At 73.6% G+C, this 57,671-nt stretch carries 26 protein-coding genes (2 of these 26 running past the window's edge); 8 read left to right on the forward strand and 18 right to left on the reverse strand.

Translation table 11 applies throughout. The features are described from left to right. Window positions 1–106, forward strand: the 3' end of a protein-coding gene (locus tag AB0D01_RS18515; RefSeq protein WP_363056435.1) for a TetR/AcrR family transcriptional regulator C-terminal domain-containing protein. Its footprint begins 581 nt before the window's first position; only the last 106 of its 687 coding nucleotides appear in the window; the start codon falls outside the window, past its left edge; its stop codon occupies window positions 104–106. A 73-nt stretch (window positions 107–179) separates the two neighbouring features. On the opposite strand, the gene AB0D01_RS18520 is transcribed toward AB0D01_RS18515, so the two are convergent. Together AB0D01_RS18520 and AB0D01_RS18525 are read right to left on the reverse strand one after the other, a co-directional pair. Continuing rightward, the gene (locus tag AB0D01_RS18520) at window positions 180–953 is read right to left on the reverse strand and encodes an alpha/beta fold hydrolase (protein WP_363056437.1); all 774 of its coding nucleotides are present in this window, start codon (window positions 951–953) and stop codon (window positions 180–182) included. After that, window positions 950–2,347: an AMP-binding protein gene (locus tag AB0D01_RS18525; protein ID WP_363056439.1), complete on the reverse strand. Its 1,398-nt coding sequence runs from the start codon at window positions 2,345–2,347 to the stop codon at window positions 950–952. Before AB0D01_RS18525 ends, AB0D01_RS18520 begins: the two co-directional genes overlap by 4 nt. A gap of 223 nt (window positions 2,348–2,570) precedes the next feature. Here AB0D01_RS18525 and AB0D01_RS18530 point away from each other — a divergent pair, with 223 nt between their 5' ends. Both AB0D01_RS18530 and AB0D01_RS18535 read left to right on the forward strand, forming a co-directional pair. Continuing rightward, window positions 2,571–3,062: an anthrone oxygenase family protein gene (locus AB0D01_RS18530; RefSeq protein ID WP_363056441.1), complete on the forward strand. Its 492-nt coding sequence runs from the start codon at window positions 2,571–2,573 to the stop codon at window positions 3,060–3,062. Window positions 3,063–3,221: 159 nt separating this feature from the next. Further along, window positions 3,222–4,607 carry a serine hydrolase domain-containing protein gene (locus AB0D01_RS18535; protein ID WP_363056443.1) on the forward strand — a complete coding sequence of 462 codons (1,386 nt, stop codon included), beginning with the start codon at window positions 3,222–3,224 and terminating at the stop codon, window positions 4,605–4,607. 63 nt (window positions 4,608–4,670) lie between these two features. Here AB0D01_RS18535 and AB0D01_RS18540 read toward each other — a convergent pair whose 3' ends face one another. The 7 genes from AB0D01_RS18540 to AB0D01_RS18570 form a co-directional block, all read right to left on the reverse strand. Then, window positions 4,671–5,801, reverse strand: a complete 1,131-nt coding sequence (locus AB0D01_RS18540; RefSeq protein ID WP_363056445.1) for a helix-turn-helix transcriptional regulator — start codon at window positions 5,799–5,801, stop codon at window positions 4,671–4,673. Between the two features lie 1,151 nt (window positions 5,802–6,952). Continuing rightward, window positions 6,953–7,315, reverse strand: coding sequence for a hypothetical protein (locus tag AB0D01_RS18545; RefSeq protein ID WP_363056447.1), 363 nt, complete (start codon window positions 7,313–7,315; stop codon window positions 6,953–6,955). Window positions 7,316–7,481: 166 nt separating this feature from the next. Then, window positions 7,482–8,852 (reverse strand): NADP-specific glutamate dehydrogenase, encoded by a 1,371-nt coding sequence (gene gdhA / locus AB0D01_RS18550; protein ID WP_363056449.1) that lies wholly within the window; start codon window positions 8,850–8,852, stop codon window positions 7,482–7,484. Between the two features lie 38 nt (window positions 8,853–8,890). Next, a complete protein-coding gene (locus AB0D01_RS18555; protein WP_363056451.1) occupies window positions 8,891–9,493 on the reverse strand; it encodes a hypothetical protein in 603 nt (200 codons plus the stop codon). A gap of 257 nt (window positions 9,494–9,750) precedes the next feature. Next, window positions 9,751–10,491, reverse strand: coding sequence for a 4'-phosphopantetheinyl transferase superfamily protein (locus tag AB0D01_RS18560; protein ID WP_363056453.1), 741 nt, complete (start codon window positions 10,489–10,491; stop codon window positions 9,751–9,753). Beyond that, entirely contained in the window at window positions 10,488–11,330 is an 843-nt protein-coding gene (locus AB0D01_RS18565; protein ID WP_363056455.1) for a metallophosphoesterase, read from the reverse strand. Before AB0D01_RS18565 ends, AB0D01_RS18560 begins: the two co-directional genes overlap by 4 nt. Continuing rightward, window positions 11,330–12,118: an alpha/beta fold hydrolase gene (locus tag AB0D01_RS18570; protein WP_363056457.1), complete on the reverse strand. Its 789-nt coding sequence runs from the start codon at window positions 12,116–12,118 to the stop codon at window positions 11,330–11,332. Before AB0D01_RS18570 ends, AB0D01_RS18565 begins: the two co-directional genes overlap by 1 nt. Window positions 12,119–12,505: 387 nt before the next feature. On the opposite strand from AB0D01_RS18570, the gene AB0D01_RS18575 reads away from it, so the two are divergent. After that, window positions 12,506–13,981, forward strand: a complete 1,476-nt coding sequence (locus tag AB0D01_RS18575; protein ID WP_363056459.1) for an APC family permease — start codon at window positions 12,506–12,508, stop codon at window positions 13,979–13,981. A 129-nt stretch (window positions 13,982–14,110) separates the two neighbouring features. Here the strand turns inward: AB0D01_RS18575 and AB0D01_RS18580 are convergent, their stop codons facing one another. From AB0D01_RS18580 to AB0D01_RS18590, 3 genes are all read right to left on the reverse strand, one after another. After that, window positions 14,111–14,410, reverse strand: coding sequence for a hypothetical protein (locus AB0D01_RS18580; RefSeq protein ID WP_363056461.1), 300 nt, complete (start codon window positions 14,408–14,410; stop codon window positions 14,111–14,113). Between the two features lie 15 nt (window positions 14,411–14,425). Then, window positions 14,426–16,018: an acyl-CoA carboxylase subunit beta gene (locus AB0D01_RS18585; RefSeq protein ID WP_363056463.1), complete on the reverse strand. Its 1,593-nt coding sequence runs from the start codon at window positions 16,016–16,018 to the stop codon at window positions 14,426–14,428. A 165-nt stretch (window positions 16,019–16,183) separates the two neighbouring features. Continuing rightward, window positions 16,184–17,029, reverse strand: a complete 846-nt coding sequence (locus tag AB0D01_RS18590) for an NAD(P)H-binding protein (protein ID WP_363056465.1) — start codon at window positions 17,027–17,029, stop codon at window positions 16,184–16,186. Window positions 17,030–17,176: 147 nt separating this feature from the next. On the opposite strand from AB0D01_RS18590, the gene AB0D01_RS18595 reads away from it, so the two are divergent. Continuing rightward, window positions 17,177–17,944: an SDR family oxidoreductase gene (locus AB0D01_RS18595; RefSeq protein ID WP_363056467.1), complete on the forward strand. Its 768-nt coding sequence runs from the start codon at window positions 17,177–17,179 to the stop codon at window positions 17,942–17,944. A gap of 202 nt (window positions 17,945–18,146) precedes the next feature. Here the strand turns inward: AB0D01_RS18595 and AB0D01_RS18600 are convergent, their stop codons facing one another. The 6 genes from AB0D01_RS18600 to AB0D01_RS18625 form a co-directional block, all read right to left on the reverse strand. Then, window positions 18,147–19,784 (reverse strand): FAD-binding protein, encoded by a 1,638-nt coding sequence (locus tag AB0D01_RS18600; protein ID WP_363056468.1) that lies wholly within the window; start codon window positions 19,782–19,784, stop codon window positions 18,147–18,149. A gap of 337 nt (window positions 19,785–20,121) precedes the next feature. Beyond that, window positions 20,122–21,786 carry an AfsR/SARP family transcriptional regulator gene (locus tag AB0D01_RS18605; RefSeq protein ID WP_363056470.1) on the reverse strand — a complete coding sequence of 555 codons (1,665 nt, stop codon included), beginning with the start codon at window positions 21,784–21,786 and terminating at the stop codon, window positions 20,122–20,124. A 362-nt stretch (window positions 21,787–22,148) separates the two neighbouring features. Continuing rightward, window positions 22,149–23,708, reverse strand: a complete 1,560-nt coding sequence (locus AB0D01_RS18610) for an aminotransferase class III-fold pyridoxal phosphate-dependent enzyme (RefSeq protein ID WP_363056472.1) — start codon at window positions 23,706–23,708, stop codon at window positions 22,149–22,151. Window positions 23,709–23,718: 10 nt separating this feature from the next. Further along, window positions 23,719–25,353 carry an MFS transporter gene (locus AB0D01_RS18615; RefSeq protein WP_363056474.1) on the reverse strand — a complete coding sequence of 545 codons (1,635 nt, stop codon included), beginning with the start codon at window positions 25,351–25,353 and terminating at the stop codon, window positions 23,719–23,721. A gap of 35 nt (window positions 25,354–25,388) precedes the next feature. Continuing rightward, complete coding sequence (locus AB0D01_RS18620; protein ID WP_363056476.1) at window positions 25,389–26,234, reverse strand: alpha/beta hydrolase; 846 nt, start codon at window positions 26,232–26,234, stop codon at window positions 25,389–25,391. 2 nt (window positions 26,235–26,236) lie between these two features. Continuing rightward, complete coding sequence (locus AB0D01_RS18625; RefSeq protein ID WP_363056478.1) at window positions 26,237–27,604, reverse strand: FAD-dependent monooxygenase; 1,368 nt, start codon at window positions 27,602–27,604, stop codon at window positions 26,237–26,239. A gap of 335 nt (window positions 27,605–27,939) precedes the next feature. Here AB0D01_RS18625 and AB0D01_RS18630 point away from each other — a divergent pair, with 335 nt between their 5' ends. The 3 genes from AB0D01_RS18630 to AB0D01_RS18640 form a co-directional block, all read left to right on the forward strand. After that, complete coding sequence (locus AB0D01_RS18630) at window positions 27,940–41,682, forward strand: type I polyketide synthase (protein ID WP_363056480.1); 13,743 nt, start codon at window positions 27,940–27,942, stop codon at window positions 41,680–41,682. A gap of 77 nt (window positions 41,683–41,759) precedes the next feature. Continuing rightward, a complete protein-coding gene (locus AB0D01_RS18635; protein ID WP_363056482.1) occupies window positions 41,760–52,430 on the forward strand; it encodes an SDR family NAD(P)-dependent oxidoreductase in 10,671 nt (3,556 codons plus the stop codon). Window positions 52,431–52,540: 110 nt separating this feature from the next. Beyond that, on the forward strand, window positions 52,541–57,671 hold the 5' portion of the coding sequence (locus AB0D01_RS18640; protein ID WP_363056484.1) for a thioester reductase domain-containing protein. It continues 1,322 nt past the right edge of the window; the window shows 5,131 of its 6,453 coding nt (coding positions 1–5,131); the start codon lies at window positions 52,541–52,543; its stop codon lies beyond the right edge, outside the window.

A 57,671-nucleotide genomic window follows, 5' to 3' on the forward strand; every position in this document is an offset into this window, starting at 1 on the left:
GGAGGGCACCGCCTACGCCGCCGCGCCCGAGGGTTCCTTCGCCTTCGGGCTCCGGATGCTGCTCGGCGCGCTGGAGGCCGAGGTCGCGGGCCGCGCGGCGCGCTGAACCGTCGCCGCGCCCACGCCCGTTCCCGCCCCCGCCCCCGATCCCGCGCCCTGGCCCGCGTACCCGCGAACCGTCAGACGGCCGTGAACGCCGCCAGGTCCTCGGTGACCGCCCGGACCACGGCCTCGTGCTGCTCGACCAGGTAGAAGTGCCCGCCGGGAAAGCCCCGGAAGGTGAAGGCGGCGCCGGTCAGCTCCCGCCACCTCATGGCCTCGGCCAGGCCGGCCCTCGGGTCGGACTCCCCGCACAGCACGCTGACGGGCGTGGCCAGCGCCGGCCCCGGCTCGTGCCGGTGGTTCTCGACCGCCCGGTAGTCGCCGCGCAGCGAGGGCAGGATCAACTCCCGCATGTCCGCCCTGGCCAGCAGTTCCGTGTCGGTCCCGGCGAGCCCGGCCACGTGCGCGATCAGGGCCTCGTCGTCGAGCGCGTGCAGGCCCTCCCGGCGGTCGATCACCGGGGAGCGCCGCCCCGAGACGATCAGACCGCGCGCGGCCGTGCCCGACCGCTCCAGCCGGCGGGCGAGTTCGTATGCGATCACCGCGCCCATGCTGTGCCCGAACAGCACCAGGGGGCGCCCGGTGCGCAGCCACGGCGACAGCGCCGCCTCCACTCCCGCGACGAAGGCGTCCAGGTCCTCGGGCACCGGCTCCCCGAGCCGTTCCTGGCGGCCGGGGTACTGGACGGTGAGCACCTCCGCGTGCGCGGCGAGGGCGCGGGACAGCGGGAAGTAGAAGGAGGCGTTGCCGCCGGCGTGCGGGCACACGACGAGGACCGGCCGACCGGCCTCGGGCCCCGTCGGCGGGTGGAAGCGGCGCAGCCACGGGCTCGCGCCGAAGGAGGTGGTCACGCGGGCGTCCCCTTCTGCGTGGTGGTCGAAGTGCCGGTGGTCGCCGTGCCGGTGCTCGCCGTGCCGTCCGTCAGCAGCAGTCGCTTCTGTGGTTTGCCCATGGCGTTGCGCGGCACGGACTCGACGAAGCGCACCTCGCGCGGGCGTTTGTGCACCGAGAGGTGGGCGGCGACGAAGTCGGTCAGTTCGGCGCCCGTGACCCCGTCGGCGACGACGAAGGCGACGACGCGCTGGCCGAGGTCGGCGTCCGGGACGCCGACGACGGCGGCCTCCCGGACCCGGGGGTGGTCCAGCAGGGCGTTCTCGATCTCGCCCGCGCCGATCCGGTAGCCACCGGACTTGATCATGTCGATGGAGGCCCGGCCGACGATCCGGTGGACGCCGTCCGCCGGGTCGACGGCCGCGATGTCGCCGGTACGGAACCAGCCGTCCTCGGTGTACGCCGCCGCCGTGGCCTCCGGCCGGCCCAGGTAGCCGGCGAACAGGGTGGGGCCGGTGAGCTGGAGTTCGCCGATCTCGGCGCCCGGCTCGGCGACGATCCGGGTACGGATGCCCGGCAGGGGGGTGCCGACGGTGCCGGGGCGGACCTCGCCGCCGGCGCGACCGCTGACGGTGATCAGGGTCTCGGTCATCCCGTACCGCTCGACGGGGCGGTGGCCGGTGAGCCGTTCCAGGTCCCGGAAGACGGGTGCGGGCAGGGCGGCGCTGCCGGAGACCAGCAGTCGGGCCCCGGACAGCGCGGCGGCGGCGTCCGGTTCGGCGGCGATCCGCGACCAGACGGTGGGCACCCCGAAGTAGAGGCTGCCGCGGGCCTGCGCGTAGGCCCGCGGGGTGGGGCGGCCGGTGTGCACGAGGCGGCTTCCGGTGCGCAGGGCGCCGAGCACGCCGAGGACCAGGCCGTGGACGTGGAAGAGCGGCAGTCCGTGCACGAGGGTGTCCTCGGCGCTCCACTGCCAGGCCTCGGCGAGCGCGTCGAGGTCGGCGGCGAGCGCGGCGGCCGTCAGGACCACGCCCTTGGGCGGGCCGGTGGTGCCGGAGGTGTAGAGGATCAGGGCCGGGTCGCCGGGTCCGCCGGCGGTCGCGGGGGCCGGGGCGCGGCGGGCGAAGTCGACGCTCACCTCGACGGCGCCGGAGTCGCGCAGGATGTGCTCGCGTTCGGCGGGGCCCGCGTCGGGGGGCAGCGGGACGCAGGGCACGTGGGCCAGCAGCCCGCCGACGACGGCGGCGACGGTCTCCAGGGAGGCGGTGGCGGTGACGGCGAAGGCGGGGGCTCCCGCGATGTCGGCGGCCACGGCGCCCGCCGCGCCGAGCAGTTCCTCGTACGAGGCGGTGCGGCCGGCGACGGTGATGGCGTCGGCGCGGTCGCCGTACGTCCCGTCCAGGGCGGTCAGCACGCGACAACTCCCTTCCGATGGTGGAGCCCCAGGCTACGCGGAGCCCGCCGGAGCCCCGGCCGCGCGGGGGTCGGCGGCGGCGGTGGGCGCGGGGCGAAGGCCCGTGTCCACGAAGGCCCGTGTCCGCGTGGGTTCGCGGGGGTCCGCCGGCCGGACGCGCCCGTAGGATCGCCCGAAACCACATCGCACGACCGGATTTCGACGACGCGCGGGGGAGCTGCACATGGAAACGGCACGGTTGGCCTCACTGATCGCGGCGACGATCACCATGGGCCTGGTCAGCGGTCTGTTCTACGGGTTCTCGGTGGCCGTGATGCCCGCCCTGCGCGGCGCGGGCGACCGGACGGTCGTCGAGGTGATGCAGCGCGTCAACGTCTCCATCCTCAACGGCTGGTTCCTGCTCGGCTACCTCGGCGCGCTCGTGTTCACCGGGCTCGCCGTCGGCCTGCACCTGGCGGACGGGGCGCGGGCGGCGCTGTGGCCGCTGGTCGGCGCGTTCGTCGCGTACGTCCTGGCGATGACGGTCACCGGTCTGGTGAACATCCCGCTCAACAACGCGCTGGCGCAGGCCGGCCCGCCGGACCGACTGGCCGACCCGGCGGCGGTCCGCCGCTCCTTCGAGGGGCCTTGGGTGCGGGCGAACGTCTGGCGCACCCTGCTGTGCACGCTGGCGACGGGCCTGCTCGCCTGGACCTCGGTCGTCACGGCGGCGTGAGGGCCGCACCGGTCGAGGCGCCTTCCGCGTAGCCGGGTCCGATCCCGGCACCCGCCGACCGGGACGTCGCGCGCCCTCCTCTTGCACTTTGTTCAAGTCTTCCCTAACCTCACACTTGAACAAAGTGCAAGCCATCGGGGACCACGGAGGAGCAGCACCATGTCCGAGCAGACGCTGAACGGGTTCGTCCACGCCGCCGCCGAGGAGTTCGGCGTACCGGGCGCGGCCGTGGGGGTGTGGGTGGACGGGCGCGAGCTGTTCGCCTGCCACGGGGTGACGAGCCTGGAGAACCCGCTGCCGGTGGACCGGGACACGATGTTCCTGCTCGGTTCGGTCAGCAAGACGTACACGGCGACCGCCCTCATGCGGCTGGTCGCCGACGGGCGCGTCGCACTCGACGCGCCCGTACGCCGCTACGTGCCGGAGCTGGTCCTCGCGGACGGGGCCGCCGCGGAGCGGATCACCGTCCTGAACCTCCTGAACCACACCTCCGGCCTGGACTGGAACCTCGTCAACGACACCGGCGAGGGCGACGACGCCCTCGCCGCCTTCGTCGCGGAGCTGGACGCCCTGGCGCTGATCGCCGAACCCGGCAGCCGGGCCTCGTACAGTCAGGCCGCCTTCAACCTGGCCGGGCGGATCCTGGAGAACGTCACCGGGCTCACCTACGAACGGGCCGTCGCCGCGCTCGTCCTGGAGCCCCTCGGGCTCGCGCACAGCCACTTCGACCCGGCGGTCGTGCTGACCCACCGCTTCGCCGTCGGCCACAACCCGGGCGAGGACGGCGCCCCCGCCGTCGCCCGGCAGTGGAAGGGCACCCGCGCCAACAACCCCGGCGGGGGCATCGCGGGTTCCATCGCCGACCAGCTGCGCTGGGCCCGCTTCCACCTCGGCGACGGCCGGACCGAGGACGGCGAACGCCTGCTGCCCGCCGAGGTGCTGCACGGGATGCGGCGGCCGACGGTGGAGCTGCGCGGCAGCAGCCTCGGGGACGCCTTCGGCGTCTGCTGGTTCCTGCGCGAGGTGGACGGGGTGCGCACGATCGGGCACGGCGGCTCGGTCAACGGCCAGTTCGCCGAGCTGCTGATCGTGCCGGAGCGGGGCTTCGCCGTCGCCGTCGCCTCCAACGCGGGCCCGGACGCGGGGCTCCGCTTCAACCAGGCCGTCGTCCGCCGGGTGCTGGAGCACCACCTCGGCCTGGTCGACGCCGACCCCGAACCGCTGCCGTACGACGCGGCGCGGGCGCGGGAGGTCGCGGGGGAGTACGCGATCGACGCGATGACGGTCACCATCGCCGCGGACGGGGAGGGGCTGACCCTGGCCGCCGCGATCAAGCCGGAGGTCCGCGCGGCCGCCGGGACGGAGCTGCCCCCGGACTACGCCCCCGCCCCCATGGGCCTGCTGCCCGGGGACGGGGACGAGTACGTCGTGCTGGGCGGCGGCCTCTCGGGCCAGCGCGGCTTCTTCACCCGCGACGCCCGCGGCACCATCACCGGCGCCGACCTGGCGGGCCGCCTCTTCCCCCGCACCCGCCCGACGCCGTGACGACTCCCGAGAAGTCGGTCCCGCCGCCTCACCGTCGGTGGGAGGCCATGACCCGTCTCACCGTCACCCCTCGGGCTGCCCCTGGTGCGGGAGGCGGCGGGACACGGCAATGGCCGTGGCGACCGCAGCCGGCATCTGCCTCATCGACGGGGGTGCCGAGATCCGGGGGTAGAGGCAGGCGTACCGGGCCGCATGCGTTGCGCAGCGGTCCCATCCCTCGTGCGTGACCAACATGCGCGAGGCTTCGGGCTGATGACGATCCCTCTCGGCAATGACGAAGCCTCGCGCGAGCAGTCCCCTCCATGCCTGAGCGGCTTCCTCGTCCGGCGACGTCTCGCTGGGCGCCCACGCGGAGCCGTGCTCCAGGACCGTGACCATCATGCGCCATTGCTGGCTCGTCATGGCCTCCGCGAGGAAGCGCACGAGTACAGTGGCGGACTGGAAGGGTCTGAGCCTGATGGACTCCTCTGCCCTGCCGATCCTCTTCCGGTGTTCCGCCGCGACGCGGACGCTCTGGGCGAACGCCTCGTCAAGCCGTGACACCTCAAGTCGTTTCAGGCGAAACCGATAGGCCGTGAGCTCATGGTTCACGAGGCGGCACACGACGCTGGACGGGCGGCGAAGAAGTGCGGCGATCTGTAGGAGGACCTGTTCGGTCGGATCGACCACGGCAGGTCGGTAGAGCTCGGAGGCGCGCGAAAAGATCTCTTCGAGGTGTCCCGCGATCGCCACACGTCGTTGCTGGGCGACGGGGTGGTTGTCCAACGCGCGATGGATCATCGCGAGCGGAATGTCCAGGACCTCGGCAAGGCGCAGCGGCAGTGTGCCATCGTCGCGCGCGGGGAGTATCGCCTGGCGTTCGATGTTCCGGTAGGCGGCACGGCTGATGAACAGGCTCGCGGCCACTTCTTCGGCGGTCAGGCCCGCGTAGCTGCGCAAGTCCCTGATCTGCTCGGGCTGCCCGCGGCTGGGCTCGTACAGTTCTCGCGGGTGGACCCTGAACAGGCGGGCGATCTGGCTGATGCGCCGGGGCTCGGGCACGGAAGTGCCCGCCTCGTAGGCCAGGACGCGGGCTTTGGAGGTACCCAGCCGCACGGCAAGGTCAGCGGCACTGAGCAGACACCCGTCCACTTGCCTACTGGCGCGTAGCGTTTTCAAGATCTCCGGGGCGAACTTGGCTGTTCCCCGCGCCATCAGCGCCTCCCCCTGTGGCTCCGCTGGACACCTCAAGGTACCGTCTAGGGACAGAATGGCGCCTAAGGATCCACTCGCACGGGCTAGCGGCAAGGTTTGCGCTGGTCGCTGAACGGCCTGGGTATCGCTTAGGGTCAAAACGTGTTCCGTTGAGGGGTGTACGACCGGCAAGGTCGTCCCATCGACAGGATGCAGGCGGGAGAGTCCTCCGTATCGCGGCGAACTCGACTGCACGCCGAACAACAAGATGACCCGCGCCCAGGACGCCAATCTCGAACGCGGGTCATCGCCGGTTTCGGCATCAGACGGTGGGGGAGGCTACGGCCTCACCCACCGTTGCCGTTCACCAGGTCGAGGACCGTGTTCACAAGCTGAAGAACATCTCCAGCCCGCCCGATCCAGGACCAGTGCGACGACGCGACACCGTCCGGCTCCGAGCGGCCCGGGTCCGGTTCGTCGTCATTCCGACCCGCAGCGGCCAGAGGATCGCCCTGGTTGTGCGGGTCCGGAACTTCATCGTCCCGGTCCTGAGACCTTCCGGAGTCGGCCATCCGACTAGCTCCCTTCCTTGGGGTGGGTCGGGCCGGTCAGCCCGATCGACGCCCACCGGCCGTCACCGCCGGAAGAGAGATGGGATGAGCCTACCGGTTCGCTAGTCCGTCCAGGTGCCGTGATAGCCCGTCGCCGTCCCGCTGGCCATGGAAGTCGAGGACACCCAGCCCTCAGCGCACGGTGCCAACTTGACGCCGCAGAGTGAGCGAAAACCCCGCTCACGTGCCCTTTTGCGCTCGAGTGAGCGGTTGTTCCTGAGCGCCTTCATTCTCCGAACGGCGTTCGTTGATCAGGTATTTGAAACGTGACACGAGGGACGTACGGTGATGGACAAAAACCCCTTGCCAGACAAAACGTCAGCTCGCCTGCTCCCCCGGCTCACACGTACCAGGCCTGCGCCTCCCATCGAGACCGCGCCGCGCACGGATTCGTCAGCCGACGGGGTCTCGACCGTGCAGGACCAAAGCCCGGATCAAACGGTAAGGGCCAGGGTGCACAGGGCGGTTCGGACGATGTTGGTAGCAGCCCAGGTGCCCTCGAAGCGCTCCACGCTCAACAGGTCGGCGAGCCGGGATACGTCCCTGCCCGCCGCGAGTTCGTCAAGGAATGTTCGCAGCGATGGTGACGACCAGGTACGCAGCCGACGCGGCGGCCGTCCACAGGGCGATGGCCCGGCGGCCGCCCCGGAAGGCGATGACGGTGGCGGTGGCCGAGGCGATCAGCGCGAGCAGGAAGACGAGGTCGAAGAGGGCATTGCCGTCGATGGTGGCGTTGAAGTTCCGCATGGCTGCGACGTAGGCGCAGTCGTCTTCCAGGGCGGCGAGGCCGGGCATGACGGAGACGTCGAAGGCGAGAAAGAGACCGGCCATCAAGCCGGTGAGCACGGTGGAGAGGACGAGCAGTACGGTTAGCTGCCGGCCGCTCCGGCCCGCCGCGTTCGGGGTCATCTCGCGTGTCTTCATCTCGGGGATCGGAGATCGGGATCCACTACCCCGCCGTGCGGTGCGAGCAGCCGATCCTGGCATCCGGAAGGCCCCTTCGTCCCGCAACTCCGCGACGATCACCATGCCCCTCCCCCGGGCTCCCGGGCGGCGGCGGACGGGCCGCCGGCGCCCGGGCGGGGGTGGGTCAGATGAGGCCCTGGGCGAGCATGGCGTCCGCGACCCGCTCGAAGCCGGCGATGTTGGCGCCCGTGACGTAGTCGCCCGGGACGCCGTGGCGTTCGGCCGTCTCGTACGCCGTGTCGTGGATGCGGCGCATGACCCCGGCGAGTTCCTCCTCGACCCGGGCGAAGGGCCAGGCCTCGCGGGAGGCGTTCTGGCTCATCTCCAGCGCGCTGGTCGCCACGCCGCCCGCGTTCGCGGCCTTCGCCGGGCCGAAGGCGACCCCGGCCTCGCGCAGGACCCGTACGGCGCCCGGGGTGGTGGGCATGTTGGCGCCCTCGGAGACGGCCTTGACGCCGGCCCGGACCAGGGTGATCGCGTCGGCCTCGGTCAGCTCGTTCTGCGTCGCGGAGGGCAGGGCCACGTCGGTCGGGACGTCCCAGACGCTGCCGCCGGTGACGTAGCGGGCGGAGCCGCCGCGCCGCTGGACGTACTCGCTGACCCGGCCGCGCTCCACCTCCTTGATCTGCTTCAGCAGGGCGAGGTCGAGGCCCTTCTCGTCGACGACGTAGCCGCCGGAGTCCGAGACGGTCAGCACGTGCGCGCCGAGGGCCTGCGCCTTCTCCACCGTGTACAGGGCGACGTTGCCCGAGCCGGAGACGGTGACCTGCTGGCCGGCGAGGTCCTCGCCGCGCTTCTTCAGCATCTCGGAGGTGAAGAGGACGTTGCCGTAGCCGGTGGCCTCGGTGCGGGCGTGCGAGCCGCCCCAGCCGGTGCCCTTGCCGGTGAGGACGCCGGCCTCCCAGCGGTTGGTGATGCGCCGGTACTGGCCGAAGAGGAAGCCGATCTCGCGACCGCCGACGCCGATGTCGCCGGCGGGGACGTCGGTGTGCTCGCCGAGGTGGCGGTGGAGTTCGGTCATGAAGGACTGGCAGAAGCGCATGACCTCCGCGTCGGACCGGCCGCGCGGGTCGAAGTCGCTGCCGCCCTTGCCGCCGCCGATGCCGAGCCCCGTCAGGGCGTTCTTGAAGATCTGCTCGAAGCCGAGGAACTTCACGATGCCGAGGTTGACCGTCGGGTGGAAGCGCAGGCCGCCCTTGTAGGGGCCGAGCGCGCTGTTGAACTCCACCCGGAAGCCGCGGTTGACGTGCACGACGCCCCGGTCGTCCGTCCACGGCACACGGAAGATGATCTGCCGTTCGGGTTCGGCGATGCGCTCCACCATCTTGGCCTCGCGCAGCTCGGGGCGGTCCGCGAAGACCGGGGCGAGCGTCTCGATGACCTCCCGCACGGCCTGGTGGAACTCGGGTTCGCCGGGGTTGCGACGCTGGATGTCCTCCTCCAGCGTGGCGAGCCAGGCGGCCGTGGCGGGGTCCGTGCGGGGTGTCGACGGCATCGTCGGCTACCTCTTCCTCTTCTGCTTCTGCTTCTGCGTCATGCGCCTGATGGTTCGGCTCGATCGGCGGCCCCCGGGGTGGGGAGGGCGCCGTCGCCGTCGGTACGCCCGTCGGTTCGGGTACCGAAGTGGAGGGGTGCGGGAGGTCGCCCGGCCCTGAGCGCATCGTAGGAGGCGAGGGCGGTCGCGAGACAGGGCGTCGGGACGCCGGCCCGCGCGGCGGCGGCCACCACCGTGCGCCAGGAACCCTGGGCCTCGCCGAGGACGCGGACGAGGTCCTCGTCCGCGAGGAGCCCGGCCGCGTCCCGGCCCGAGGCGCGCAGGATCACCGTGGAGGCGTACAGCGCCTGCTCCACCTGTACGGCGAACCGTGCCGCGTCCTCGGGGTGCAGTTCGGTGCGCGCCGGGCCGGGAAGGAGTCGGGCCGCCGCGAGCAACTCGGCGGACAGGTGCGGGACTTGGGTGGGGGCCTCGGCGGTGGGGAGCAGGTCGAGGCGGCCGGCGTTCCAGGTGCGGAAGGTGGCCTCGATCCCGGTGGGGTCGAGGCCTACGACGTCGCGCAGCAGGGCGTGGGCCTCGGCGACGAGCCGCGGGTCGGTGCCGTTCGGGGTGACGGTGGGGGTGCCGTCGGGGGCGGGCATTGCTCCGTCAACTCCTGGGCTCGGGGCTCGGGGAGGGCTCGGGTGGCTCGGGAAGGGGCTTCGTGAGGGGCTCTGTGAGGGGGGCGCGCGGGGCCGTGGGTTCGCCGTGCGACCGGGTCGCCGTGCGGTCGGCCCCGTGCGGCCGGGTCGCCGTGCGGCGCGCGGCCCGGGGCGTCCGGCTCCCCGGGGGTGGGAGCCGGACGCGGCGGGCGCGGCGGTGCGGGCGGTGCGGGATCCGCGCGGCCCTCGGAATCGTTCTAGGCCCCGCCCACCGTCGGGTCATCGCCCGCCCACCGTCCGGCGGACGGCCCGGGGGCGGCCAGGGCGGGGGTCGGGGCCGGGATGGTGATGGCGGTGACGATGAGGCCGTCACGCACGAGCCAGCTGCCGTGGAAGGTGTCCAGTCGGACCCCTCCGACGACCGGTCCGGGGACCAGCAGCCGGGCCCGGAAGGTGGACCAGGCGGGATCGACGGTGATCTCGGCGTCCTCGAAGTCCAGCCACCGTCCGGTGAGCGGGTACCAGACCTTGTACACGCTCTCCTTGGCGCTGAACACGAGCCGTTCCCACTGAACGTCGGGCCGTCGGGCGGCGAGCGAGGGCAGCCAGGCGCGTTCCGCCTCCACGGTGACGAGCTCCGCGACGCCGGCGCTGCGCAGCGGCCGGTTGGGTTCGGCGTCGATGCCGATCGCCGCGGCCCGGTCGGCGGGGGCCACGACGGCGGCACGGTAGCCCTCGCAGTGCGTCATGGCGCCGACGAATCCGGCGGGCCAGCGGGGCGCTCCCTTGGGGTCGCGCAGGATCGGCGCCGGTTCGGCGCCCAGTTTCCCGAGGGCCTCGTGCGCGCAGCGGCGTACGGTGGCGAACTCCCCGCGCCGGCCCGCCTGGGCTCCTTCGACCAGGAGCGCCTCCTCGGGGAAGAGGTCCGCGAGGGCGCCGGGTTCGTCCCCGAAGGTCTCGACGGCGACGGTGCCGGGTTCCAGCAGTTCCTCGATCACGTTCCCTCCGCCAGGATCCGTACGGCGCCGGCCGGGGCGGCGGCGCGCTGCTTCCACTCCCGCGGGTAGCCGAGGGAGACCTCGTGGTGCGGGACCCCGTCCTGCCGGATCAGGCGCGGGATGTGCAGGTGTCCGTAGACGACGGCCGCGGCGCGGAAGCGCACGGGCCAGTCCTCGGTGGCCTCGGTGCCGCACCACAGGGCGAATTCCGGGAACCGCAGGATCCGGGTGGGTTCGCGGACGAGGGGATAGTGGTTGACGAGGACGGTCGGCAGGTGGTCGGGGATCTCGGCGAGCCGTGCGGCGGTGTGTTCGACGCGTGCCCGGGACCAGGCCTGCCGGCTGGGGTAGGGGTCGGGGTGGAGGTAGAACTCGTCGGTGCACACGACGCCGGCCCGGTCGGCGATCTCCATCGCCTCCTGGTGGGTGCGGGCTCCGGCGGGCCGGAAGCTGTAGTCGTAGAGGAGGAAGAGGGGGGCCACGACGACGGGGCCGCCGACTCCCTCCCACACCGGGTAGGGGTCCTCGGGGGTGGTGACGCCGAGCTTCCGGCAGATTTCGACGAAGTGCAGGTAGCGGGCCTCGCCGCGCAGTTGGACGGGGTCGTCGGGGGTGGTCCACAGTTCGTGGTTGCCCGGTGCCCAGACCACCTTGGCGAAGCGGTCGCGCAGCCGGCCGAGGGTCCACTCGAAGTCCTCGGCGGACTCGCTGACGTCGCCGGCGAGCAGCAGCCAGTCCTCTTCCGTCTCGGGCCGCAGGCCGTCGACGATCTTCTTGTTCTCGTCGTGGCGGACGTGCAGGTCGCTGATGGCCAGCAGCCTGCCGGAACCTGTCGGCATCAGGCCGCCCCCAGTGCGTCGACGCGGCCCCGGCGCAGGGCGGCGCGGACGACCGCGGCGACCTGGGGGACGCTCTGGTCGAGGTAGAAGTGTCCGCCGGGCATGATCCGCAGGTCGCTCTCGGCGGTGGTGTGCACCCGCCAGGCGGCGGCGTCCTCGACGGGGACGACGGGGTCGCGGTCGCCGACGAGCACGGTGAAGGGGACGTCCAGGGTCCGGCCGGGCCGCCAGGCGTAGGAGCCTATGGCCTTGTAGTCGGCGCGCAGCGGCGGCATCACCATCTCCAGCAGGTCGGGGTCGTCGAAGACCTTGCCGACCGTGCCGCCGAGCCTGCGGATCATGGCGATCACCTTCTCGTCGGTGTCGAGCCGGTCGCTGGCGCTGCCCAGCGGGGTCGGCGCGAACCGTCCGGAGAGGAAGAGGCGTTCGGGGGCGGGCAGTTCGCGTCGGGCCAGCTCGCGGGCGAGTTCGTAGGCGAGGACGGCGCCCATGCTGTGCCCGAAGAAAGCGTACGGGCGTCGGTCTCCGGGGTGGGTGGTGACGCCGTCGAGTTCGGGCGCGAGTTCGTCGGCGAGCGCGGTGACGAGCCGGTCGATGTCGTCCACCGCGGGTTCCATGCGGCGGTCCTGACGTCCGGGGTACTGGACGGACACCACGTCGAACTCGGGGGTCAGCTCCTGGGACAGCGCCAGGAAGGCGCTGGCGGCGCCGCCCGCGTGGGGGAAGCAGATCAGACGGGTGTCGCTGTCGGGTGCCGGACCGAACCTCCGAAACCAGTCACTGGCCATGTGTCTTCTCTCCTTCAGCGTCTTGTCGACTCGGTTTCCAGGGTCCGTCGAGCCGCTGGACCGGCGGTCGAGGGGTACCGGACGGCAAGTCCAGGCGGCGTGGTCCGGTTGTCGGGGCACGGTGCGGGAGCGGTACGGCGGCGGTGTGGGGACGGTCCGGTCGTGGTGCGGTCCTGATCAGGGCGGGGTGCGCTTTCGCTCCGGGCGCGGTGCGCCGGCGGTCCAGGGACGGTGGGGGGCGAGGGGTGCCGGCTGTGGGCGCGCGCGAGCGCGCGGTGGGCGGGGGGTTACCGCGCCGTGAGACGGCCTGGCCAGACTTCATCCGTTTCTCGCCACTCCCCCGACGCTTTTTCCCCTCGCTCCCTTCCGCCCTTGGAGGCGCCTGTCATGTCCACTCCAGAAACCGAGGCCCGGAGACTGACCAGAGGTCAGATCGTCGGCCTCGCCGTGGCCAGCATGATCCCCGCGGTCGGCCTCGCCGCGGTGCCGGCCCTGATGTTCGTCTCGGCCGGGAACGGCAGCTGGCTCGCGGCCCTGCTGTCGGCCGCCGTCACCACCTTCGTCGGCCTGTCGGTCATCACCTTCGCCCGTCGCCACGTCGCGGGCGGCTCGCTCTACTCCTACCTCTCGCTCGTCTTCGGCCCCTGGGCCCGCCTGCTGGCCGCGGCCGCCCTGCTGCTCGGCTACGCCGCGATGATCGCCGGCATCACCATGGTCATCGGCGTCTACGTCGGCAGCTTCCTGCTGTCCCAGGGGTACGCGGGCGGCCTGGAGCTGCCCGTACAGCTCGCCGTGTACGCCGTCGCCCTGCTGATCGCGGTGTTCTTCGCCCGGCGCGGGGTGGACGTGTCGGTGCGCGCCGCCGTGGTGCTGATGGCGGTCGCGATCCCCGTGGTCGCCGTCGTCGTGGTGGCGAGCGCGGGCACCACGGGCCTGCACCTGGGCGAGCAGCTGTCCTTCGAGGGCGGCTTCTCCTTCAGCGGCGTCTTCCAGGGCATGGCGGCCGGAGCCACCTTCCTGATGGGCTTCGAGAGCTGCGCGGCCCTCGCGCAGGAGACCAAGGACCCCAAGCGGGACGTGCCCTTCGCGGTGCTGGGCATCCCGGTGCTGCTCGGCGTGGTCTACCTGCTCGCCACGATCCTCCAGGTGCCCGGCCTGTTCGCCTCGGCGGACGGCCTGGCCCAGGGCATGTCGCCGGCGGCGGCGCTGGCGCTGAACGCCGGTCTGGGCGAGACGTTCGCGAGCGCCACCGACCTGGTGCTGGCCGTCGCGACCTTCGCCGGGCTCATCGGCTTCGTCAACTTCGGCGCCCGCTTCGTGGCCACCCTCTCCGACGACGGCCTGCTGCCGCGCCGGGTCGGACGCCCGGACCCGAAGCACGGTTCGCCCGCGACCGCCGTGGTCACCCTGTCGGTGATCGGCTTCCTGGTGCTCGCCGTCGCGGTGATCGCCTACCCGGAGTCGCTGCTGTCGGTGTACTCGGCGCTGGCGACCCTGATCGTCTACCTGTGGGTGTTCCCCTACGTGCTGATCTGCGCGGCCCACGTGACGCTGCTGGTCCGCGAGCGGGCGCGGCGCCCGCTGTCGTACCTGGCGGCGGTGCTCGGCGGGGCGGCGATGGCCTGGGTCTACCTCAACGGGTGGATCAACCCGCCCGCGGCTCCCGTGGACTCCATGTCCTGGGTGGCGCTGGCCCTGATCGCCGTGACCCTGGTGGCCCTGACGCTCGGTCGGCGCTCCGCCGCCGGCGCCGGCCGCGCGCCGGCCGCCGTACGGCCCGGGACGGCCGAGGCGCCCGAGGCGGCCGCGCAGGGCGTACCGGCGCCCCGGGCGGCGAGCGACGCGGACCGCGTCCGCGCCTGAGCCCCGGCCCGAGTCCCGGCCCCAGCGCCGGCCCGAGCGCCCGCCGGGGCCGTCGAGGACGGGCCCCGGTCCCACCGCCGTGAGCGGGGGGACCGGGGCCCGGTCGCCGTGCGGGGTGCGGTGCGCGGATCAGGCCGAGTTGCGCCAGGTCGGCTGCGCGCCCGCGGCCCAGGAGGTCGCCGCGCGGCGGCGGGCCGACGAGGGGGTCCAGCGGGCCGCGGCCCGCGCCTGCTCCTCCTCCGCAGCCCGGACCGCCTCGGCGGTGCGGGCCGCGAGGACGGCCGAGAGGACCACCGCGAGGGCGGCCACCTCGTGCGCGTCGGGCGAGCCGCTGGTGATGCGCCAGGCCGGTGCGGAGAGGATCTCCGACGTGGCCCGCTCGTCGGTGTCGTGCGCTGCGCCGCCGACCGCTCGGAGTGCCGTTGCCATCGGGTTTCTCCCTCTCTACTGGGGCTGGTTGCCGTGCTTGCGGCTCGGCAGGGGGGCGTGCTTGCCGCGGAGGACCTCCAGGGCGCCGATCAGCGCCGAGCGGGTCTCCGCCGGGTCGATGACGTCGTCGACGAGGCCGCGCTCGGCCGCGTAGTACGGGTGCATCAGCTCGTCGCGGTACTCGTCGATGCGCGCCGCGCGGGTGGCCTCCGGGTCGTCGGAGGCGGCGATCTCGCGCCGGAAGACGACGTTGGCCGCGCCCTCGGCGCCCATGACCGCGATCTCGTTGATCGGCCAGGCGAGGGCGATGTCGGTGCCGATGGAGCGGGAGTCCATGACGATGTAGGCGCCGCCGTACGCCTTGCGCAGGACCAGCGAGATCCGCGGGACGGTGGCGTTGCAGTAGGCGTAGAGCAGCTTGGCGCCGTGCCGGATCACACCGTTGTGCTCCTGGTCGACGCCGGGCAGGAAGCCGGGCACGTCGACCAGGCTGACCAGCGGGATGTTGAAGGCGTCGCACATCTGCACGAAGCGGGCGGCCTTCTCGGAGGACTCGATGTCGAGGACACCGGCCATGTTCTGCGGCTGGTTGGCGACGATGCCGACGACCTGGCCGCCGAGTCGGGTCAGCGCGCAGATGATGTTCGGCGCCCAGCGCTCGTGGACCTCGAAGAACTCCCCGTGGTCGGAGATCTCCTCGATGACCTTGTGCATGTCGTACGCCCGGTTGGGGTCGGCCGGCACCAGGTCCAGCAGCGACTCCGTACGGCGGTCGTGCGGGTCGTCGGCGGCCTCGGCCGGCGGCAGCTCCCGGTTGTTGGAGGGCAGGTACGACAGCAGGTGGCGGACCTCCTCCAGGCAGTGCTCCTCGTCGTCGTACGCGAAGTGCGCGACGCCGGAGACGGAGGCGTGCACGTCGGCGCCGCCGAGGCCGTCCTGGGTGATCTGCTCGCCGGTGACGGCGGCGACCACGTCGGGGCCGGTGATGAACATCTGCGAGGTGTCGCGGACCATGAACACGAAGTCCGTGAGCGCCGGGGAGTAGGCCGCGCCGCCCGCGCAGGGGCCCATGATCACGCTGATCTGCGGGATCACGCCCGAGTTGCGGACGTTGCGCTGGAAGATGCCGCCGTAGCCGGCCAGCGCGGTGACGCCCTCCTGGATGCGCGCGCCCGCGCCGTCGCAGAGGCCGACGATGGGGGCGCCGGCCTTCTCGGCGAGGTCCATCAGCTTGTGGATCTTCTGGGCGTGCGCCTCGCCGAGGGCGCCGCCGAAGATGCGGAAGTCGTGGGCGTAGGCGAACACCGGGCGGCCGTTGACCTGGCCCCAGCCGGTGACGACGCCGTCGCTGTGCGGCTTCTTGTCCTCCAGGCCGAAGCCCGTGGCGCGGTGCCGGCGGAAGGCCTCGACCTCGGTGAAGGTGCCCTTGTCGAAGAGCAGCTCGATGCGCTCGCGGACGGTGAGCTTGCCCTTCTTCTTCTGCGCCTCGGTCGCCCGCTCGCTGGGACCGGCCTCGACCGCCTCGCGCAGCTCGGAGAGTTCCGCCACCCTCGACGCCATGGTCGCGGCCGCCGGAGGTCCGAGCGGCGCTTCCTCGACGATGCTCATGCTTGTCCTTTCGAAGAGAACTTCCCCCGTCGCGCACGTCAACGCGGCAGACGCAGCACATCCTGGCCAGTCCGGATACAGGTCCCCTCGAACCGCTCTGGAGGAGGGGACCCGCTCCAGGACCGCTCAGGCCCCCGGGAAGTCCTTCGTCGGGCGGACGAGCGCTCAGGCGCGCCAGGCTCCGGCGGCCGCCGCGCCCTTGACGAAGTCCGCGAAGTCGCGGGCGTCACGGCCCAGGGCGCGCCGGACCCCGTCGCTGACCTTGGCCTCTCCGCCGCTCGCGACCGGGTTCAGGGCCGCCGCCCACAGGCTCGCGTCGGGGGCGGAGACCCCCTGGGCGACGAGTTCGGCCACGAACTCCTCGACGGTCAGGGCCGAGTAGACGGCCTTGCGGCCGCCGGCGGCGGCGATGAGGGAGAGGGCCTCGTCGAGCGCGACGGGGCGGGGCCCCGACAGCTCGTAGATCTGCCCGTCGTGGCCGTCCTCGGTCAGCGCGGCGACCGCGACGGCCGCGATGTCCTCGACGTCGATCCAGGTGGCGACGCCGTCGCCCGCGGGCAGCCGCAGCTCGCCCGCGAGGACGCCCTCGTTGAAGAAGCCCTCGTCGAAGTTCTGGGCGAACCAGCCCGGGCGCAGGATGGTCCAGGCGAGGCCGGACTCGCGGACGGCGGCCTCGCCGGCGAGGAAGGCGTCGCTGGTGGAGGGGTCCTCGCCGTAGTAGCCGGGGGTGTCGACGCCGCGCGCCGAGAGCAGCACGAGGCGGCGCACGCCGGCGCGCGCCGCGTGCTCGGTCAGTTCCCGGGTGCGGGGGGCGGTGTCGTTCTGGACGATGTAGACGCCGGAGACGCCCTCCAGGGCGGGGCCCCAGGTGGTCTCGTCGAGCCAGTCGAACCGGGTTTCTCCCTTTCGGGACGCGGACCTGACCGGAATTCCACGCTCCGTGAGTTGGCGCACGACCCGGCGGCCGGTCTTTCCGGTGCCGCCGATAACAAGTACGGGATTCTCGTTCATGCGGCTGATGGTAGATCAGGGAATTGCCGCCAAATACCCGACGATGAGCGTCCGATGACCATCCGGTGGGGCCCCGCGGGCACCATCGCACTTGCGACCCCACTCCGCAGCGGCCGCGTCTGACATAAAGAATCGGGAGCTACCTGAATGACTGCCCTCACGAACAAGACTGCTCTGGTCACCGGTGGCAGCCGGGGCATCGGCCGCGCCATCGCCCAGCGGCTCGGCAAGGAGGGCGCCCTCGTCGCCCTGACGTACTCCAGCGACGAGGCCGCCGCCAAGGAGACCGTCGCCTCGATCGAGGCCGCGGGCGGCCGCGCCTTCGCCTTCCGCTCCGCCCTGGGCGTCGCGGGCGACGCCGACGCCCTGTGGGAGGCCTTCGACGCGGAGATCGGCAAGCACTCCGACACCGCGGGCCTGGACATCCTGGTCAACAACGCCGGCATCGCGGGCCCGGGTCTGATCCACGAGGTCACCGAGGCCGACTACGACAAGGTCTTCGCGATCAACGCCAAGGCCCCCTTCTTCATCATCCAGAAGGGCCTGGAGCGCCTGCGCGACGGCGGCCGCATCATCAACATCTCGTCCGGCGTCACCAAGGTCGCCTTCCCCGGCATGACCTCCTACGCCGCGAGCAAGGGCGCCGTCGAGGTGCTCACCCTGACCCTCGCCCAGACCCTGGGTTCGCGTCAGATCACGGTCAACGCCGTCTCCCCCGGCACCATCGAGACCGACATCCACCCGTGGATGGCCGACCCGGCCGCCAAGGCGCACGCCGCCGGCTTCTCGGTCTTCAACCGCGTCGGTCAGCCGGCCGACGTCGCCGACGTCGTGTCCTTCCTGGCCTCGGACGACTCCCGCTGGGTCACCGGCCAGAACATCGACGTCTCCGGCGGCTCCGGCCTCGGCATCTGACGCGGGGTCCGTCGTCCGCGCACGGTCGGCTCCCCGGGCCGCCGCCTCTCCCCCGCACCGGGGGAGGCGGCGGCCTTCGTCGTGCCCGCGGGGCGTGCCCCCGGACGCGGGCCCGGACGCGGGCCCGGACGCGGGAAGGCCCCCGGCCCGAGGGGATCGCCCTCGGGCCGGGGGCCCGTCACCGCCGACCGATCGGGAACCGTCAGGTGTTCCGGATCGACAGGGTGTGCCGGAAGATGTTCTTCGGGTCCCACTTGTCCTTGGCGGCCTGGAGGCGGCAGTAGCCGTCCTTGAAGTACAGGTGCTCCCAGCCGACGCCCGAGGTGTTGAGCGCCGGGTCGGCGAGGTCCGCGTCGGCGTAGTTGATGAACGCGCCGTCGTTGACGCCGCCCGGACGCGGGACGCCACCGGTGCCGGCGTACACGTCGCGGTAGAACTCGCGGATCCACGCGAGGTTGGCCGCGTCCTCCTGGGGGGTGGCCCAGAGGTTGACGAACAGCATCTTGATGACGGAGTCGCGCTGCGCCGTGGCGGTGGCCGAGGAGGCGGGCAGGTTCGCCGCGCCGCCGTACCCGGCGATCTCCACGAGGGCCGCGGAGTTGTTGTAGTCGGTGCGCGTGAGGTGCTTCCAGAACGCCTTGATCTGGTGGTCCGGCATGGTCCGGCGCAGGTAGGCGGACTTGGCCTTGAAGCGGCCCTTGCCCTCGAAGCCGGAGCCGCCGAGGCCCGGCCAGTGCAGGACGTTGTACAGCCAGTCCACGCGCTGGCGGGTGTCGACGCGGTAGGTCAGGCCCGTGCCGGCGACGATGGCGGCGAGGTAGTTGTCCAGGAGCGCGTCCGCGTTGGGCAGGGCGGTGTCGATCTGCGAGCTCATCAGGAACTCGCCGGCCAGCTTGTGCCGCGGCTTGATGGCGCTGAACAGCTTCGCGTACGGCGAGGTGGCGGAGGCGTTGTTCTCGTGCCAGGCCGTGAAGTTGCGCAGCAGGCGGGTGAAGGCGGCCTCGGTCATGCCGTTCCAGGAGAAGGCGACCTCGGAGACGATCAGCTCGCGCGGGGCCTTCGGCAGGAGGGTGGCCGGGTCGTTGCCCGTGGCGCCCGGGCTGCGGAACCACCAGCGGGTGACGATGCCGTAGCTGCCGCCGCCGGCGCCGGTGTGCGCCCACCACAGTTCGCGGTTGGGGTCGTTGGCCTCGCGGGTGGCGACGATCTTGCGGGCCACGCCGCCGGCGTCGACGTGCACGATCTCGATGGCGTACAGGTGGTCGACGGTGACACCGTGCGAGCGGGCCAGCGGGCCGTAGCCGCCACCCGGTATGTGGCCGCCGACCGAGACGGTCGGGCAGGTGCCGCCGGGGATCGTGACGCCCCAGTTGTTGTAGAGGGTCTCGTAGACGCTGCCGAGCTGGGCGCCGGCGTCGACGGCGATCGCCCGGCGGGCCGAGTCGTGCGAGATTCCGGTCATGGCCGAAATGTCGATGAGGACGCGGATGTTGGCGTTGCTCGTGAAGTCCTCGTAGCAGTGGCCACCGCTGCGGACGGTGAACCGCAGTCCCTTGTCGAGGGTCTCCTGCACGGCCTGGAGGACCTGGTCCGCCGTGCTCGCCACGAGCACGTAGTTCGGCGTGCCGACCCAGCGACCGTTGGCGCCGGCCACCAGGGCCGCGTAGCGCGGGTCGGACGGCAGGACCGTGACCAGCTGCGACGAGGCGATGGCGGCGGCGGCCGTCGGCTCCGCGGCGAACGCCTCACCCGCCCAGCCGCCCAGGGCGGGCAGGGCGAGAGCCGCACCGCCGGCGGCCGCAGTGTTTCTCATGAACACGCGGCGGGAAACTCCGGTCATTCCGTGTACCTCCACGAGGAATTGGTTCTCGAGTGCGGAACTCGACATCACGCCGCACACCTGCTGGAGGCGGGGTGGAATCAATGGCCGTGAGTCCCTGTGAAACCACAAATTATCGGCCAGATTCCATCGTCGAGTAATCCTTGACCAATTCCGGTTGTGAAGGCGATTCGAGACGGGACGGAGCGGCTCGAAAAGCGTCCCATAGGGCCCGGAACGCGGTCGGGCCCGGCGGCCGGGCCGGCCCGCCTCCCGCGGGTGCGCACGGCCGGCCCGGCCCGGGACCCGCAGGTCCGGACGGGTGCGGCGGGTGCGGGCGGGCCGGGGCCCTGCCGGTTCAGACGGCCCAGACCCGGGCCGGCGCGGTTCCGGCGAGCCGTTCGTGCGCCGTGGTCTGTCCCAGTGCCTCGCGCGTGGCGTCGCAGAGCTGGATCTCGCCGGCGGGGGACAGTTCCAGCAGGCACTGGCAGGTGTCCAGGAGCGCGCCGTTGACGGTCGGCGCGGCGGTGGGGTCGTCCGGCCGGAAGCGCACGAGGGCGTTCCCGGTGGCGACGGCGGCGTGCAGGGTGAGGCCCTGCCAGGGGGTGGGGTTGAGGCCGGCGTCCGTCGCGGGGTCGGTGAGCCGGTCGCGGATGGCGGCCGCCGCGCGCACGGCCCGCTCGGCCGTGCCCTCCTCGCCGCCGGCCCGGAACAGTCCGAGCGAGACGGCCCCGATCGAGGTGACCGCGTCCCCGCCGAAGCGTTCGATGCGCTGGCGCGCGATGGCGTTGACGCTCTCGAACATCTCGTCCAGGAAGTCGGGGGCGGCGCCCGCGAGGTCCGGGGTGATCCGGGTCTGGACGAGGAGCACGCTGATGCGCTGGCGCTCGGTGACCACCGGTCGGGGAGCGGGCTGCCGGCGGACCGGCGCTCCCCTGGGTTGCGTCGGGCGGTCGGCCGGCAGCACGCCGCGGGGGTGGGTCGGGACGGCCGCCAGCATGCGCCGCCGGTCCTCCGGGCGTTCCTCGCGCGGGTCCTCGTAGCGCTCGACGGGGTGGGGCGCCGGGCGTTCGACCCCGTACGGGTCCGGGACGCGTTCGCCGTGGCGCTCCGGGTGGAGGGCGGTGGCGTCGACGCCGATCGGCGCGGCGGCGGACGGGACCGGCAGCCGGGTCGCCGCGTGGGCGGTCGCGCCCTGGGCCACGATCGCGTCCTCGCGCCGGCGCACCTGGCCGCCCGGTACGCCGACGGGTGCCGGACCGCCGAGGATGACCGCGGCGGGGGCGAGGTTGAGGGCGGGGTCGTGGGCGAGGATCGCCTGCTGGAGCCTGCGCAGTTCGTGGCCCGGCTCCAGGCCGAGGTCCTCGACGAGGGTGGCGCGGATGCGGTTGTAGACGCTGAGCGCGTCGGCCTGCCGGCCGCAGCGGTACAGGGCGAGCATCAGCTGGCCGGAGGAGCGCTCGCGCAGCGGTTCGGCCTCGACCGTGGTCTCCAGCTCGCCGAGGACGGCGTAGTGCTGGCCGCAGCGCAGCTTCGCCTCGAAGTAGTCCTCCAGGACGTCGAGCCGGGTGTTCTGCACGGCCGTCAGTTCGGGCCACATCGTGCCGGTTTCCACCAGGTCCGACAGGACCGGTCCCCGCCACAGTTCCAGGGCCTCGCAGAAGAGGTTCGCCGCCTCGTGCGGGGCGCCGGCGGCGAGGCGGGCCCGGCCCTGGCGCACGCGCTGACGGAAGAGGTGCAGGTCGACGTGGTCGGGATCGACGCGGATCATGTACCCCGGCGCACGGGTGACGAGTTCGGCGGGTGCCCCGTCGCCGCCGGGCGCGCACTGGTTCAGCATGCCGCGCAGTCCCCACACCGCGTTCTGGAGGATCTTGCGGGCCGTCACGGGTGCGTTGTCCGCGCTCCAGAGCGCGGTCAGCAACTGGCTCGTGGGGACGACCTGGTTGGCCTGTAAGAGCAGGTATCCCAGCGTGGCACGCGGCTTGGTTCCACCGAGCGGTACGGGCTGGTCAGCGGACATCACTTCCAACGGACCCAACATCCGAAAGCGCATAACTCCCCCGGTCCTGCGAGCTGATACGTCATGCTCACTCGTTCAGGAGATTACAAACCAACACTCCGGTTTGTCAAAAGTGTTGTTCGGTACGCTTCTCCACCGCAAGGCCGGTCGAACTTCGAGCGGAGCGCCGGTTTCTGAAAAACCAAAGGCCAGAGGGCCCGGGATGGGGGATTCCCGGGCCCTCTGGCGGTGCTGCGACCAGGGGGGAGGTCGCATCACTGTGGGGTGGCTCACATGCCGGATCGGGGTTTCATGGCCGAAAAAAGACCTTGAGGGCCCCTCAAACAGCACAAGCGGTTTGGTTTAGGTGTAGCCCGCACCCGTCACGCGACCGGCGCGAGGCTCGCCCCGTCCGTGTCGCGGATGATCACGCAGACGTCGCGCAGGGCCGCCTCCAGCCGGTCGATCTCCTCGTCCGTGAGGTAGACGGACGGTTCGAAGCGCAGCGTGTTGACCGCGCTGGAGGTCGGGAACGTGCGGATGCGGTGCGCCCGCAGGATGTGGCCCGAGACGAAGTACCCGAAGAACCCGCTCTGGGCGACGCCCCGCAGGATCTCGGCGTCGGCACCCGACTGGTCGTGGAACTCCAGGCCCAGCATCAGGCCCCGGCCGCGCACCTCCTTGACCGTGTCGGGGAAGTCGTCGCGCACCGAGCGGAGCATCGACAGGAGCTTCTCGCCGCGCTCGGCCGCGAGGCGGTAGACCTCGCCGTCGCCGCGCTCCATGATCTCCAGCACCTTGAGGGCGATGAAGCAGGAGAAGCTGTCCTTGGCGAAGGTCGAGCTGTGCGCGAGCTCGAACTGCCCGTGGTAGAGCGGCTTGCGCACGAGCATGACCGCGGCCTTGGCGATGCCGCCGCCCAGGCTCTTGGCCAGGGTGTAGTAGTCGCCGCGCAGGCCGAGCTGCGTGGCGGCCAGGAAGGTGCCGGTCCGGCCCATGCCGGTCTGCACCTCGTCGATGACGACCGGGATGGAGGCCTCGGCGCAGACCTCCTGGATCTCGCGCGCGAACTCCGGGGTCAGCTCGTGGATGCCGCCCTCGCCGAGGACCGGCTCCAGGACGAAGGCCACGAACAGCGGGAAGTCCCGCTCGACGACCTGGACCTGACCGCCCTCGACGACCAGGTCGAGCAGCTGCGCCCGCTCCTCGTCGATGATCTTGCGCAGGGCGCCCGGCTGGTCGCGGGGGACGAAGCGGGACTGCGCGGCGAGGGCCTTGAAGGGCAGCCGGTAGCCCTCGTTGTGGGTGAGCTGCACGCTGCCGGCGAGCTTGCCGTGGAAGCCGCCCTCGGGGACCAGGAAGACCGGCTGACGCGCGGCCTGGGCCTCGTTGCGGGCGACGACCTCGGTGACGAGGTCCTCGATGGTGGAGGCGACGCCGGGCGCGACGGTGGCCTCGCCGGCGGTGACGCGGGTGAGGACCTCCTCCACGTTGGCGGCGATCTCCTCGGTGAGGGCCGCCAGGCGCAGGCCGCGGTCGAGCTCGGCGTGCTTCATGGCGGCCTCGACGGCCTCGGCGCCGCTGTTGGCGAAGATGGCGTAGTACTGCTCGTCGTCCCCGCGCTCGCGCTGGAGGATCCGGTTGAGGACCTCGGCGACGTCGTTGGCGTAGGGGTGGCGGGAGAACTGCGCGTGGACGGGCGTCTGCGCGTCCAGCAGCTCCTTGGCGTAGGCGTTGATCTCGGGGTTGTTGTGCCCGAGCATCAGGGAGCCGTAGCCGCCGACGTAGTCGAGTACGGGGATCTCCTCGCCGTTCTCGCCGCGGCGGTAGAGGGTGTTGCCCTCGCCGCGCACGTAGTCGGCGTCGAGACCGCCGGAGGCCAGGACGCCCAGCAGGAACGGCTCGGCGAACTCGGCGTTGGCCGTGGTGGATTCGGTCGTCATGTCAGTCCGTTCAGGCGCTGGTGGTGGACTCTTCGCGGGCGGCCGGGGCCGGGGCCTCGGCCGGGGCCGGGGCCGGGGCCGGGGCCTCCTCCGCCGGGGCCTCGGCGGCACCGATCGCGGGGATGTGACGCAGCAGGGACAGCACGATGACGGCGGTCACGGCGGCGAGGCCGGCGCTGACCCAGGCCGTCGCCTGGAACCCGGCGGTGAAGGCGTCGCGGGCGACGCTCACCAGCTGGGCGCCGAGGTCGGCCGGGAGCGAGGCGGCGGCGTCGGTGGCGCCGCCGACCGTGTCGCGGGCGGCCTCGGCGGCCTCGGCGGGCAGGCCCGCCGGGACGTTCTCGTCGACGTGGCCGCGGTAGACGGCGACGGCGATGGAGCCCGTGACGGCGATGCCGAGCGCGAGGCCGAGGTCGTAGGCGGTCTGACCGGTGGCGGCGGCGCCGCCGGCCTTCTCCGGCGGCGCGGCGCCGGCGGCCAGCGAGGTGCCCAGGACGCTGATGGGGGCGACGCCGAACATGATGATGGCGAGGCCGATCGCGGCGGGCAGGATGCCGTCCTCGTTGTGCTCGGCGATCCCGGTCAGCCAGAAGCCGATCAGGGTGACGACGAGGCCCGCGGTGATGACGTAGGCGGGACGGATCCGCTTGGCGAACACCGGGGTGAGCTGCGAGCCCAGGATCAGGCCGGCGGCTCCGGGCAGCAGCCACAGACCGGCGGCGAGCGGGCTGAGCCCACCGGCGACCAGCAGGAACTGCGGGACCAGGTACTCGACGCCGTTGAGCGCCATCATGCCGAACAGCAGGGTCAGCAGGGCGCCGGTGAAGGCGCGGGTCTTGAACAGCCGCATGTCGAGCAGCGGGGTGTCCAGGGAGTTCTGGCGGCGGACGAACGCGACCGTGAAGACCGCGCCGATGAGCAGGGCCGCGACGTTGAGCACGCTGAAGCCGCTCTCGGCGAACTTCTTGACGGCGTAGACGATCGGCAGGATCGCGGCCAGGAAGAGCACCACGCTGGCCAGGTCGATCCGGCCGGCGCCCGGGTCCTTGTACTCGGGCAGCAGCACCGGCGCGAGGATCAGCGGCACCAGCATGACCGGGACGCCCATCAGGAAGACGGAGCCCCACCACCACTGGTCGAGCAGCACACCGCCGATGACGGGGCCGATGGCGATGCCGACGGACAGGGCCGTGACCCAGGTGGCGATGGCGGTCGCCCGCTGACGGGCGTCCTTGAACATGTGGATGATCAGCGAGAGCGTCGACGGGAGCACCGCCGCGCCGGCCACACCCAGCAGGGCGCGCGCGAAGATGAGCATCTCCGGGCTGGTGGAGTACGCGGCGAGCAGCGAGGCGACGATCACGCCGACGGAGCCCAGGATCAGGAGCTTGCGGCGCCCGATCCGGTCCCCGAGGGTTCCCATGACGACCAGGAAGCCGCAGGTGAGGAACCCGTAGATGTCCGTGGTCCACAGCAGCTGGGAGCTGGTGGGCCGCAGGTCGGCCGTGACGTACGGGGTGGCCAGCCACAGCACGCCGAGGTCGGCCGTCATCAGAGTCACCGGCAGCAGCAGGACGAGCAGTCCGAACCACTCCCGCGGCCCGGCCCGCAACTCCACCGCGGGGGCGGCGGTGTTCGAAGACATGGTTATCCCTTCATCAATGTTCTTTTTTGGAGTCGCTAGGGGGCCGTGCGAACCCGCCGGATGATCTCCGCGGCGACCGTGTCGGGGTCCTGCTGCGGCTGCCAGTGGGAGGTCTTCTCCAGGGTCACCAGCCGGTAGGGGCCGGTGACGTGGTCGGCGGTCTTCTCGACGGCCAGTTCGCTCACGGCCGTGTCGGTACGGCTGTAGACGAACGTCGTCGGGACGGTGACCGGGCCGAAGCCGAGGTCGTCGCCGAGCAGGTTGTTGGCCCGGTACCAGTTGAGGGCGGCGTCGAGCACGCCCGGCGCGCGGTGCGTGGTGACGTACCGCTCGATCTGGGCGTCGGTCAGGACGCCCTCGCCGGCCTGGGTGAACCAGGCGTACAGCTGTGCGCCCCCGTCGGCGAGGAAGTGCGCGGCGGCGCCCTCGGAGACGAGGAACTCCACGTACTGGGAGCTGTGCTGCTGCTCCTCGTCCACGCGGTAGGCGTGCTGGTACGCGTCGAGGTGCGGGATGGCCAGGGCGGTCAGCGTGCGCACCCGGTCGGGGTGGTGGGCCGCCAGGTACCAGGCCACCGCGGCGCCCCAGTCGTGGCCGACGACGTGGGCGGAGGTGATGCCCAGGGCGTCGAGGACGCCGAGCGCGTCGGCCGCGAGGTGTTCGAGGCGGTACGCCTCCACCTCGGCCGGGCGGGCGCCGTCGGAGTAGCCGCGCTGGTCGGGGGCGATCGTGCGCAGTCCTTCGGCGTGGAGCAGCGGGGCGGTCTCCGTCCAGGACTCCTTGTTGTGCGGGAATCCGTGCAGGAGCAGGACGGGGTCTCCGTCGGCCGGTCCGCCCACCTCGACGTCGAAGGTGAGGTCGCCCAGGGTGATCGCGGTCATGGTCACGCCCGCGTCGACGCCGCGGCGATGGCGGCCTCGATCTCGGGGTCGTGCAGGACGGCCGGGGAGTCGACGAGGCCGATGACGCGGGAGTAGGCGCGGGCGACCGCGGCGTCGCGCGAGGCGGCCTCCTGGACCTGCGCGATGAACGCGTGGGCCTGCTGGACCTCCTCGGTGCGCTCGCCCTCGACCTCGGGGAAGCTGAGGTCGGCGCCGACGGCCATCTCCCAGCAACCGTCGACCGCGTCGGCGGCGAGGTCCTTGAAGTAGGCGATCGGGTCGGGGCGCCGCGACTCGGCGGTGTGGCGGCGCAGGACGAGGGAGCCGAGGGCGGAGACGGTCATGCCCTGGGCGTAGCTCGGGTTGAAGGAGCAGACGGCGTCGCCGATGACGAGCAGACCGGTCGGGAAGTCCGTCAGGCGCTGGTAGTGGCGGCGCAGGTTGGTCGGGAACTTGTAGGCGACCGGCTCGTCGAGCGGCTCGGAGGCCTGGAGGACCTCGTAGATGTCGGGGGCCGCGAGCGACTTGATGAAGTCGAGGAAGCCCTCGGGGGTGGTGGCCGGGTGGTCGCCGAGGATGCCGTAGGCGGTGACGATGGAGCGGCCGCCGTCGATCTTCTGGCAGATCGCGCCGCGCGGTATGCCGGCGGAGGCGACGGTGTTGATGGAGATGTTGCCCTCGAAGGCCTCGTCCGGGACCCGGTAGTAGCGGGTGGTGTAGCCGAGGCCGATCTTGTGCTTCTCCTCCTCGACGGCGGCGAAGCCGAACTCCTGGAGCCACACGGAGGTGCGCGAGCCGCGGCCCGTGGCGTCGACGACGAGGTCGGCGGACAGGGTCTCCTCGGTGCCGTCCTGGCGGCGGACGACGACCCCGGTGACCTCGCGGCGGTCCTCGGCGGTGGTCAGGCGCAGGATGTCGGACTGCTCCAGGAAGGAGACCTGGGGGAGGGCGAGCACCCGGTTGCGGATGTGGCGCTCCAGGAAGGGGCGGCTGGAGGTGAGGGCGAAGAGGCCCGACTCGACCTTCTGGAGCCGCTTTCCGTTGATGATCCAGCGGACGTCGTCGGCCACGTCGCCGAGCTGGGCGCCGGCGGCCTTCATCTCCTCGGTGAGGCCCGGGAAGTACTCTTCGGCGATCTGCTGGCCGCGGGCGAGGAGGCCGTGCAGGTGGTGGCCCTGGGGAAGGCCGCGGCGCAGGTCGTTGGGACCGGTCAGCTCGTCGCGGTCGACGACGACGACCTCGGCGAAGTTCTCGGAGAGGGCGCGGGCCGAGAAGAGGCCGGCGATGCTCCCGCCGAGGACGACCGCGCGACCTCCGGTCACGTTTCCGGCGGATCCGGGGGTGACCCCTTGGGAAGATGCAGCACTCACAGCGATCAGCTCTCCTTGAATTCGCATATCACTACAGCCCACCTCGAGCCCGCGGAATCCAAATGCGGGACACCTCCCGACATTTGCTTCGCGTAAGCCCGCACCGAAGGTATCCGCAGGCGTTCCACCGGCCGCTCATTGTGTGGCAACGGGCCGCTCATCAGGCGTTCCAGCGTGCGGAGTTACCGGTCCATGACTGTTTGTGAACCTGCCTTTACTAGCCTGTCGAGGACTGGATTTTCGTGGCTTGACACGGGGCCGGACATCCAGCAGGCGGTGAATCCAGGCGCAGAATTCCCAGGCGCTGTAATCCCAGGAAAGGGCAGCCGAGCGTGGTGACCAGTGAGCAGAATCCTGTAGCAGCCGGGGCGCGCACCGAGAAGGTGCAGCAGATCGCTGTCGTGGGGCTGTCCTGCCGGCTTCCCGGAGCCGAGAGCCCGGCCGCGTTCTGGGAGCTCCTGCGGAGCGGTGCCGACGCCGTCGCCGAGATCCCGCCGGGCCGCTGGGGCGTGCCGCAGGACGGTTCGGCGGCCCCGGGCGACGGCCCGGGGCGCGGCGCGTTCCTGGACGGCGTGGACCTCTTCGACGCGCGCTTCTTCGGCATCTCGCCGCGCGAGGCCTCGGCGATGGACCCGCAGCAGCGCCTGGTGTTGGAGCTGGCCTGGGAGGCGCTGGAGGACGCGGGCATCGTCCCCGCGACCCTGCGCGGCAGCCGCACCTCGGTGTTCGTCGGCACGCTGCGCGACGACTGGACGAACCTGCTGTACCAGTACGGCACGGAGGCCATCACCCAGCACACGATGACCGGCGTCAACCGCGGTGTCATCGCCAACCGGGTCTCCTACTACCTGGGCCTGACGGGTCCGAGCCTGACGGTGGACTCGGCGCAGTCCTCCTCGCTGGTCGCGGTGCACCTGGCGTGCGAGAGCCTGCGGGCCGGCGAGTCGACGACGGCGCTGGCGGCGGGTGTGAACCTGAACCTGCTGACGGAGAACGCCACCACGGAGGAACGGTTCGGCGCGCTCTCCCCGAACGGCGTCACCTACACCTTCGACGCCCGCGCCAACGGGTTCGTCCCCGGCGAGGGCGCCGGCGTCCTCGTCCTGAAGCCGCTGGAGGCGGCCCTCGCCGACGGCGACCGCGTCTACGGCGTCATCCGCGGCAGCGCCGTCAACAACGACGGCACCACCGCCGGCCTGACCGTCCCCAGCGCGACCGCGCAGGAGCAGGTGCTGCGCCTGGCCCACGAGCGGGCCGCGCTCACCGCGGACGAGCGGGTCCAGTACGTGGAGCTGCACGGCACGGGCACCCCGGTCGGCGACCCCATCGAGGCGACCGCGCTCGGCGCCGCGCTCGGCGCGGACCGGCCGCAGGGCGACCCGCTGCGCGTCGGCTCCGTGAAGACCAACATCGGGCACCTGGAGGGCGCCGCGGGCATCGCGGGCCTGATCAAGACGCTGTTGTCGATCCACCACCGCGAACTGCCCCCGAGCCTGAACTTCGAGACCCCGAACCCGGCCATCGCGCTCGACGAGCTGGGGCTCGCCGTGCACACCGAGCACTCGGCGTGGCCGCACCCGGAGCGTCCGCTGGTCGCCGGCGTGTCCTCCTTCGGCATGGGCGGCACCAACGCCCACGTCGTGGTCGCCCAGGCCCCGGCCGTCGTCGGGACGACGGGCTCGCCGGCGGGCGCGGAAACCGACGGGTCGGTCGTCGAGCCGGCCGCCGCCCTGCCGTGGGTGCTGTCCGCCCGCTCCGACGAGGCGCTGCGCGCCCAGGCCGCCCGGCTGGCGGACTTCGCGGCCGCCGAGGGCGCTCCGGGCATCGCCGAGACCGGTTTCGCGCTCGCGACCACCCGTACCGTCTTCGACCGCCGCGCGGTCGTGGTCGGCTCCGACCGGCCGGCGCTGCTGGAGGGCCTGCGGGCGCTCGCCGAGGGCCGTCCGGGCGCCGGCGTCGTACGGGGCGAGGCGGCGAGCGGCTCCACCGCTTTCCTCTTCACCGGCCAGGGCGCGCAGCGCGCCGGGATGGGCCAGGAGCTGTACGCCGCCTTCCCGGTGTTCGCGGAGGCCTTCGACGCCGTCGCCGCCGAGCTGGACCCGCTGCTGGAGCGTCCGCTGTGGGAGGTCATCGCCTCGGGCGAGGGCCTGGACGACACGGGCAACACCCAGCCCGCCCTGTTCGCCGTCGAGGTGGCCCTCTACCGGCTCGTCGAGTCCTGGGGCGTCACCCCGGACTTCGTCGCCGGTCACTCCATCGGCGAGCTGGCCGCCGCGCACGTCGCGGGCGTCCTGGACCTCGCCGACTCCGCGCGGCTCGTCGCCGCCCGCGCGCGGCTGATGCAGGCGCTGCCGACCGGCGGCGCCATGATCGCCGTGGAGGCGACCGAGGAGGAGGTCCTCCCGTTCCTGGAGGGCCTGACGGACCGGCTGTCGATCGCCGCCGTCAACGGACCGCGGTCCGTGGTGATCTCCGGCGACGAGGACGCGGCCGTCGACGTGGCGCTGCGGATCGCGGCCCTGGGCCGCAAGACGAAGCGCCTGAGCGTCTCGCACGCCTTCCACTCCCCCCACATGGACGGGATGTTGAAGGAGTTCCACAAGGTCGCCAAGGAGCTGACCTACGCCGAGCCGCGCATCCCCGTCGTCTCCACCCTCACCGGCCGGCCGGCCGCCGGCGACGACCTGCGCACCCCCTGCTACTGGACCGACCAGGTGCGCGGCGCCGTCCGCTTCGCCGACGCCGCGAACTCCCTCGCGGAGCTGGGCGCCGACGTCCTCCTGGAGATCGGCCCCGACGCCGTCCTGTCGGCCCTGACCGAGGGCACCGCCACCCTGCGCGCGGGCCGCCCCGAGGTGCAGGGTCTGCTCGCCGCCGCCGCGTCCCTCTTCGCCCGCGGCGCGGACCTCGACTGGGACGCCGTGTACGCGGGCCTGGGTCACGAGGCCGGCGGCGCGCCGCGCACCGCCCTGCCGACGTACGCCTTCGAGCGCCGCCGGTACTGGTTCGACGCCACCGCCCGCAAGGAGGCCCCGGCGCTCTCTGCGGCCGGCGCCGACGACCGGTCCGCGCAGGGCGGCGACGCCCCCGAGGCGGTCCCGCACGGCGAGCTGGGCCGCCGCCTGGCCGCGCTGTCCGAGGTCGAGCGCCGCCGCGTGGTCTCGGAGCTGGTGACCTCGCACGTCTCGGCGATCCTGGAGTACGGGCCGGGCGAGGTGCTGGAGCAGCGCACCCCGTTCCAGAAGCTCGGCTTCTCCTCGATGATGACCACCGAGCTGCGCAGGGCGCTGGCCGAGGCCACGGGCCTGCGGCTGCCCGGCGCTCTGCTGTTCGACCACCCGACCCCGCAGGCGCTGACCGAGTTCGTCGAGGCCGAGCTGCTGGGCGCGGCGGAGGCCGCGGAGGAGTTCACCCGTCGCGCCGACGCCGACGAGCCGATCGCGATCGTCGGCATGGCCTGCCGCTTCCCCGGTGGCATCGCCTCCCCGGACGCGCTGTGGGACCTGGTGGCGCGGGGCGGCGACGCCGTCTCCGGCTTCCCCGTCAACCGCGGCTGGCCCGAGGACCTCTACGACGCCGACCCGGACCGGCCCGGCAAGTCCGCCGTGCGCCACGGTGGCTTCCTGCACGACGCGGGCGAGTTCGACGCCGCCTTCTTCGGGATCTCCCCGCGCGAGGCGCTGGCCATGGACCCGCAGCAGCGGCTGCTGCTGGAGACCGCCTGGGAGGCCGTCGAGCGCTCCGGGATCCGTCCCGAGGACCTGCACGGCACCCGTACCGGCGTGTTCGTCGGCGCGACGGCGCTGGAGTACGGGCCGCGCATGTACGAGGCCCCCGAGAGCGTCCAGGGTTCGATCCTGACCGGCTCCACCAGCAGCGTGATGTCGGGCCGGATCGCCTACCAGCTGGGCCTGCTCGGCCCGGCCGTGACCACCGACACCGCCTGTTCCTCGTCGCTGGTCGCGCTGCACCTGGCGATCCGCTCGCTGCGTTCGGGCGAGACCAACCTGGCGATCGCGGGCGGCGCGACGGTCATGTCCTCCCCGGGCATGTTCGTGGAGTTCTCCCGCCAGCGCGGTCTGGCCCCCGACGGCCGCTGCAAGTCCTTCTCGGCGGACGCCGACGGCACCGGCTGGGCCGAGGGCGTGGGCCTGCTCCTCGTGGAGCGGCTCTCCGACGCCGAGCGCAACGGGCACACCGTCCTCGCGGTCCTGCGCGGCTCCGCCATCAACCAGGACGGCGCCTCCAACGGTCTGACCGCCCCGAGCGGCCTCGCCCAGCAGCGGGTCATCCGCCAGGCGCTCGCCGACTCCGGTCTGGACACCTCGGACGTGGACGCGGTCGAGGCGCACGGCACCGGCACGAAGCTGGGCGACCCGATCGAGGCCGAGGCCATCATGGCCACCTACGGCAGCGCCCGCGAGGACCGCTCCCCGGTGTTCCTCGGCTCCCTCAAGTCGAACATCGGCCACGCGCAGGCCGCGGCCGGCGTCGGCGGCGTCATCAAGATGGTCGAGGCGATCCGCCACGGCGTCCTGCCGCGCACCCTGCACGCCGACACCCCGTCGACGCACATCGACTGGTCGGCGGGGTCGGTGGAGCTGCTCACCGAGGAGCGGGCCTGGCCCGAGACGGGCCGGCCGCGCCGCGCGGCCGTCTCCTCCTTCGGCATCAGCGGCACCAACGCCCACGTCGTCATCGAGCAGGCCCCGGCCGCGGCCCCCGCCGCCGGCCGGACGCCGGACGCCGCGCCCGCCCCGGCCGCCGCGCCCGCCGAACTGCCCGCGCCGTGGCTGCTGTCGGCCCGTACCCCGCAGGCGCTGCGCGCGCAGGCCGAGCGGCTGCGCGCCGCCCTCGCCGGCGACGCCGGTGTCGACGCCTCCGCCGTCGGGCGGGCGCTCGCGAGCACCCGTACCGTCTTCGAGGAGCGGGCCGTCGTCCTCGCCGAGGACCGGGCCGGCCTGCTGTCCGGTCTCGAAGCCCTCGCCGCCGGCGCCGCCGACGCGGCCGTGGTCACCGGCAGCGCCGCGAACGCCGGCCGCACCGCGTTCCTCTTCACCGGTCAGGGCGCCCAGCGCCCGGGCATGGGCCGCGAGCTGTACGAGCGCCACCCGGTGTTCGCCGCCGCCCTGGACGAGGTGTTCGCCGCGCTCGACGCCCACCTGGAGCGTCCGCTGCGCGAGGTCGTCCTCGCCGCGGAGGGCAGCCCCGAGGCCGCCCTGCTCGACGAGACCACGTACACCCAGCCCGCGCTGTTCGCGATCGAGGTGGCCCTCTTCCGGCTGCTGGAGCACCACGGGGTCGTCCCCGACCTGCTGGCCGGCCACTCGATCGGCGAGCTGTCCGCCGCCCACGCCGCCGGCGTCCTGTCGCTGGAGGACGCGGCCCGGCTGGTGGCCGCGCGCGGCCGGCTGATGCAGTCGGCCCGCTCCGGCGGCGCGATGATCGCCGTCCAGGGCACCGAGGAGGAGGTCGCCGCCTCCCTGGCGGGCCACGAGGACGCGGTGTCGATCGCCGCCGTCAACGGCCCGGCCTCCGTGGTGATCTCCGGTGACGAGGACGTCGCCGAGGCCGTCGCCGCGCGGTGGCGGGAGCAGGGCCGCAAGACCAAGCGCCTGACGGTCTCGCACGCCTTCCACTCGCCGCACATGGCGGAGGTCCTCGACGAGTTCCGCGACGTCGCCGCCTCGCTGACGTTCTCGGCGCCGACCGTTCCGGTCGTCTCCACCGTCACCGGCCGGCTCGCCACGGACGCCGAGCTGACCTCGCCCGACTACTGGACGCACCAGATCCGCGCCGCCGTCCGCTTCCACGACGCCGTCCTGGAGCTGGCCGCGCAGGGCGCGACCGTCCTCGTCGAGGCCGGTCCGGACGCGGTGCTGACCGCGCTGGCCCAGGGCGCCCTGGAGGACGCCCCCGTCGTGGCCGTGCCGCTGCTGCGCGCCGGCCGTCCGGAGGCGCAGAGCCTGACCGCGGGCCTCGCCCGCGCGCACACCGCCGGCGCCACGCTGGACGCGACGACGTTCTTCGCGGCCGGGGCCGCGGCCGACCTGCCGACGTACGCCTTCCAGCGGGAGACGTACTGGCTGTCGCCGACCGTCCCGACCGACGCGCGCAGCCTGGGCCTGGACCCCTCCGAGCACCCGCTGCTGTCCACCACGGTGGAGTTCGCGGACCGCGAGGACGCCCTGTTCACGAGCCGGATCTCGGTCGGCGGCCACCCGTGGCTGACGGACCACACCATCGGCACCACGGTGCTGGTGCCCGCCACCGGCTTCCTGGAGCTGGCGGTCGCCGCAGGCGACCACCTGGGCTTCACCCGCGTCGAGGAGCTGACCCTGGAGGCGCCGCTCGCGCTGATCGGCCGCGAGCCGGTGCGCGTACAGGTCGCGGTGGGCGCCCCGGACGCCTCCGGTGTCCGCCCGTTCTCCATCCACGCCCGCCCCGACGGCGGCGAGGACCAGGAGAAGCCGTGGACGCGGCACGCGACGGGCGCGCTGGCCGAGGCCCGTGACCCGCAGGCCGACGCCGGCCTGACCGAGTGGCCGCCGGCCGGCGCCGAGGCGCAGCCGCTGGAGGACGTCTACGAGCGGCTCGGCGGGCTCGGTTACGCGTACGGGCCGGCCTTCCAGGGCCTGCGGGCGTCCTGGCGCGACGGCGAGGACCTGTACGCCGAGGTGCGCCTGCCCGAGGAGCAGCGCGAGAGCGCCGCCCGCTTCGGGGTGCACCCCGCGCTGTTCGACTCGGTGCTGCACCCGCTGGTGCTGGACGCGGCCGCGCCGGGCGACACCGACCGGATCCGGCTCCCGTTCGCCTGGTCGGGGATCTCGCTGTACGCGGCGGGCGCCGCCGAGCTGCGCGTGCGGATCTCCCCGGTCGGCACCGACACCTACCGGCTGACGCTGGCCGACGCGGCGGGCGCGCCCGTCGCGGAGGTGGAGTCGCTGACGCTGCGTCCGGTCGCGAAGGAGCAGCTGACCGCCCCGGCCGCGGACGGCGGCGACGACTCCCTGTACGCGGTGGAGTGGGCGGCCGTGGCGACCCCCGAGGGCGCCGAGGCCGACTGGTCGCGGGCCGACTCCGCCCTCGCGGACGTCGAGGCCGGTCGGGACGTCCTCGTCCGGGTGGCCGGCGCGGGCGACGGGATCGAGGGCGCGCACCGCACGACGCTGGAGACCCTCGCGCTGGTCAAGGAGTGGCTGGCGGACGAGCGGTTCGCCGAGTCGCGGCTGGTGCTCGTCACCTCCGGCGCGGTGGCCGCGCCGGCGGGCGCGGACGTCACCGACCTGGACGCGGCCCCGGTGTGGGGTCTGGTCCGCTCGGTGCAGTCCGAGCACCCCGACCGGCTGGTGCTGGTCGACGCCGACCCGTCGGCGGACGACGCGCTGATCGCCGCCGCCCTCGCCACCGGGGAGCCGCAGCTCGCCGTCCGGGACGGCGCCCTGTACGCGCCGCGGCTGGCCCGCGCGGCGGCGACCGCCCCGGCGGAGCCGGTCCTCGACGGGAACGGCACGGTCCTGGTGACGGGCGGCACGGGCGGTCTGGGCGCGCTGTTCGCCCGGCACCTGGTGACCGGGCACGGCGTACGGCACCTGCTGCTGTCGAGCCGGCGCGGTCCGGCGACCCCGGGCGCGGACACCCTCGTCGCGGAGCTGTCCGCGCTGGGCGCGGAGGTGCGCGTGGTCGCGGCGGACGCCGCCGACCGGGCGTCGGTGGCGGAGCTGCTGGCCGCCGTCGACCCGGCGCACCCGCTGACGGCCGTGGTGCACACCGCCGGTGTGCTCGACGACTCGACGGTGGAGTCCCTCACCCCGGAGCAGGTCTCCGCGGTGCTGCGGCCGAAGGTGGACGCCGCGTGGAACCTCCACGAGCTGACCGAGGGCCTCGACCTGGCGGCGTTCGTCCTGTTCTCCTCCGTGTCCGGTCTGACGGGTACGGCGGGCCAGGCCAACTACGCCGCCGCGAACACCTGGCTCGACGCGCTGGCCGCGCACCGCCGGGCCTCCGGCCTGGCCGCGACCTCGCTGGCCTGGGGTCTGTGGGACTCCAGCCACGGCATGGGCGCGGGTCTCACCGAGGCCGACCTGGCGCGTTGGGACCGGGCGGGCATGACGCCGCTCACCCCGGAGCAGGGCCTCGCCCTGTTCGACGCGGCCCTGGCCGGTGAGCGGCCGCTGCTGGTGCCGGTGGCGCTGAACCTGGGCCGCTTCCGTACGGCGGCCGAGCTGCCGCCGGCCCTCTACCGGGGGCTGGTGCGCACCCGTACCCGCCGTGCGGCGCAGGCCGGCGCGGCCGGCGCCGGGGACTCGGGCTGGAGCCGGCAGATCGCCGCTCTCGCCGAGGACAAGCGCGCGGACGCGGTGCTGGACCTCGTACGGTCGACCGTGGCCTCGGTGCTGGGGCACGCGGGCGCCACGTCCATCGACCCGCAGCGGGCCTTCAGCGACATCGGCTTCGACTCGATGGCGGGCGTGGACCTGCGCAACCGGCTCGGCGCGGCCACCGGGCTGCGGCTGCCGGCGACGGCGGTGTTCGACCACCCGACCCCGGCCGCCCTGGCGACGTACGTGCTGTCGAAGGTGTCGGCGGAGGCGGGCGGCGCCCCGGCGAAGGCCGTGAAGGCCCGCGCGAAGGGTGCCTCGGACGAGCCGATCGCGATCGTCGGCATGGCCTGCCGCTTCCCGGGCGGGGTGAACTCCCCGGCCGACCTGTGGCGGCTGGTGGCCGACGGGGTGGACGCGGTCAGCGGCTTCCCCGTCAACCGCGGCTGGGACCTGGACAACCTGTACGACCCGGACCCGGAGCGCACGGGCACCAGTTACGTCCGCGAGGGCGGCTTCCTGCACGAGGCGGACCTCTTCGACCGGGAGTTCTTCGGGATCTCCCCGCGCGAGGCGACCGCGACCGACCCGCAGCAGCGCCTGCTGCTGGAGACGGCGTGGGAGACCTTCGAGAGCGCGGGCATCGACCCGGCGCTGGTGCGCGGCTCCAACACCGGTGTGTTCACGGGCGCCATGTACGACGACTACGCGTCGCGGCTGAGCGCCACCCCGGAGGAGTTCGAGGGCTTCCTGCTCGCGGGCAACCTCTCCAGCGTCATCTCCGGCCGGCTGTCCTACACGTACGGTCTGGAGGGCCCGTCGCTCACCGTCGACACGGCCTGCTCCTCCTCGCTGGTGGCCATGCACCTCGCGGCGAGCGCCCTGCGCTCGGGCGAGTGCGACCTGGCGCTCGCGGGCGGTGTCACCGTGATGAACAGCCCGCACACCTTCGTGGAGTTCTCCCGGCAGCGCGGGCTCTCCCCCGACGGCCGCTGCAAGTCGTTCTCGGCGAGCGCGGACGGCACCGGCTGGTCGGAGGGCGTCGGCCTGCTCCTGGTGGAGCGGCTCTCGGACGCCAGGCGCAACGGGCACCGGATCCTCGGTGTGATCCGCGGCACCGCCATCAACCAGGACGGCGCCTCCAACGGTCTGACCGCCCCGAACGGTCCGGCCCAGGAGCGGGTCATCCGCCAGGCCCTGGCGAACGCCGGTCTGAACCCGGCGGACGTGGACGCGGTCGAGGCGCACGGCACCGGCACCACCCTCGGCGACCCGATCGAGGCGCAGGCCCTGCTGGCCACCTACGGCCAGGACCGGGCGGAGGACCAGCCGCTGTACCTGGGCTCCCTCAAGTCGAACATCGGGCACAGCCAGGCCGCGGCCGGCGTCGGCGGCGTCATCAAGATGCTGGAGGCGATGCGGCACGGCACCCTGCCGCGCACCCTGCACGTGGACCGGCCCTCCCCGCACGTGGACTGGGAGGCGGGCGCGCTGTCGCTGCTGACGGAGGAGACCCCCTGGCCGGAGCGCGACCGGCCGCGCCGGGCCGGCGTGTCCTCGTTCGGCATCAGCGGCACCAACGCCCACGTGATCATCGAGCAGGCTCCGGCGGCGCCCGCCGAGCGGCGGCCCGCGCCGGCTGCCGAGGCCGCGCGCGTCCTGCCGTGGCTGGTGTCCGGCAAGGACGAGAAGGCCGTCCGGGCGCAGGCCTCGCGCCTGCACCGGTTCGCCCTCGACCACCCGGAGCTGTCGGCCGCCGACATCGGCTTCTCGCTGGCGACCGGCCGGGCGGTCCTGGAGCACAGCGCGGCCGTGGTCGGCGCCGACCGGGAGTCCCTGATCCGGGGCCTGTCGTCGCTGGCGCACGGGGAGTCGGCGAGCAACGTCGTACGGGGCCGCTCGGCGCGTCCCGGCAAGACGGCCTTCCTCTTCACCGGGCAGGGCAGCCAGCGCCTGGGCATGGGCCGGGAGCTGTACGCGACGAACCCGGTGTTCGCGAAGGCCCTCGACGAGATCTGCGACCGTTTCGACGCGGAGCTGGCGCGGCCCATCAAGGAGGTGCTGTTCGCGCCGGAGCACTCGGCGGACTCGGCGCTGATCGACCAGACGTCGTTCACGCAGGCCGCGCTGTTCGCCATCGAGGTGGCCCTGTACCGGCTGTTCGAGCACCACGGCTTCACCCCGGACTACCTGCTGGGCCACTCCATCGGCGAGGTCACCGCCGCCTACCTGGCGGGGGTCCTCGAACTGGGCGACGCCTGCTGCCTGGTCGCCGAGCGCGGCCGGCTGATGCAGGCCGCCCGCGAGGGCGGTGCGATGGCCGCGGTCCAGGCGACCGAGGAGGACGTGCGCGCCTCGCTGGCCCCGTACGGGAACGCGGTGTCGATCGCCGGTGTCAACGGCCCGAACTCGATGGTGATCTCGGGTGACGCGGACGTCGTCGACGAGGTCTGCGACGCCTGGCGGGCGAAGGGCGCCCGCACCAAGCGGCTGCCGGTCTCGCACGCCTTCCACTCGCCGCACATGGACGAGGTGCTGGAGGAGTTCGTGGAGGTGGCCTCGGGGCTGGCCTTCCGCGAGCCGCGCATCCCGGTGGTCTCCAACGTCACCGGCACCCTGGCCACCGTCGAGCAGCTCACCTCCCCGCAGTACTGGGCCACGCACATCCGTGAGGCCGTGCGCTTCGCGGACGGGGTCCGCTACCTGGAGGCCCAGGGCGTCACCGACTTCCTGGAGCTGGGCCCGGACGGGGTGCTGACGGCGCTCGCCCAGGGTTCCCTGGAGCAGGAGGCGGGCGCGCTGGCGCCGGCCCTGCGCCGGGACCGGCCCGAGGGCGAGAGCGTGGCCGGGGCGATGGCGCTGCTGCGGATGCGCGGCGCCCGGCCGGACTTCGCGAAGCTGTTCCCCGGTGCCCGTGCGGTCGACCTGCCGACGTACGCCTTCCAGCACGAGCGGTACTGGCTGGACGACCCGCAGACCCCGGCGGACGCGGCCGGGCTGGGTCTGGCCGCGACCGGCCACCCGCTGCTGGGCGCCGCCGTGGCGAGCGCGCACCGCGACGAGTACCTGTTCACGGGGCGGCTCTCGCGCCGCACGCACGGCTGGCTGACCGAGCACGCCGTGCACGGCACGGTGCTGGTCCCCGGCACCGGTCTGGTGGAGCTGGCCGCCCGGGCGGGCGAGCAGCTCGGTGTGGAGCGGGTCGAGGAGCTGATGCTGTCGGCTCCGCTGGTCCTGCCCGAACAGGGCGGCGTGCAGGTGCAGGTCGTCGTCGGCGAGGCGGACGGCTCGGGTCGGCGTACGGTCGAGGTGTTCTCGCGGCCCGACGACGGCGACGTGGCGGCCGACCGGCCGTGGACGCTGAACGCGAACGGTGCGCTGGCCCCGGCGGGCGCGGTCTCCGAGGGGCTGACGGCCTGGCCGCCGGCCGGCGCCTCCGAGGTCTCCCTGGAGGGGGTCTACGAGCGTCTCGACGCCCTGGGCTACGCCTACGGGCCGGCCTTCCAGGGCCTGTCGCGGCTGTGGACGCTGGGCGAGGACGAGATCTTCGCCGAGGTGCGGCTGCCGGACGCGCAGCGCGCCGACGCGGCCCGGTTCCTGCTGCACCCGGCGCTGCTGGACGCGGCGCTGCACCCGCTGCTGCCGGGGGTGGCCTTCGCGTCGGGTCAGGCCCGACTGCCGTTCTCCTGGGCCGGGGTGAGCGTCCACGCGGTGGGCGCCTCGGTGCTGCGGGTGCGTCTGGCCCTGTCGGGTCAGGAGACGGAGACCCTCCAGGCCTCGCTGACGGTGGCCGACGGCACGGGCGCCCCGGTGGCCTCCGTGGAGTCGCTGCTGCTGCGCCCGGTGTCGAAGGAGGCGCTGCGCGAGGCGGCGTCGACGGCCCGGGACGGGTTGTTCCGGGTGGTGTGGAACGCGCTGCCCGCCGCGACGGGCTCCGCGGACACCTCGCGGTGGGCCGTGGTCGGTGACGTCACCGTCGCCGGTGCCTCCTCGTACGCCTCCCTGGAGGAGGTGGCGGCCCTGGAGAGCGTGCCCGCCACGGTGGTGCTGGCCGCGGCCGGCGCCGGCGGGGACGTGGTGGAGGGCGCGCGGCGGACGTTGCGCGAGGCCCTCGCGACGGCGAAGTCCTGGCTGGCGGACGAGCGGTTCGAGGACTCCACCCTCGTGGTGGTGACGCGGGGCGCCCTCGCCACCGCAGCCGGCGAGCCGGTGACGGACCTGGCGCAGGCCGGTGTCTGGGGTCTGCTGCGCGTGGCGCAGACGGAGAACCCGGGCCGGATCGTCCTGGTCGACCTCGACGGGTCCGTCGGGGACGCCCTGCCCGCCGTGCTCGCCTCGGGCGAGCCGCAGGTCGCGGTGCGCGGTGCGGAGCTGCGGGTGCCGCGGCTGGCGCGGACCCGGCAGGACGAGGCGGCGGCGCAGCCGCGCTGGGACCGGGGCACGACCCTGATCACCGGTGCGACGGGCGCGCTGGGCGGCGTACTGGCCCGGCACCTGGTCACCGAGCACGGCGCGCGGCACCTGCTGCTGCTCAGCCGCAGCGGTCCGACCGCCGCGGGCGCGACGGAGCTGCGGGACGAGCTGACCGGGCTCGGCGCCGAGGTCACCGTCGCCGCCTGCGACGTGACGGACCGGGAGTCCCTGGCCGGGGTGTTGGCCGCGATCCCGGCGGAGCACCCGCTGACGGGTGTGGTGCACACGGCCGGTGTCCTGGACGACACGGTGCTCTCGGACCTGACCCCGGAGCGGCTGGAGAAGGTGCTCGCGCCGAAGGTGGACGCGGCCTGGAACCTGCACGAGCTGACGAAGGACCTCGACCTGTCGGCGTTCGTCCTCTACTCGTCCATCGCGGGTCTGATCGGCAACGCCGGCCAGGCCAACTACGCGGCGGGCAACACCTTCCTCGACGCCCTGGCCCAGTACCGGCAGGCGAACGGCCTGCCCGGCACCTCGCTGGCCTGGGGCCTGTGGGCGCAGGCCTCCACCATCAGCGGTTCGCTGGAGGAGGCCGACCTGCGGCGCCTGGCGCGGCTCGGTCTGCTGCCGCTGTCCTCGTCGGACGCCATGGACCTCTTCGACGCGGCCCCCGGCACCGGGGAGCCGGTCCTGGCGGTCACCCGACTCGCGCTGGAGGCGCTGCGCAAGCAGGGCGACCGGCTGCTGCCGCTGCTGCGGGACCTGGCTCCGGCCGGTCCGCGCCGCGCGGTCGCGGGCGGCGGCGCCGGGTCCGGCGCGGAGGGCGGTCCCTCGCTGGCGGAGCGCCTGGGCGCGCTGCCGGAGGAGGAGCGGGTCACCGCGCTGACCGACCTCGTACGGGCCCAGGTGGCCGCGGTGCTCGGCCACGCCGACCACAGCGGCATCGACGCCGACCGGGCCTTCCAGGAGCTGGGCTTCGACTCGCTGACCGCGGTCGAGCTGCGCAACCAGCTCAACGCGGCGACGGGTCTGCGCCTGCCCAGCACCCTCGTCTTCGACTACCCGAACCCGGCCGCGCTCGCCGCGTACCTGCGCAAGCAGATCACGGTGGAGGACGTGTCGGCGGCCGCCCCGGTCCTGTCGGACCTCGACAAGCTGAAGTCCGCGATCCAGGCGGCCGCTTCGGACCGCGACGCCTTCGACCAGATCACGGGCCGGCTGCGGGAGCTGCTGGACATCGCCGACACGGCGGGCGGCGGCAAGGCCGAAGAGGACGCGAACGCCGACCTGGACGACGCGAGCGACGAGGAGCTGTTCGCGCTCCTCGACGACCTCGACTGAGCCGGAAGCCGCAGACCGGTATGCGAACCCTCCATTCATCATCACCCAGCCACATCACGTCGGGGAGCTGAGATCACGTGGCGAACGAGCAAGAACTCCGGGAGTACCTCAAGCGGGCGATCGCCGATGCCCGGGACGCGAAGAAGCGTCTGCGCGAGGTCGAGGACAAGGCGCAGGAGCCCATCGCGATCGTCGGGATGGCCTGCCGTTACCCCGGCGGGGTCGCCACCCCCGAGGACCTCTGGCAGCTGGTCACCGACGAGGTGGACGCGGTCAGCGGCTTCCCCGTCAACCGCGGCTGGGACCTGGAGCGGCTGTACGACACCGACCCGGACGCGGCCGGTACCTCGTACACGGCCGAGGGCGGCTTCCTGCACGAGGCCGACCGGTTCGACCCGGAGTTCTTCGGGATGTCGCCGCGCGAGGCGCTCGCCGTGGACCCGCAGCAGCGCCTGCTGCTGGAGACCACGTGGGAGGCGTTCGAGCGGGCCGGCATCGACCCGGCGTCGCTGCGCGGCAGCCGTACCGGCGTCTTCACCGGTCTGATGTACAACGACTACGGCTCGCGGCCCGACCTGCCCGCCGAGGGCAACGAGGGCTACCTGTTCAGCGGCAGCGCGGGCAGCATCGCCTCGGGCCGGCTCGCGTACACCTTCGGCCTGGAGGGGCCGACGGTGACCGTCGACACGGCCTGCTCCTCCTCGCTGGTGGCCATGCACATGGCGGCGAACGCGCTGCGTGCCGGCGAGTGCGACCTCGCGCTCGCCGGCGGCGCGGCCGTCATGTCGACGCCGACCGCGTTCATCGAGTTCTCCCGGCTGCGCGGTCTGTCGGCCGACGGCCGCTGCAAGTCCTTCTCCGAGCACGCGGACGGCACCGGCTGGGCCGAGGGCGTGGGTCTGCTGCTGGTGGAGCGCCTCTCCGACGCCCGCCGCAACGGACACCGGGTGCTGGCCGTCATCCGCGGTACGGCCGTCAACCAGGACGGCGCCTCCAACGGGCTGACCGCCCCGAACGGTCCCTCGCAGGAGCGCGTGATCCTCCAGGCCCTGGCGAACGCCGGTCTGACCACGGCCGACGTGGACCTGGTCGAGGCGCACGGTACGGGCACCTCGCTGGGCGACCCGATCGAGGCGCAGGCCCTGCTGGCGACGTACGGCCAGGACCGGCCGTCGGACCGGCCGCTGTACCTGGGCTCGCTGAAGTCGAACATCGGGCACAGCCAGGCCGCGGCCGGTGTCGGCGGCATCATCAAGATGGTGCAGGCGATCCGGCACGGGTTCATGCCGAAGACGCTGCACGCCGAGGAGCCCTCGTCGCGGATCGACTGGGAGGCGGGCGCCGTCTCGCTGCTCCAGGAGGCCCGGCAGTGGCCCGAGACGGGGACGCCGCGCCGTGCGGGCGTGTCCTCGTTCGGCTTCGGCGGCACCAACGCCCACGTGGTGATCGAGGAGGCTCCGGTCGAGGAGCCCGAGCGGGACGCGGACGAGGCGGCGCCGGCTCCGACGGCCGCCGCGACCTCGACGACCGCGGTGCCGGTGGTGCCGTGGGTGCTGTCCGGCAAGACCGCCGAGGCCGTGGCCGGTCAGGCCGCGCGCCTGCTGGCGTACGCCGAGGGCGGCGCGGACCCGGACCCGGCCGAGGTGGGCCGGGCGCTGATCGGCCGGCGGGCGCTGTTCGACCACCGTGCGGTGGTGGCGGGCGCCGACCGTGAGGCCCTGCTCGCGGGTCTGCGGGCGCTGGCGGCGGGCGAGGTCTCGCCGGCGGTGGTCCAGGGTGCGAAGGCCGCCGGGAAGTCGGCGTTCCTGTTCACGGGTCAGGGCGCGCAGCGCGTCGGGATGGGCGAGGAGCTGTACGCCGCCTTCCCCGTCTACGCCGCCGCCTTCGACGCCGTCGCCACCGAACTCGACCGACACCTGGACCGTCCGATCCGCGAGGTCATCGCCTCCGGCAAGGGCCTCGACGAGACCGGCAACACCCAACCCGCCCTCTTCGCCGTCGAAGTCGCCCTCTACCGCCTGATCGAGTCCTGGGGCGTCAAGGCCGACTACCTCGCCGGCCACTCCATCGGCGAGATCTCCGCCGCCCACATCGCCGGCGTCCTCACGCTCGCCGACGCCGCCAAGCTCGTCGCCGCCCGCGCCCGGCTCATGCAGGCCCTGCCCACCGGCGGCGCCATGATCGCCCTCCAGGCCACCGAGGAGGAAGTCCTCCCGCTGCTCGAAGGCCTGGCGGACCGGCTGGCCATCGCCGCGATCAACGGGCCCTCGTCCGTCGTGATCTCCGGTGACGAGGACGCGGCCGTCGCGGTCGCCGCGAAGATCACCGAGCTGGGGCGCAAGACCAAGCGCCTCACCGTCTCGCACGCCTTCCACTCCCCCCACATGGACGGGATGCTGGAGGAGTTCACCGCCGTCGCCGCGAGCATCACCTACGAGGCCCCGAAGATCCCCGTGGTCTCCACCCTCACCGGCGAACTCGCCACCGGCGACGACCTGCGCACCCCCGCCTACTGGGCCGACCAGGTCCGCGGCGCCGTCCGCTTCACGCACGCCGTCCGCACCCTGGAGACCCTGGGCGCGAGCACCTTCACCGAGATCGGCCCCGACGCCGTCCTCACCGCACTCGCCGCCGGTTCCGTCGAGGGCGCCGGTAACGTCCTCGCCGTCGCCACCCTGCGCGCGGGCCGTCCCGAGGCGCAGCAGCTCGTCCTGGCCGCCGGGCAGCTCCACGCCCGTACCGGCAGGGTCGACTGGGCCGCGTACCTGGGCGCGTCGGAAGGGGACTCCCCCGACCTGCCGACGTACGCCTTCCAGCGCGAGCGCTACTGGCTCGACCGGGTCGAGGCCGCCGCCGACGCGACGGGCCTGGGCCTGAGCGCGACGGACCACCCGATCCTGGGCGCCACCCTGGACCTGGCCGACGGCGAGCAGACCCTGTTCACCAGCCGGCTGTCGCTGCGCTCGCACCCCTGGCTCGCCGACCACGCCGTCCTCGGCACGGTCCTGCTGCCGGGCACCGGCTTCGTCGAGCTGGCCGTGCTGGCCGGCGAGCGGCTCGGCACCCCGCAGATCGAGGAACTGACCCTGTCGGCGCCGCTGGTGCTGCCCGAGAGCGGCGGTGTCCAGCTCCAGCTGGTGGTGGGCGAGGCGGACGGCGCGGGCCGCCGCGCCATCGACGTCTACTCCCGCCACGACGGCGACGCCGCCGACGCCCCCGCCGAGGCCCGCCCGTGGACCCTCAACGCCAAGGGCCTGCTGGCCCCGGCCGCCGGGTCCGGCGGCGAGGCCCTGATGGTGTGGCCCCCGGCCGGGGCCACCGAGGTCTCCCTGGAGGGGGTCTACGAGCGGCTCGCCGCCCAGGACTACGCGTACGGGCCCGCCTTCCAGGGCCTGCGCCGCGCCTGGAAGGGCGACGGGCAGATCTTCGCCGAGCTGACGCTGCCCGACGCGCAGCGCGCCGACGCCGGCCGCTTCCTGCTGCACCCCTCCCTGTTGGACTCCGCGCTGCACCCGCTGCTGCCGGGCGTGGTGGACGAGGACCGGGTGGCGCTGCTGCCGTTCTCCTGGTCCGGGGTGAGCGTCCACGCGACCGGCGCCGCGACGCTGCGCGTGCGGATCACGCTGACCGGCCCCGAGGTGGCCTCGCTGACGGTGGCCGACGGTACGGGCGCCCCGGTGGCCACCGTCGAGTCGCTGCTGCTGCGCCCGCTGTCGAAGGAGGCGCTGCGCGAGGCGAACTCCGCGGCCCGCGACGGCCTGTTCAAGGTCGCCTGGAACGCGCTGCCCGCCGCGGGCGCGGGCTCGGTCGACACCTCCGGTTGGGCCGTCGTCGGCGACCTCACGGTCGCGGGCGCCGCCTCGTACGCCTCCCTGGAGGAGGTGGCGGCCCTGGAGAGCGTGCCCGCCACGGTGCTGCTGGCCCTGGAGCCGGTCGACGCCTCGGCGTCGGTGCCGGTCGCCACGCACGAGGCGGTGCGGGAGCTGCTGGCCACGGCGCAGTCCTGGCTGGCGGACGAGCGGGTCGCGGACTCCACCCTCGTGGTGGTCACCCGGGGCGGCCTCGCCACCACCGTCGGCGAGCCGGTCACCGACCTGACGCACGCCGCCGCCTGGGGTCTGCTGCGCGTGGCGCAGAGCGAGAACCCGGGCCGGATCGTCCTGGTCGACCTGGACGTCTCCGACCCCGGCTTCCCCGTCGCCGCCGTGGCCTCGGGCGAGCCGCAGGTCGCGGTGCGCGGTACGGAGCTGCGGGTGCCGCGGCTGGCGCGCACGCAGCAGGACCCCGAGGCGCGCACGGCCCGCTGGGACCGGGGCACGACCCTGATCACCGGTGCGACGGGCGCGCTGGGCGGCGTACTGGCCCGGCACCTGGTCACCGAGCACGGCGCCCGGCACCTGCTGCTGCTCAGCCGGCGCGGCATCGAGGCGGCGGGCGCGGCGGAGCTGCGCGACGAGCTGACCGGGCTCGGCGCCGAGGTCACCGTCGCCGCCTGCGACGTCGCCGACCGGGCGGCGCTGACCGCCGTGCTCGACGCGATCCCGGCGGACCGCCCGCTGGGCGCGGTCGTGCACACGGCCGGCGTGCTGGACGACGGCCTGCTGTCCTCGCTGACCCCGGAGCGGCTCGCGAAGGTCCTCCAGCCGAAGGTGGACGCGGCCTGGAACCTGCACGAGCTGACGAAGGACCTCGACCTTTCGGCGTTCGTCCTCTACTCCTCGATCGCGGGTCTGATCGGCAACGCCGGCCAGGCCAACTACGCGGCGGGCAACACCTTCCTCGACGCCCTGGCCCAGTACCGGCAGTCCCGGGGCCTGCCCGGCACCTCGCTGGCCTGGGGCCTGTGGGAGCAGGCCTCCACCATCAGCGGGCAGCTGGAGGAGGCCGACCTCAAGCGCATCGAGCGCACCGGCCTGCTGCCGCTGTCCTCGGCGGACGCCATGGACCTGTTCGACGCGGCCCCCGGCACGGGTGAGGCGGTGCTCGCCGCGACCCGGCTGAACACGGCCGCGCTGCGCAAGCAGGCGGACGGACCGCACCTGCTCTTCCGCGGGCTGGTCACGGCCGCCCCGCGGCGGGCGGCGGCCTCCTCCCAGGCGGCCGGCGGTTCCTCGCTGGCCCAGCGTCTGGGCGGGCTGTCGCCGGCCGAGCGGGACCAGGCCCTCACCGACCTGGTGCGCTCGCAGGTCGCGGCGGTGCTCGGGCACTCCGACCACAGCAGCATCGACGCCGAACGCGCCTTCCAGGAGCTGGGCTTCGACTCGCTGACCGCCGTGGAGCTGCGCAACCAGCTCAACTCCACCACGGGCATGCGGCTGCCGAGCACCCTCGTCTTCGACTACCCGAACCCGGCGGCGCTGGCCGCGCACCTGTCGTCCGAGCTGTTCGGCGGCGAGCAGGGCGCGGCGCCGGTCGTGGTGGCGGCGGACACCGGCTCGCTGGAGCCGATCGCGATCGTCGGCATGGCCTGCCGCTACCCGGGCGGGGTGTCCTCCCCGGCGGACCTGTGGAAGCTGGTCTCGGAGGGCACGGACGCGATCACCCCGTTCCCGTCCAACCGCGGCTGGGACCTGGACAACCTCTACCACCCGGACCCCGACCACACGGGCACCACGTACGCCCGGGGCGGCGGCTTCCTGCACGAGGCGGACCTGTTCGACCCGGAGTTCTTCGGGATGTCCCCGCGCGAGGCGCTGGCCACCGACCCGCAGCAGCGCCTGCTGCTGGAGACGGCCTGGGAGACCATCGAGAACGCGGGCCTGGTCCCGGCCGCGCTGCGCGGCAGCCGTACCGGCGTGTTCGCCGGCGTGATGTACCACGACTACGGTTCCGGTCTCGCGACGATCCCCGAGGACCTGGAGGGCTACCTGGCCAGCGGCAACGCGGGCAGCGTCGCCTCGGGCCGCGTCTCGTACAACCTGGGTCTGGAGGGTCCGGCGGTCACCGTCGACACGGCCTGCTCCTCGTCCCTGGTGGCCCTGCACATGGCGGCGAACGCGCTGCGTTCCGGTGAGTGCGACCTGGCGCTCGCCGGTGGTGCGACGGTCATGTCGACGCCGACGACCTTCGTGGAGTTCTCGCGTCAGCGCGGGCTGTCCCCCGACGGCCGTTGCAAGCCGTTCGCGGCCGGTTCCGACGGCACCGGCTGGTCGGAGGGCGTCGGCCTGCTGCTCGTGGAGCGGCTCTCCGACGCCGAGCGCAACGGACACACCGTTCTCGCGGTGATCCGGGGTTCGGCCATCAACCAGGACGGCGCCTCCAACGGTCTGACCGCCCCCAACGGCCCCTCCCAGGAGCGGGTCATCCGCCAGGCCCTGGCCAACGCCGGTCTGGACACGGCCGACGTGGACGTGGTCGAGGCGCACGGCACCGGCACCACCCTCGGCGACCCGATCGAGGCGCAGGCCCTGCTGGCCACCTACGGCCAGGGGCGTTCCGAGGACCGGCCGCTGTGGCTGGGCTCGCTGAAGTCGAACATCGGGCACACGCAGGCCGCGGCCGGCGTGGGCAGCGTCATCAAGATGATCGAGGCCATGCGCCACGAGGTGCTGCCGCGGACCCTGCACGTGGACGCGCCGTCCGGGCACGTCGACTGGGAGGCGGGCGCCGTCTCGCTGCTGACCGAGGCGCGCGCGTGGGAGTCGTACGGGCGTCCGCGTCGCGCGGGCATCTCCTCGTTCGGCATCAGCGGGACCAACGCGCACGTGGTGATCGAGCAGCCCGCGGCCCGGCCGGAGCCGGCGCGGGAGGCCGGCGAGCCGCTGCCGGTGGTGCCGTGGCTGCTGTCCGGGAAGACCCCCGAGGCGGTCACCGCGCAGGCGGAGCGGCTGCTGGAGACGGCGTCGGGGGCGGAGCCCCGGGACATCGGTCTGTCGCTGGCGACGGCCCGTTCCCTGTTCGAGCACCGGGCCGTGGTGGTCGGCGCCGACCGTGAGGCCCTGCTCGCGGGTCTGCGGGCGCTGGCGGCGGGTGCCTCGGCGCCGAACGCGGTGCGTGACGCGCGTACGTCGGGCAAGTCGGCGTTCCTGTTCACGGGTCAGGGCGCGCAGCGCGTCGGGATGGGCGAGGAGCTGTACGCCGCCTTCCCCGTCTACGCCGCCGCCTTCGACGCCGTCGCCGCCGAACTCGACCGACACCTGGAGCGGCCGATCCGCGAGGTCATCGCCTCCGGCGAGGGCCTCGACGAGACCGGCAACACCCAACCCGCCCTCTTCGCCGTCGAAGTCGCCCTCTACCGCCTGATCGAGTCCTGGGGCGTCAAGGCCGACTACCTCGCCGGCCACTCCATCGGCGAGATCTCCGCCGCCCACATCGCCGGCGTCCTCACGCTCGCCGACGCCGCCAAGCTCGTCGCCGCCCGCGCCCGGCTCATGCAGGCCCTGCCCACCGGCGGCGCCATGATCGCCCTCCAGGCCACCGAGGAGGAAGTCCTCCCCCTCCTGGCCGGACGCGAGGGCGAGCTGGCCATCGCCGCGATCAACGGGCCCTCCTCGGTGGTCGTCTCCGGCGACGAGGACACCGCGCTGCACGTGGCGGAGCGGTTCGAGGCGCAGGGGCGCAAGACCAAGCGGCTGAGCGTGTCGCACGCCTTCCACTCCCCCCACATGGACGGGATGCTGGAGGAGTTCACCGCCGTCGCCGCGAGCATCACCTACGCCGAGCCGCGCATCCCGGTCGTCTCCACCCTGACCGGCGAGCTCGCCACCGGCGACGACCTGCGCACCCCCGCCTACTGGGCCGACCAGGTCCGCGGCGCCGTCCGCTTCACCCACGCGGTCTCCTCCCTGGAGACCCTGGGCGCGAGCACCTTCACCGAGATCGGCCCCGACGCCGTCCTCACCGCACTCGCCCAGGACACCCTGGACGCGGCGGTGGCCGTGCCGCTGGTGCGGCGGGGCCGGCCCGAGGGGGAGACCCTCCTCGCGGGCGTCGGCCGGCTGCACAGCCGGGGCGTGCGCGTCGACTGGGAGGCCTACTTCGCCGGTTCGGGCGCCCTCCCGGTGGCCCTGCCGACGTACGCCTTCCGCCACGAGGCCTTCTGGCTGAAGGGGTCGGGCGCCGCGGCGGACGCCGGGTTCGGTCTGAACCCGACCGGGCACCCGCTGCTCGGCGCGGCCGTCACCATCGCGGGCTCCGACCAGGTGCTGTTCACGTCCCGGCTGTCGGTGCGCAGCCACCCGTGGCTGGAGGGGCAGGCCGTCTTCGACGCCCCCGTGCTGCCGGGCTCCGCGCTGGTGGAGCTGGCCGTGCGGGCGAGCGACGAGCTGGGCCTCGGCGGTCTGGCCGAGTTGGACCTGAGCGCCCCGGTGGTGCTGCACGGGGACGCCGCGCTCCAGCTCCAGCTGGGCGTGGGCCCGGTGGACGGGGAGGGCCGCCGGCCGTTCACGGTGCACACCCGCGCGGACGAGGCGGAGGCCGCCTGGACGGTCCACGCCCGCGGTCTGTTCGAGACCGTCGCCGCCGCCGGTGCGCCCGCCGACCCGGTGGGCGAGGCCGCGGAGACCGCGCTGTCGGAGGAGCTCCTGCCCGACGCCGCCGCCTACGAGCTGCACCCGGCGCTGTTGGAGGCGGCCGTCGCCGCCGCCGCGGGCACGGGCGCGGCCGGTACGACGCGGATCCCGGCGCGCTGGGAGGACGTACGGCTGTACGCGAGCGGTGCCACGACGGTGCGGGTGCGGATCGCCCCGCTGGAGGGTGACCCGCAGGGCGCCGTGACGGTGACCCTGGCCGACGCGCAGGACCGGGCCGTCGCCTCGATCGGGCGGCTGGTCTTCCGGGACGTGCCGGACGCCGAGTTCGCCGCGTCCGAGGGCGGCAGCCGGCCGCTGTTCCAGGTCGACTGGGTGGCGAGCGCCCTGGCGGAGCCCGCCGAGCGGATCCGTTGGGGTGTGCTGGGCGGCGGCGCCGCCGAGCAGGCCTCCTTCGACGGCCCGTCCTTCGAGGACGTCGCGGCCGTCGGGAAGGCGGCCGACGCGGGCGCGGCCGTGGACGCCGTGCTGGCGTGGGCCGTCGCCGACGGCTCCTCCGACGACGTGGTGGGCTCGGCCCACTCCGCCGCGCGGGGCGCGCTGGCCCTGCTCCAGGACTGGCTGGCCGACGACCGGTTGGAGGCCACCCGTCTGGTGGTCGTCACCCGGGGCGCGGTCGACGCCGGCGCCGGGGTTCCCGAGCCCGCGTCGGCGACGGTGTGGGGTCTGCTGCGCTCGGCGCAGGCCGAGGCCCCGGACCGGGTCGTGCTGGTCGACCTGGACCACCCGGGCGACGCGACCGTGCCGGTCGGTGCCCTGTCCGCGGTGCTCGCCTCGGGTGAGCCGCAGGCGGCGGTGCGCGGCGGCGCGGTGCTGCTGCCGAGGCTGCGCCGGCTCGCCGCCGGCGACGTCCGGGCCGTCGAGGCCGGGGCGCGGGCGACGGCGTGGGACCCGGAGGGCACGGTGCTGATCACCGGTGGCACCGGCGCGCTGGGCGGCCTGTTCGCCCGGCACCTGGTCGCCGAGCACGGGGTGCGCCACCTCGTCCTGGCGAGCCGGCGCGGCGCGTCGGCCCCCGGGGCCGGGGAGCTGCGCGAGGAGCTCGCCGCCCTGGGCGCCGAGGTCACGCTCGCGGCGGTGGACGTCTCCGACCGCGCGGCGCTGGCGTCCGTACTGGCGGCCGTCCCGGCGGAGCACCCGCTGAAGGGCGTGGTGCACACGGCCGGTGTCCTCGACAACGGTCTGATCGCGGCGCTGAGCCCGGACAGCCTGGACGCCGTGCTGCGGCCCAAGGCGGACGCGGCCTGGCACCTGCACGAGCTGACCGCGGACCTTGACCTGTCGGCGTTCGTGCTGTTCTCCTCCAGCGTCGGTGTCATCGGTGGCCCCGGCCAGTCCAACTACGCGGCGGCCAACGCCTTCCTGGACGGGCTCGCCGCCCACCGGGCGGGCCTCGGACTCGCGGCTACCTCCCTGGCGTGGGGCCTGTGGGGCCTGAGCTACGGGATCAACGCGGGACTGGACGAGAACGACCTCAAGCGGTTCGGCCGCGAGGGCTTCAAGCCGGTGTCGCCGAAGGAGGGCACCGCGCTCTTCGACTCGGCGCTGGCGATGAGCACCTCGGCGGTCGTGGCGCTGCCGGTCGACCTGTCCGCGATGCGGGCGCACGGTCTGGTGCCGCCGGTGTTCCGCTCGCTGGTGCGGGTGGCGAACCGGCGGGCCGCGCAGTCCGGCGGGGCTTCCGTCGAACTGCTCTCGACCCGGCTGGCGGGGCTGTCCCCGCTGGAGCGGCAGCAGGCGGTGCTGGACCTCGTCCGGTCCGAGGTGGCGACGGTACTGGGCCACGCCGGACAGGACGCGGTGCAGGCCGACCGGGCCTTCCAGGAGATGGGCTTCGACTCGATGACGGCGGTGGAGCTGCGCAACCGGCTCAACGCCGCGACGGGGGTGCGCCTGTCCGCGACCGTGGTCTTCGACCACCCGAACCCGACGGCGCTCGCCGAGCACGTGCTCGGCGAGGTGGCGCCCGACGGCGCCGGCGAGGGCGAGGAGCCCGCGCTGGCGGAACTGGACCGGCTGGAGGCGGCGCTCGCCGCCCTCGCCGAGGACAGCCGTACGCGCTCGACGGTCTCCGTCCGCCTCCAGACCATCCTGTCCCGGCTCAACGAGTCGGCGGGTGCGACGGAGAGCGCCGAGGACCTCGCCGACACCATCGAATCCGCCTCCGCCGACGACCTCTTCGACTTCATCGACAACCAGCTCGGCCGTTCCGCGAACTGACGGTCCCGACGTACGCAGCTCTGAGGAGAAGTTGATCTCTCATGTCCAATGAGACCCAGCACAACGGACCGGCAGCGTCTTCGGATCCCGCCGCGTCCAAAGAACAGAAGATGGTCGAGTACCTGAAGTGGGTCACCACCGACCTGCAGAAGGCGCGCAAGCGACTCGCCGAGCTGGAGGCCGGCACCGACGAGCCGGTCGCCATCGTCGGTATGGCCTGCCGTTTCCCGGGCGGGGTGACCTCGCCCGAGACCCTGTGGAAGCTCGTCACGGACGGGGCCGACGGGATCACCGACTGGCCCGAGGACCGCGGGTGGGACATCGACGCCATCTACGACCCGGAGCGCGGCAAGCCCGGCAAGTCGTACACGAAGAAGGGCGGGTTCCTCGACGGGGCGGCCCTCTTCGACCCCGGCTTCTTCGGGATCTCGCCGCGCGAGGCCCTCGCGATGGACCCGCAGCAGCGCGTGCTGCTGGAGACCGCGTGGGAGACCTTCGAGCAGGCGGGCATCGACCCGAACTCGCTGCGCGGCACGCAGGTCGGTGTCTTCGCGGGCGTCGTGGAGCAGAGCTACCTGGGCCTGGAGGGCCCGGAGGAGCTCGAGGGCTACCTGATGACCAGCAAGCTGAGCGCGGTGGCCTCGGGCCGCATCGCCTACACCTTCGGCTTCGAGGGTCCGGCCGTGTCCGTGGACACGGCGTGCTCCTCCTCGCTGGTGGCGCTGCACCTGGCCGTGCAGTCGGTGCGCAAGGGCGAGTCGACGATGGCGCTGGCGGGCGGTTCGACCGTCTCCGGCCACCCGAGCGGGTTCGTCGACTTCTCCCGGCAGAACGGGCTCGCCGAGGACGGCCGCATCAAGTCCTTCGCGGCGGCGGCCGACGGCACCGCCTGGTCGGAGGGCGTGGGCCTGCTCCTCGTCGAGAAGCTCTCGGACGCGCGGCGCAACGGCCACGAGGTCCTGGCGATCATCCGCGGCACCGCCGTCAACCAGGACGGCGCGTCGAACGGTCTGACCGCCCCCAACGGCCCCTCCCAGGAGCGGGTCATCCACCAGGCGCTCGCCTCCGCCAAGCTGTTCGCCTCCGACGTGGACGTGGTCGAGGCGCACGGCACCGGCACCCGGCTCGGCGACCCGATCGAGGCGCAGGCGCTGCTGGCGACGTACGGGCAGAACCGTCCGGCGGACCAGCCGCTGTACCTGGGCTCGCTGAAGTCCAACATCGGGCACAGCGTCGCGGCGGCCGGCGCGGGCGGCGTGATCAAGATGATCATGGCGATGCGGCACGGGGTGCTCCCCAAGACCCTGAACATCGACGAGCCCACCCCCATGGTCGACTGGGAGTCCGGCGCGGTCTCGCTGCTCACCGAGGCCCGCCCGTGGCCCGAGTACGGGCACGCGCGCCGGGCGGGCGTCTCCGCGTTCGGCGTGAGCGGCACCAACGCCCACGTCATCCTGGAGGAGCCGCCGGCCCCCGAGGCGGCCCCGGCCGCCGAGGGCGAGGAGGCCGCCGAGGCCGCTCCCGCGCACGTGCTGCCGGTCCTCCCGTGGGCGCTGTCGGCCAAGACCCCCGACGCGCTCGCCGGGCAGGCGGCCCGCCTCCTCGCGCACGTCGAGGCCGACCCGACCCGCTCCCCGCTGGACGTGGCGTTCTCGCTGGCCACCGGCCGCGCGGCGCTGGAGCAGCGCGCGGTGGTCGTCGGCGCGGACCGCGACGCCCTGCTGGACGGCCTGCGGTCGCTGGCCGCCGGCGAGCCGGCTCCGGGCATCGTCCGCGGTACGAAGGCGGGCGGCCACAACGCGTTCGTCTTCACCGGCCAGGGCGCCCAGCGCGCCGGGATGGGCGAGGACCTGTACGCGGCGTTCCCCGTGTACGCGCGGGCCTTCGACGCCGTCGCCGCCGAGCTGGACCGGCACCTGGACCGTCCGATCCGCGAGGTCATCGTCTCCGGCGAGGGCCTGGACGAGACGGCGTACACCCAGCCCGCGCTGTTCGCGGTCGAGGTGGCCCTCTACCGGCTGATCGAGTCCTGGGGCATCCGGCCCGACCACCTCGCCGGTCACTCGATCGGCGAGCTGACGGCCGCCCACATCGCCGGGGTCCTCGACCTCGCCGACACGGCCAAGCTGGTCGCGGCCCGCGCGCGGCTGATGCAGGAGCTGCCCAAGGGCGGCGCCATGATCTCCCTCCAGGCCACCGAGGAGGAGGTCCTCCCGCTGATCGTGGGCCTGGAGGACCGGCTCACGATCGCCGCGGTCAACGGCCCGACCTCGGTCGTCGTCTCCGGCGACGAGGAGGCGGCCCTCGCGGTCGCCGCGAAGATCACCGAGCTGGGTCGCAAGACCAAGCGCCTCACCGTCTCGCACGCCTTCCACTCCCCCCACATGAACCCCATGCTGGAGGACTTCCGGAAGGTCGCGGCCGGCCTCACCTACAACAAGCCGCAGCTGCCGGTCATCTCCACCCTCACCGGCAAGCTCGCCACCGGTGACGACCTGCGCACCCCCGCCTACTGGGTCGACCAGGTCCGCGGCGCGGTCCGTTTCACCGACGCCGTCCGCACCATGGAGGGCTTCGGCGCCACCACCTTCACCGAGATCGGCCCGGACGCCGTCCTGTCGACCCTGGTGCGCGACACCCTCTCCGACGTCGCGGCGGTCCCGCTGCTGCGCCGCGGCCTGCCCGACTCCGAGACCCTCGTCGGCGCGCTCAGCCTGCTGCACGCCTCGGGCGTGGGCGTGCGCTGGGAGGGCTTCTACGCCGGCACGGGCGCCACGCGCACCGACCTGCCGACGTACGCCTTCCAGCACGAGCGGTACTGGGTCGAGACCACCGGAATCGTCGCCGACGCCTCCGACCTCGGCCTGGAGGCCGCCGACCACCCGCTGCTCGGCGCCTCGGTGGCCATCGCCGGAGCCGACCAGGTGCTGTTCACCAGCCGGTTGTCGCTGCGCACCCACCCGTGGCTCGCCGACCACGTCGTCCTCGACCAGACGCTGGTGCCCGCCACCGCCCTGGTGGAGATGGCGATCCGGGCCGGCGACGAGCTGGGCCTGAACGTCCTCGACGACATGTCGATCCTCGGCCCGCTGGCCCTGCCCGCGAAGGGCGGCATGCACGTCCAGGTCAGCGTGGGCTCCGCCGACGGCTCCGGCCGCCGCGAGGTCGCCGTCTACTCCCGGCCCGACAACGCCGACGTGCCGTGGACCCTCAACGCCCGCGGCCACCTGAGCTTCCAGGGCACCGGCGAGCCGTTCGAGCTCACCGAGTGGCCGCCCGCCGGCGCGCGGGAGGTCCCGCTCGACGACGCGTACGAGAAGCTCGCCACGCAGGGCTACATCTACGGCCCGGTCTACCGGGGTCTGGACGCCGTCTGGAGCGTGGGCGCGAACGAGGTGTACGCGGAGGTCAGCCTGCCCGACGGCGCGCGGACCAGCCCGGCCGGCTTCGGCCTGCACCCGGCCCTGCTGGAGGTCGCCCTGGCGGCGTCCTGCCTGGCCAGCTACGGCACCGTGCCCGAGGGCGCGGTGTGGATCTCCACCGACTGGAAGGGCGTACGCCTCCACGCGACGGGCGCCTCCCGACTGCGCGTGAAGCTGACGGTGGACGCCGACGGCGGGCTGCGCGTGCAGCTCGCCGACCAGAGCGGCGGGCCCGTCGCCTCCGTCGACACGGTGGCCTGCCGCGCCATCGCCGTCGGCGAGGTCTCCAACGCCCTGGCCCGCAACCGGGACTCCCTCTTCCACGTCGACTGGGCCCCGTACCCGCTCGTCGCGACCGGGGACACCACGCACTGGGCCACCCTGGGCAAGGACGGCTTCGGCGACCGCCGCTTCACCGACGTCGCGCGGGTCGCGCGGGTGGTCGGCGCCGGCGAGCGCGTCGACGTGGTCCTGGCCCGCCAGGAGACCCCGGACACCGGGGACGGCGTCCGCGACGTGCACACCGCGTCGCACGTCGCGCTGGACCTCGTCCAGGACTGGCTGGAGGACGAGCGGCTGACCGAGACCAAGCTGGTGGTCCTCACCAAGGGCGGCGTCGCCGTCGGCGAGGAGGACGTCACCGACCTGGGCGCGGCCACCGTCTGGGGCCTGCTGCGCTCGGCGCAGTCGGAGAACCCGGGCCGCATCGTGCTCGTCGACCACGACCTCGACCTCGACGACCCGGCCACCGAGCCGTTCGCGGTACTGGCCCAGGTCGTGGCCTCGGACGAGCCGCAGGCGGCTGTCCGCGGCGGCCGGGTCCTCATCCCGCGCCTCGGCCGGATCTCCGACGCGGACACCGCGCCGACCGGCACCTGGGACCCGGAGGGCACCGTCCTGATCACCGGTGGCACCGGCAGCCTGGGCGGCCTGTTCGCCCGGCACCTGGTCACCGAGCACGGCGTGCGGAACCTGCTGCTCACCAGCCGGCGCGGCCTGGCCGCCGACGGTGCGGGCGAGCTGGCCGCCGAACTCACTTCGCTCGGCGCCCGCGTGACGATAGCGGCCTGCGACGTCGCCGACCGGGAGGCGCTCGCCGCCGTCCTGGCGGAGATCCCGGAGCAGTACCCGCTGCGCGGCGTCCTGCACACCGCCGGTGTGCTGGACGACGGTCTGATCGGCTCGCAGACCCCCGAGCGGCTCTCCGCGGTGCTGCGGCCCAAGGTCGACGCCTCGTGGAACCTGCACGAACTGACCAAGGACCTGGACCTGACGGCGTTCGTGCTGTTCTCCTCCATCGCCGCGGTCGTCGGCGGCCCCGGCCAGTCGACGTACTCGGCGGCCAACCACTACCTGGACGGTCTGGCGCAGCACCGCCGGGCCCAGGGCAAGGCCGCGACCTCGCTGGCCTGGGGCCTGTGGTCGCAGACCAGCGGCATGACCGGCCACCTGGACCAGGCCGACCTCCAGCGCATCGCCCGCAGCGGTTTCCGCCCGGTCGAGTCCGAGCAGGGCCCCGCCCTGCTGGACATCGCGCTGACGATCGGTCACGCGGCCCTGGTCGCCACCCCGATGGACCTGGCCACCCTGCGCGAGCAGGTCCAGGTTCCGGTGCTGCTGAGCAAGCTGGTGCGCACGCCGGTCCGCCGGGCCGCGCAGAACACCTCGGCGAGCACGGAGACCCTGGCCGACCGGCTCGCCGCCCTGGAGCCGCACGAGCGGGAGGCCGCCGTCCTGGAGGTCGTCCTCGCGCAGGTCGCGGCGGTGCTCGGACACTCCGACACCTCCGGGATCAGCGTCGACCAGCCCTTCTCGGCGC

The organism is Streptomyces sp. NPDC048606 (genome assembly GCF_040650855.1).
In the GTDB taxonomy this organism is placed as follows: domain Bacteria; phylum Actinomycetota; class Actinomycetes; order Streptomycetales; family Streptomycetaceae; genus Streptomyces.

Excerpts from the sequence above, each read along its gene's own strand:
- AB0D01_RS18540 (WP_363056445.1), bottom strand. The coding sequence starts at position 5,801 with ATGGCGCGGGGAACAGCCAAGTTCGCCCCGGAGATCTTGAAAACGCTA.
- AB0D01_RS18555 (WP_363056451.1), bottom strand. The coding sequence starts at position 9,493 with ATGCCCGCCCCCGACGGCACCCCCACCGTCACCCCGAACGGCACCGAC.
- AB0D01_RS18610 (WP_363056472.1), bottom strand. The coding sequence starts at position 23,708 with ATGACGACCGAATCCACCACGGCCAACGCCGAGTTCGCCGAGCCGTTC.
- AB0D01_RS18605 (WP_363056470.1), bottom strand. The coding sequence starts at position 21,786 with ATGTCCGCTGACCAGCCCGTACCGCTCGGTGGAACCAAGCCGCGTGCC.
- AB0D01_RS18570 (WP_363056457.1), bottom strand. The coding sequence starts at position 12,118 with ATGGCCAGTGACTGGTTTCGGAGGTTCGGTCCGGCACCCGACAGCGAC.
- AB0D01_RS18535 (WP_363056443.1), top strand. The coding sequence starts at position 3,222 with ATGTCCGAGCAGACGCTGAACGGGTTCGTCCACGCCGCCGCCGAGGAG.
- gdhA (WP_363056449.1), bottom strand. The coding sequence starts at position 8,852 with ATGCCGTCGACACCCCGCACGGACCCCGCCACGGCCGCCTGGCTCGCC.
- AB0D01_RS18585 (WP_363056463.1), bottom strand. The coding sequence starts at position 16,018 with ATGAGCATCGTCGAGGAAGCGCCGCTCGGACCTCCGGCGGCCGCGACC.
- AB0D01_RS18620 (WP_363056476.1), bottom strand. The coding sequence starts at position 26,234 with ATGACCGCGATCACCCTGGGCGACCTCACCTTCGACGTCGAGGTGGGC.
- AB0D01_RS18590 (WP_363056465.1), bottom strand. The coding sequence starts at position 17,029 with ATGAACGAGAATCCCGTACTTGTTATCGGCGGCACCGGAAAGACCGGC.
- AB0D01_RS18575 (WP_363056459.1), top strand. The coding sequence starts at position 12,506 with ATGTCCACTCCAGAAACCGAGGCCCGGAGACTGACCAGAGGTCAGATC.
- AB0D01_RS18530 (WP_363056441.1), top strand. The coding sequence starts at position 2,571 with ATGGAAACGGCACGGTTGGCCTCACTGATCGCGGCGACGATCACCATG.
- AB0D01_RS18565 (WP_363056455.1), bottom strand. The coding sequence starts at position 11,330 with ATGCCGACAGGTTCCGGCAGGCTGCTGGCCATCAGCGACCTGCACGTC.
- AB0D01_RS18580 (WP_363056461.1), bottom strand. The coding sequence starts at position 14,410 with ATGGCAACGGCACTCCGAGCGGTCGGCGGCGCAGCGCACGACACCGAC.
- AB0D01_RS18615 (WP_363056474.1), bottom strand. The coding sequence starts at position 25,353 with ATGTCTTCGAACACCGCCGCCCCCGCGGTGGAGTTGCGGGCCGGGCCG.
- AB0D01_RS18595 (WP_363056467.1), top strand. The coding sequence starts at position 17,177 with ATGACTGCCCTCACGAACAAGACTGCTCTGGTCACCGGTGGCAGCCGG.
- AB0D01_RS18600 (WP_363056468.1), bottom strand. The coding sequence starts at position 19,784 with ATGACCGGAGTTTCCCGCCGCGTGTTCATGAGAAACACTGCGGCCGCC.
- AB0D01_RS18545 (WP_363056447.1), bottom strand. The coding sequence starts at position 7,315 with ATGAAGACACGCGAGATGACCCCGAACGCGGCGGGCCGGAGCGGCCGG.